This is a genomic window from Clostridium sp. AF02-29 (genome assembly GCF_934835585.1).
Lineage (GTDB): Bacteria > Bacillota > Clostridia > Lachnospirales > Lachnospiraceae > Otoolea > Otoolea fessa.
In genome coordinates this window covers 1-43,466 of sequence record NZ_CAKVZK010000026.1, presented here as the reverse complement: position 1 = coordinate 43,466, position 43,466 = coordinate 1, and the positions used below count along the sequence as shown (strand labels likewise).

Below are 43,466 nucleotides of genomic sequence, written 5' to 3'. Positions count from 1 at the left end.
TAACTGCTCTTATATTTCAATTTTGAGTTTCGCAATTACCTATTTTTAAAAATTGCAGTTTTATTAAAGCACGGAATTTCGTGAAAGTCAAGCCGGATTTTCCAGCACCCGGATGCCTTTTAAGATAAAGTCCTCTGTCAAGATTGCCATCTGTTCTGTGGATTCCTTCATGCCGCTTTCGATCCAGTACTGAACGGTACCGACACAGCCGGAAACGATAAAGGCGGAAAATGCCGCGAGCGTATCCGGATCGCTGGAACATTTGAGATCCAGCCAGCCTTTTAAACATTTATCGCTGACAATGCGTTTCAGGCGGTTGACAAAATTCAGATCACCGTTTTCTCCTATTAAGATAGAAACAATCTCTGCATTTTCCTGTACAAGAGGAAATAGTTCTGAGAGTGCGAGGGAAGGGCGCGCTACCAGTTCGGGAACGGGATGGTGCGTCAGGACAGACTCAACCTCCTCGATCAGCTCATTTTTGATCTGATCCATCAGGTCAAAGACATCTTTATAATGAAGATAAAAGGTGCCGCGGTTGATGTCAGCCATCTCGGCGAGTTCGCGTACCGTGATATCATGAATTTTTTTTTCTTTGAGGAGGCGGGTTAAGCATTCTTTTAACTGGCGTCTCGTCTTTCGTACACGCCGGTCGAGTATTTCTTCTTTCATAGTGACTTCCTTTCTGAACGTTTCCAGACAGGGAAACGCCGTATGACTGTGTATCGGAGGCTGTGGATGAAGGGAGTATTAAAAATAAGTAAAAATGGGCACACCAGATACAAAAAACAAACATAATGTGATGAAATGTTGATTAAAATACAACTGACGTAAAAATGATTATTGTATTCATTCGAACAACTTAGTATAATGCATTATAGTTCAAAAATGAACAAATGTCAATTAAACAGACATGAGTTGTATATGCTCTATTTTAGATGTAACTGTTCACTGCGAAGAAGTCTTTTGTATGGAACGTTTCACAGACGGCAGGAGTGGTTGACAATCGGGAAAGGAACGGCTATGAGAACCTGCAGCATATGCGAAAGCAAAAGGAAATAGATACGAAGGTGGAATCTGGTATGAAAAATTTTGTCATTACAATCGGAAGAGAGTTTGGAAGCGGCGGCCATAATCTGGGGCAGTCTCTGGCAAAGGAACTGGGAATTCCCTGTTATGACCGCCATCTGATAGAGGAAGCAGCGGTGTGCGGCGGATTTAAGATGGAGGAACTGGAAGAGGCGGACGAGATGAAGGCGAACCGTTTCCTTTTTAAGGTTCCGGCCAAGTGCAATCCGTTTACCGGTTATGGAAAGCCGATGAATGATACCTTGTTTGTCGTGCAGTCCCAGTTGATCCGGGAGTATGCGAAGAAAGGTCCATGCATCATCGTGGGACGCTGCGCTGACAAGATCCTGGAGGAGACAGAAGGGCTTATTTCTCTATTTATATATGCTCCGATGGAGGCGCGCGTGAAGGAGATTATGCGGCGTTACGAGACAGATGAAAAAGAAGCTGAATACCTGATCAAACAAGCGGATAAAATACGGAAAAATTATTATAATTTTTATGCAAAAAAGACATGGGCGGATAAAGCAAGTTATGATATGCTGATTGACAGCAGCCGGATCTCGGAAAAGGAGCTGGCGGCGATGCTCCGGGCACTTTTAACGGCACGGGGGGTGGAACTGGAAACAGATGGATCCGATCAATAAGCATAAAGAAGAGTGAGGACAGCGTATGAAGGACAGAAATTTGTGGATGAAGAAGGAAGAAAAGCGGACGGCGCCGGGGTTAAAAAGGGCGCTGAAAGCGGTTCTGGGACATAAGATAGTACGGCTGGCAGGAATCGCAGGAGTAAGTCTCCTTTTCTCAGCGTCTGCCGCCCAGACAGTGCTTGCGGATGATGCGGGTGTCTGGCAGCCGGTGGAGAATGGTTATTATCTGGTGGGAATGGACGGTTCTTACCTGACGGGCTGGCAGCAGATGGGCGGAAAATGGTACCTGCTCGGAGCAGACGGTTTGATGAAAACGGGCTGGGAGCAGGAAAATGGAACCTGGTATTATCTGCAAGGGGACGGCGCGATGGCGACTGGCTGGCAGAATATCGACGGAAAATACTATTTCCTGAAAGACAGCGGCGCGATGGAGGGAACGACCTTCACAAAGGATGAGACGCAGTATACGATCAACGCGGACGGCAGCCTGGCGAACGCCAAAAAGAAGAAAAACACGGGCGGCGGCGCGTACACGCTGGCATTTCTGGATGCAGATACCCAGGCGATGGCGGACAGCTTAAATGAGCTGAAGGCGGACGCGTTTGACGGGGATGAGGAAGAAGATTACTATGACGATGACAAAAAAGATTACGATAAAGATGCCAGCTTTATTTTAAATGGAAAATTACAGCAGATCGCCGAACACCGTCTGGCGATGGCACGCAGTAAGGGCTATGGAAGCAGCCGGATCCCGGATGAAGGCACACTTGATGATTACCTCAAATCCATCGGGGAAAGCACTGCGAGACGTCATACGGAGATTTACCTCATCAACTGTGATGATGTGACGCAGGCAGAAGAAAAGCTTCTGCGTAATCACGACAGCGACGAGAAAAAGCGCGTGGACCGGGTGATTTATTATAAGGAAATGGGTGTTGCACATCAGCAGGTCGGCGATAAGCATTATTATATGATTATTTTGATGCGGTAAGGATCGCAATCTTTGTATGACAGGAGCAAGTAGGCATGAAACTGAAATTTTTACATAAACGCAAAGAAGAAAAACAGACGGAAAAAGAAGCCTTCTCCCTGCCGAAATTCATCATTGAGCGGAGCAGGGCGATCGAGATTGTCTTTCTGGTTCTGGTGCTGATATCAGCGCTCATGGCGCCGTTTGTCGAGATCAACTATGATCTGACGGAATACCTGCCGTCGACCGTCCAGTCCAAACAGGGACTGGACCTGATGGAAGAGAAATTCGGCTACCCCGGCACGGGGCGCATCATGATTGATGATGTTTCGCTTTATGAGGCGAAAGCCTACAAGGATAAAATAGAGGCGTTGGACGGAGTCGATCAGGTCATGTGGCTCGATACATCGACCAGCGTATACGCGGCGGATGCATTTATCAACTTTAATAGTGTTGATGAGTATTACAAGGATAATACGGCGGTTATGGATATTGTTTTTGTAAACGGCGACACGGATAAGAGGACGTCCCAGACGATCGATGAGATCAAGGACATTCTCGGAGACAAGGGACATTACGTCGGCATGGCGGTTCAGAATAAATCGCTGCAGGAAAATGTTTCGAGCGAGATGAAGCTGATTATGACGCTGGCGGTCGTGGTTATTTTCCTGATTCTGACCGTGACGACGAACTCCTGGTTTGAACCGGTGCTGTATCTGACGGTCATGGGCGTGGCGATCGTCCTGAACAAAGGAACGAACCTGTTTATCGGGCGGATATCCTTTTTGACGAACAGTGTGTCGGCGGTCCTGCAGCTCGCCTGCTCGATGGATTATTCGATTTTCTTAAGCCACGCGTTTGCGAGGGAAAAGGCAAAGGGACTGGATCAGATGACCGCGTTAAGCAACGCGATCAATGAGGCATTAAACTCCATTTTCGCCAGCAGCCTGACGACGATCGTCGGATTTATCGTTCTGTGTTTTATGAAGTTTAATATCGGATTTGATATGGGACTCGTGCTGGCAAAAGGTATTGTCCTGAGTCTTCTGACAGTGGTGTTTTTCATGCCGGCGATGATTCTGCGTATGACGCCGATGATTGAGAAAACATCCCATCGTTCGTTCCTGCCGTCGTTTGATAAGCTCAGCCACGGTATCTACAACAGCCGCCGCATCGTGCTGATTCTGATTGCGGTGCTGGCGATCCCGGCATACACCGCGCAGAGCATGAACGATTTCCTCTACGGAAATGACGCGGTCGGCGCCAGCGAGGGAACGACGGTATATGAGGATGATGAGCTGATCACAGCGAAATTCGGACGAAGCAATATGATGATGGCAATCGTGCCGGATACGTCTTTTATCAAGGAAAAACAGTTCACGGATGAGCTGGAAGACCTGCCATACATGAAGAGTGTAACGTCCTTGTCCGGGCAGCTCCCGGAGGGCGTACCGGAAGATTTCCTTCCGTACAGCATCACAAGCCAGTTACATAAAAAAGATTATGCGAGAATCCTTATTTACGTTAAGAGTAAGGGCGAGAGCAAGCTGGCGTACCAGTGCTCGGATGAGATCCAGGCGATCATGAAGAAATATTATCCGGAAAATTCGTATCTGGTCGGCACAACACCGTCCACACAGGACATCCAGACGACGATCACGAAGGATTACAGCCGTGTCAATGTGATGTCGCTGATCGGCGTATTTGTGGTTGTCATGTGGAGTTTTAAATCACTGATTATTCCGCTCCTTATCATGATTCCGATTGAGGTCGCGATTTTCGTCAATATGGCGGTACCGTACATCGTCGGAGACACGATGATTTTCATTGGCTACATTATCGTGAGCTGTATCCAGCTGGGTGCGACCGTCGATTATGCGATTCTGACGACGAACAATTATCTGGAATGCCGCAAGACGATGGATAAGAAGGAAGCGGCGATAGGGACGCTGAATCTTAGTATTCCGGCGATTCTGACATCCGGTTCGATCCTGACCTGTGCCGGATATATTGTATACAAGGTATCGAGTGTCGCGGCGATCGGCGATCTGGGACATTTGATTGGACGGGGGGCTCTGATTAGTATGCTTTTTGTCTGCTCCCTGATGCCGGCATTTCTGGTATTGTTTGATCATATCCTGATGCAGAACGAATTTGAGAGGATTCATCTGTTTTTCAAAAAACGGCGCGAACGCCGCCATGCCCGTATGAAACGGGCGGCAAGACGCGTGGCTGGTGCCGTGTGGAAAGGGAAAAAGCCGCTGGTGGATTCAGTTACGTCGAAAAGAAAACAATTCGAAGCTGAAACGAAAGCGCTGGAAGATACAGAAATAACAGAGACGGGCGGTCCTCAAGAGAAAACAGATTCCGATGCGGAGGCGCGGGAGAAACACAGAAGAAAGCTCCGGCTACTTGGAAAAGTGAGAGAACGAAGAAAAGACCGGAAACGGAAGATGACAGAAAAAAGGGAGGCTGGAAGCCATGAAGAAGATCATTAGAAGAGGAGCGGCGGCGACGCTGGCAGCGGTTACGCTGGTAACGAGTGCGGCAGTTCCTGTCCGGGCGGCTGCACCAAGAGTTCAGGTAGATGAAACGATGTATGTCAATCTGGACTATTATGGAACGGCAACGCAGATCAATGTGGTCAAAGGCTGTACCACGAATGGACTGACCGAATATACCGATTATGGTACCTATGACAAGGTGGTCAACATGACGGACGACACGGCGCCGGAAATTGGCGATGGAACCGTCACATGGAAACTGCCGGAGAAGAATTCGCGTTTTTATTATCAGTGTACGATGCCGAAAAACAGCGTCGATCTGCCGTGGACGTTTGACGTTTCCTATAAACTTAATGGAGTGGAAGCGGATGCATCCAAACTGGCGGGGGCGTCTGGTCTGGTTGAGGTCAATGTAAAGGCGACCCCGAATGAGAAGGCGAAGGCGTATTATAAAAATAATATGGTGTTGACCGTGCTTGTGCCGGTTGATATGGAGAAATGCTATAGTGTCGATGCGCCGGGCGCGCAGGTGCAGTCGGTTGGAAGCTATCAGGCGGCAATGTTTGCGGCGCTTCCGGGCGAGGACGGCGATTTTACAGTCCGGGTCGGCACGGATAATTATGAGAATATCGGAGTCATTATGATGATGGTTCCGGGGACCCTGGATGAGCTGAACCGCATCAAGGATCTGAAAGAGGCGAAAGATACCTGGCGCGAGGATGGAAACAAGATGTATGACAGCATGAATGCGCTGTTAAAGACGATGGAATCCATGAAGTCGGATGTTTCCGGCGTGAAGGGCGGTCTGGCAAATCTCGATCAGGCGCGTGGAACCGTCAGTGCGAACCGGAAACAGATCGAGGCGCTCTCGACACAGGCGCTTGCCGATCTGCAGGCGGTCACGGATCAGACGACGGTCATGATTCCGTATTTACAGACGGCGCGCGATGCGGTGACGGATATTAACAGCAACACACAGGCGCTTTCCAATACGATGGAAGATATGCAGGATGAACTGGATCGCCTGTATGACCGCCTGGGAAGTCTGAGCAAATCGCTCCGGTCGGCTTCGGATGAATTAAATAAGGGTCTTGTCAGCCAGCAGACGCAGGATGCGATCGAGAAAGATATTGTCCAGCGGACGGCGGAAGTCCAGAAAATTTTGGAAGAACTCGATAAACTTCTGGGACAGGGAAATACCTCCCTGGCGGTGACAGAACAGGGGATTGGAAGCCTGAATCAGAGTTTAGCCACGTTAGACGGCATGAAGCTGAAACGGATCCGCAAGATGAAGAGTGCGGAGAAGGAAGAGGCATCTGTATCGTCGGAGGCGGCATCTGGAAACGGAAATGGTCAGACAGCGGGGGCGGCTGGCAGCGCAGATATCACGGATTCTGCAGGTGACGCCGATCATGCAAAAACTACGGGTTCTGCAAATACCACGGATGACGCGGAAATGGCAGCAGGCGCTTCGGCCTCTGGCTCAGCAGGAACAGAAAGCAAAGATTCGGCTGAACAGGAAGCAGCGGGCGCAGGTTCAGCGTCTGGTGCAGCTGGTAACCAGGCGGAAAAAGCGGCTGAATCAGCGACAAAGACGGAAGACAAGGATGCAGAGGTGAATGCATTTGGAACCGAGGTTTCTGCGGGAGCCCTGACAGCCGGACCGTCCGGCGAGCCGGGAAGTGGCGGTGTCAATGATGCGAGCTGGGAAGATGAGATTGGCAATGCAGAAGATGATGTAGAGGAGGCGCTGGAGTCTCTGTCAGCGACTACTTATTCTGCGGATGCTGCAAGTCTGGTGGAAGAGACGAAGGGCATTTTCCAGAAAGTGGAGCAGGCGCAGAAAACTGCGAAAACGATTGTGAATAAAGTGAATGGTGCGTTCAAGACGGCGGGAGATATTACTGGCAAGACGGGTTCGACTTTATCGGCGCTCAGAAGTTCGACCGATGAACTGATTAATTTGCTGGATGATATGCGGGTCCTGATTGACACAACGGATAAATATGTGCCGACGATGCTGGATTCCCTGTCTGATTCGGAAGAACTGATGAACCGGCTGACCAGGGCGCTTTATACCACACATGATATGCTCAGTCTTTTGAATGACACGCTGATTTCGGCAGGTGATTCGCTGGATGCCGGAACCAAGGCAACGCTGCAGGGCATGGAGAAGATTCTTGATAAGAACCTGACTATGATCGATCAGCTTGCGGCGGTTCGGGAAGCGGGGGAAGACATGAAGAGTACGCTCGATGAGCAGATCGATAAGTTTGAGGATGAGAACAACTTCCTGAACATAGATCCGGAGGCGGAGAAGATTTCCTTTACCTCCTCGAAAAATCCGTCCCCGAACAGCGTGCAGATCGTCCTGCGGACCGATGAGATCAGCGATGATGATGAATCAACCGATATCTCCGATCAGGAGGCAGACGGCAGCAGTGAAGAAGGTCCGTTAAAACGGATGTGGAATGTGCTGGTGGCGATCGTGAAGGCGATTATTGAGATATTCCAGAATCGGTAAAAGATGCAGAATAAAAATAGATAAGAAAAAGAACTGCCGCATCAGCAAATGATTTGCTGGGCGGCAGTTCTTTTTAGTGGACCAGACGGGAGTTGAACCCGTGTCCAAAAACCAATTCCCTGTTCTTCTACTATCATAGTCCGTTCTTTGACATTCCCTCTATCCTGCGGAAACGAACATCCTCAGAACTTCAGTAGTTCCTGATACGCCTGACAGTCCGGAACCCGCCTGTCATCGTTTCTCACATATTCGATGCCAGATTCTTAAAGTGTGAGTGCTCTAAGGCTGACAACTGCCAAATTAGGCAGCGTATGCTAATTTGTTGTTAGCGTTTAATTTTAAGTTTGCCATTTAACGCATCGCATGCGGATAGCTTCACCAGCTTCATGATCCCTGTCGAAACCGGTACTGGCCCTTATATTTAGATCCTTATTATCATACCATGAAAGAGGCGGTCTGTCAATGCAGTGAAAACTCAAGAGAAAAATATCTTGACAAAATAGAAACAGCTGATATAATCGAGACTGTAATGATGAACCAGAAACGGGTTTATCTATATAAAGAAAGTGTTGAGAAGACCAGTAGGATTGTGGAACTGGACAGAGAACGGCGTCGCAGAAAAAGCCTGAAATAACAGAGGCAGGTGGCTGTGGGTGGAAGCGTCGGACAGGAAAACAAATCTGAATACCAGCTTTGAATGTCCCTTAATCGGGAACGGTGATTCCGTTATCATCAGAATGAAGTGGAGTCGATCCGAAAGATCGATTCAATAAGGGTGGAACCGCGATTTATCGTCCCTTAGTCAGAAACATCTGGCTAAGGGACTTTTTTGTTTCATAGGAAATTGCGTCCTATGAAACAAAAAACGCTCCGCGGGATGCGCACTCGCGCGAAGAAGCAACATGTCGCAAGCGACCGTGCTCGGCGCGAGAATGTGCCAAGGCACATTCTGTTTGGTTCTTCTGGTCAGGAAGCTTTTATTATTTCAGAACGAAAAGGAGAAAAAAGATGAAGATCACATTAAAAGATGGCTCTGTCAAAGAATATGCGAGCCCGATGTCCATCATCGACATTGCAAAAGACATCAGCGAAGGCCTGGCGAGAGTGGCATGTCTGGGTGAGGTTGACGGTGAGGAAGAAGATCTCCGTACCGTGATCGACCATGACTGTCAGTTAAATATACTGACTGCAAAGGATGAGAAAGGTCTGGCAGCTCTGCGCCATACCGCCAGCCATGTAATGGCACAGGCTGTAAAACGCCTTTACCCGGAGACAAAACTTGCGATTGGACCGTCCATCGCAGACGGTTTCTACTATGATGTCGATCCGGCTACCCCTCTGACTGCAGAGGATCTGCCGAAGATCGAGGCAGAGATGAAGAAAATCATCAAAGAAGCACTTCCACTGGAGCGCTTTACTCTGCCGAGAAATGAAGCGATCGAGTTCATGAAGGAGAAAGAGGAGCCGTACAAGGTAGAATTAATCGAGGATCTGCCGGAGGATGCAGAGATCAGCTTCTACCGTCAGGGTGATTTTACTGACTTATGTGCAGGACCTCACATGATGAACACCAAGGGTGTTGGTAAGGCATTTAAGCTGATGAATCTGGCAGGCGCATACTGGAGAGGCAGCGAGAAGAACAAAATGCTGACCCGTATCTATGCGACCGCATTTGCAACCAAAGAGGATCTGGAAGCATACATCACAATGATGGAAGAGGCAAAGAAACGTGACCATCGTAAACTGGGCAAAGAACTTGGCCTGTTCATGATGCACGATGCAGGTCCGGGTTTCCCGTTCTTCCTGCCGAAGGGCATGGTACTGAAAAATACCCTGCTTGATTACTGGAGAGAAATCCATAAAAAAGCTGGTTATGTAGAGATTTCCACTCCGATCATCCTGAATCGCAAGCTCTGGGAGACTTCCGGACACTGGGATCATTACAAAAACAACATGTATACAACTGTGATCGATGAAGAGGATTACGCAATTAAACCAATGAACTGTCCAGGCGGCGTTTTGGTATACGGTTCTGAGCCACGTTCCTACCGTGATCTGCCGCTGCGTATGGGTGAGCTTGGTATCGTTCATCGTCATGAGAAATCTGGTCAGCTTCATGGTCTGATGCGTGTACGCTGTTTCACACAGGATGATGCACATATCTTCATGACACCGGAGCAGATCAAGGACGAGATCAAGGGCGTTGTACACCTGATCAACCAGGTATATTCCCTGTTTGGGTTCAAATATCACGTAGAGCTGTCCACCCGTCCGGAAGACAGCATGGGAAGTGATGAAGATTGGGAGATGGCAACCGAAGGCTTGCGTTCCGCTTTGGAAGAGCTGGGACTGCCGTATGTGGTAAACGAGGGCGATGGCGCATTCTATGGACCGAAGATCGACTTCCATCTGGAAGATTCTATCGGAAGAACCTGGCAGTGTGGTACCATCCAGCTTGACTTCCAGCTTCCACAGCGATTTGAATTAGAGTACACCGGAGCAGACGGTGAGAAACATCGTCCGATCATGATTCACCGTGTTGTATTTGGCTCCATCGAGCGTTTCATTGGTATCTTGATCGAGCACTTCGCAGGTGCATTCCCAACCTGGCTGGCACCGGTACAGGTAAAGATTCTTCCGATCTCTGACAAATACGCAGATTACAGCAAGGAAGTTCTGGACAAGCTGACCGAGGCTGGCATCCGTGCAGAGATGGATACACGTTCCGAGAAGATCGGCTACAAGATCCGCGAGGCACAGACCCAGAAGATCCCGTACATGTTGGTTGTTGGACAGAAAGAGGAAGAAGAGAAGACCGTTTCCGTCCGCAGCCGTTTTGCGGGTGACGAGGGCGCAAGCAGTGTAGAGAGCTTCATCGAGTCCATCCAGAAGGAGATCGAAGAGAAAAACCTGCGTGAGACTGTGAAAGCAGACGAAGCTAAATAATTTTGAAAAATTAAAAAATCAGGCAGACGCATCTGTGAGATAAAATCATGGATGCGTTTGTTTTCGTTTACACGAATAAATCCAAAAAAGAAGCAGATACTACTCCTGAATCTAAAAACCAGTAACTGTTCACAGGCAGGAATTTTCTGAACTGAAAATTCCGTACGATACAGTTCTGGTTGCAGATTTTGCCGATTTGGAATGCAAAGTATCGGCAAAATCCCGTTACTGGTCATACATGTGTGAACAGCAACGAAAACCATGACACATTGAAAAGTGTATCGCTGAAAAGTTTGATGGCTGGATGCCGGAGGAGACTTTCGGTGATGCATGTCAGAAAACAGGAGGAAAAATCATGACAAAACTGGATTGTAGTGTAACCGGATGTATGCACAATGCGGAAAACTGCTGCTGTAAAAATACCATTCTGGTAGAAGGAAAGACGGCGCAGGATAAATGCGATACCTGCTGCGGCAGCTTCGATGAGAAGAAAGGCGGCACATTCCGCAACCTTTTTAAAACACCGGAGAGCCGTCTCGAAGTAGAGTGCGAGGCAACGAACTGTGTTTATAATACAGACCGCCGGTGCAGCGCGGAACACATCGGAATCACCGGAGGCAATGCGACGGTTTCTATGCAGACGGAATGTTCGAGTTTCCAGAAACGGTGACTCTGATGCGGTTTTTCTTTTTAATATAGAAGAAAGCCTGCATAAGTATTCGAAATAAAAAATGCCGCCGGATATGGAAAATTCTGTCAGGAAGGAAGCAAAACCGGGCAGAGGTAATGATATCCGGCGGTAGTTTTTAGTATGTCCGTAAATGTATTTGCGTACGTTGCCGTCATTCGCGCAACACGTGAACCATATTTAAAAATCATTTGTAAATCTTCTCAAAAAATCTCGAAAAAACCGGTTGACATTCCAAAGAAACCATAGTATACTAACAAAAGTTGTGAGGAAACAACTTTACGAAGACAGGAAAGCAGGTTATCTACCTCACCTCAGCACGAGCAAGTGACTGTGGGTTCATAAATTTGAGAAATTTCCTATATTGGATTTCCTATTATGAGTAAGTGGATGGTCTGTACTGTTCACTTATTTTTTTTGACACTGAATCAACCAAAATCATCACATATCATGGGGGTGCACGGCTATTAGCGAGTTAATGATTAACGAACAGATTAGAGACAGAGAGGTTCGTTTGATTGGCGAAAATGGAGAGCAGCTTGGAATCATGTCCGCAAAGGATGCTTACAAGTTAGCGAAAGAAGCGGAACTGGATTTAGTAAAGATTGCTCCGACTGCGAAGCCGCCGGTCTGCAAGATTATCGATTACGGTAAATACAGATACGAGCTTGCAAGAAAAGAAAAAGAAGCTAAGAAGAAACAGAAGGTAATCGAGATCAAGGAAGTTCGTCTTTCCCCGAATATCGATGAAAATGACCTGAATACCAAGATGAACAATGCGAGAAAATTCCTGGAAAAAGGCAATAAAGTAAAGGTTACACTTCGTTTCAGAGGTCGTGAGATGGCACATATGTCAAAGACAAAGTATATCCTTGACGATTTTGCAGAGAAGCTTGCCGATATCGCAGCCGTTGATAAACCGGCAAAAGTAGAAGGAAGAAGTATTGTACTGTTCCTTTCTGCGAAACGCTAGATATAAGGACATAACTATTATTAAGGAGGACTACACCATGCCTAAAATGAAAACAAGCAGAGCAGCTGCTAAACGTTTTAAAACAACCGGAACCGGAAAGTTAGTAAGAAATAAAGCTTACAAATCCCACATCTTAACTAAGAAATCTACAAAGAGAAAAAGAAATCTTAGAAAAGACATCGTTACTGATGCTACAAACAGCAAGGTAATGAAGAAGATTTTACCGTACTTATAAGATTCGAGGATTAAGAAGGAGGAAATAACCGATGGCAAGAGTAAAAGGCGGATTAAACGCTAAAAAGAAACACAATAGAGTATTAAAGCTGGCAAAGGGTTACAGAGGCGCACGTTCCAAACAGTACCGTGTAGCTAAGCAGTCCGTAATGAGAGCTCTTACAAGCTCTTACGCTGGTCGTAAAGAGAGAAAGAGACAGTTCAGACAGCTGTGGATCGCTCGTATCAACGCAGCAGCACGTATCAATGGTCTGTCCTACAGCAAGTTCATGTACGGCTTAAAGCAGGCTGGTGTTGAGATGAACCGCAAGATCCTTTCTGACATGGCTATCAACGATGCAGAAGGTTTCGCAAAACTGGCAGAGCTGGCTAAGTCCAAACTTGCGTAAGCAAAGAGCAGTGCGAAAAAAAGAAGCCACACACAGAAGCGTTGTGTTTACACAAAAGCAGCTGTGTGTGGCTTCTTTTTTTCATAGGGCGAATGCCCGACAGCGAGGAAAAACGAAGTTTTTTCGAGCTGGTGCACTGCGGACTAGAAAGAAGCGACCAAGAAACTTTTTTCCTCCAGCCGCCCCCGCGCGGCGCAGAGGAAAGCTCCCTGACATCAGAAAAAATCACAACCCACATTTCCACGATATAGAATTTACTTATGAAATTATATTAAAAAAACTATCCAGAAATCGGAAAACTTGTGGTATAATAGATAAAAATATGGCTGTGAATTATTTAATCAGCCAGGTCGCAGATAGTTGACTCATAATAAAAGTGTATTGGGAGGTATCTTTAGAATGGCAAATGAAAAGAAAAAGCCGGTTAAGATTGTGGAAACTGTCCTTCGTGACGCGCACCAGTCTCTGATTGCAACCAGAATGACAACGGAGCAGATGCTTCCGATCATCGGAAAGATGGATGAGGTTGGATATCATGCAGTAGAATGCTGGGGTGGTGCGACATTCGATGCCAGCCTTCGTTTCCTGAAGGAGGATCCGTGGGAGCGCCTTAGAAAGCTGAGAGATGGTTTTAAGAAGACAAAACTTCAGATGCTGTTCCGCGGACAGAATATTCTGGGTTATAACCACTATGCAGATGATGTGGTAGAATATTTCGTACAGAAATCAGTTGCCAATGGTATTGATATTATCCGTATTTTTGACTGTTTAAATGATATCCGCAACCTGGAGACAGCGGTAAAGGCAGCCAACAAAGAAAAAGCACACGCACAGATAGCGCTGAGCTATACACTGGGTGATGCATATACACTGGATTATTGGAAAGACATTGCAAAGAGAATCGAGGATATGGGTGCTGATTCCCTGTGTATCAAGGATATGGCAGGTCTTCTGACCCCGTACAATGCAGAGATCCTTGTGAAAGCGCTGAAAGAAGCAGTTGATCTTCCGATTGATATCCATACGCATTACACCTCCGGCGTCGCATCCATGACGTACTTAAAGGCAGTGGAAGCGGGCGCTGACATGATCGATACCGCGATGTCCCCATTTTCGATGGGAACGAGCCAGCCGGCGACCGAGGTTATGGTTGAGACCTTCAAAGGTACTCCGTATGATACCGGACTGGATCAGGAAAAACTGGCGGAGATCGCAGATTACTTCCGCCCGATGCGTGAGGAAGCGTTAAAGAGTGGTCTGATGAATACCAAGGTTCTGGGCGTTGACATCAATACCCTGCGTTATCAGGTTCCGGGCGGTATGCTTTCCAACCTGGTTTCCCAGCTGAAAGAAGCGCGCGCAGAGGATAAATACTACGATGTACTGAAAGAGATCCCGAGAGTCCGCAAAGACTTCGGTGAGCCGCCGTTAGTTACTCCGTCTTCCCAGATCGTTGGTACACAGGCTGTATTAAATGTCCTGATGGGCGAGCGCTACAAGATGTTCACAAAGGAATCCAAGAAACTTCTGATGGGCGAGTTCGGACAGACTGTAAAGCCGTTCGACAAAGAAGTTCAGAAGAAAGCAATCGGCGATGCAAAACCGATCACCTGTCGTCCGGCAGATCTGATCGAGCCGCAGCTTGAGAAGATTGAGGCGGAGATGAAGCAGTGGAAGCAGCAGGATGAGGATGTCCTGACTTATGCACTGTTCCCACAGGTAGCAAAAGAGTTCTTCGAGTCCCGTCCGGCAAAGAAACCGCCGGTTGAGAAACGCGAGATCCTGAAAGCGGCTGCGCCGGAAGTAAAGAAAGCACCGGTGTCCACTGAGGAGATGGATGGAAACGGCATCAATACCTGGGCTGGAAGAAAAAGCGAGTCTTACCAGATCTAAGCTAAAAAGAATTTAAGGATTTTGAGCCAAAAGGAGTGCCAGAATCGGTAGAGTGTACCGGATTGGCACTCCTTTTTTATTTCATAGGAAATTACGTCCTATGAAACAAAAAAACGCTCCGCGAGGATGCGCACTCGCGCGAAGCAGAAACATATCGCAAGCGACCGCGCTCGGCGCGAGAATGTGCCAAGGCACATTCTTTTTCATGCGGTCATGCATTCAAAAATCATGCATCTGGAAAACATTTCGAAGCCAATTTATACTGCTTCTAAAAATTAAGAAAATCTTACAATTTCACGCAAAAGCCCCAAATTTTGCGAAGTTTTTTCGGTAAGGTTGACACATATGGTCTTTTTTCATTATAATAGATACGATTGTAAAAACGTGAAAAAGATGGAAAACAGTCGAGCGGCTGTCTGGAAATACGGCGGCAGACAGAATAAGAATTCCGTTGCGGGGGATGAATTGCAGAAAACGCAACAGAATGAGGAGATAGACGGATGAAAAAATGGAAGTTATTGGGGAAACGGGCGGCGGCGTTTCTGTTGGGCGCTGTGATGGCGGTCAACCCAGGGCTGGCAGGTACTGCAGCAGAGTCTTTGCTGGGGATCGTCAGCTATGCGGAAGAGAGAACCGCGTCGGTCAATGCGACAAACCTGAATGTCCGGAGTGGTCCGGGCACTTCGTATCAGGCACTAGCGAAGCTGTCCAAGGGCGCACCAGTTACAGTACTTGGTGAGCAGACGGGAACGGATGGCGTCGTATGGTATCAGATACGATATAGCGGAAGCGGCGGTGAGCAGACGGGTTATGTTTCGAGCAAATACATAAAGTTTCCGACTGCGATCAAATCGGATTCGGATTTTGAAAGCTATCTGACAAAGCAGGGATTTCCGGAGAGCTATAAACAGGGGCTCCGGGAATTGCATGCACAATATCCGAATTGGACGTTCACGGCGTTCCAGACGAATCTGGATTGGAACACAGCGTTGAAAAATGAAAGCGTGATCGGGCGGAACCTGGTTGCGAGCAGCAGCATTTCGTCCTGGAAATCGACCGAGACAGGCGCGTATGACTGGGGAACCGGAACCTGGCCGGGCTTTGACGGAAGCTCCTGGGTACAGGCGTCTTCGGATATTATCGCCTATTATATGGATCCGCGGAATTTCTTAAATGATAAATATATTTACCAGTTCATGAAACAGTCGTATGACAGTTCGCTTCACACGAAGACGGGGCTGCAGAACATGGTGAGCGGAACCTTCCTTTCCGGCACGGTGTCGGGCGGCTCGTCGGTATCGGCCGGTACGGGAAGCAGTTCTGGAAGCTCTTCTTCCGGTTCAGCGACGGGACCGGGAAGTTCGTCAGGTTCGAGCGGAAGCAGCGCCGGTCTGTCGTCTCCGATTGCTTCGATCAGCGATCATAAGACGGAGCGGGTGGCAGCGACCAATGGACCAGGCATGGCGGGAGATGGATTTTCTTCCAACAATGCAGACGGGGAGACGGCGCCGGTCAGCAGCGGCACATCGAATAAGTCATCGGGGACAACCAGCAGCACGGCTGGAACCACCAGTGGCAGTACAAGCGCACCGGGAAGCAGCACAACTGGAACAACTTCTGGTTCAACCAGCAGCGGAAGAACAAGTGCACCGGGAAGTGGCACTTCCAGCAGTTCGGGAACTTCCACGGGAGTGGCGCAGCAGTCTGCAATCGGTACTTCCTATGTAGATATCATCATGAATGCGGCATCCGAATCGGGAGTCAATCCATATATTCTGGCGTCGATGATTCTGCAGGAACAGGGCAGCCAGGGAACCGGACGCAGTATTTCCGGAACGGTGTCCGGCTATCAGGGATATTATAACTTCTTTAATATAGAGGCATATCAGTCCGGATCGATGAGTGCGGTAGAACGCGGACTCTGGTGGGCATCCCAGTCGGGAAGCTATCTGCGCCCGTGGAACAGCATCGAGAAATCGATCCGCGGCGGTTCGGTTTATTATGGTGAGAATTATGTAAAAAAAGGGCAGGATACGCTGTACTTAAAGAAATTTAATGTGCAGGGCAGCAACCTTTATAAACACCAGTACATGACGAACGTGCAGGCGGCAGCTGCCGAAGGACTGACGCTTTCGAAGATCACGGCATTGGCAAATACAACACTTGAGTTCTCGATTCCGGTGTATAAAAATATGCCGGCGGGCGCCTGCGTCAAACCGACGCTGGACGGCAGCCCGAACAACAAGCTGTCGGCGCTGGGTGTCGATGGATTTGCGCTAACACCGACCTTTAACCGAGATACAGAGTCCTACGATCTGATCGTGGATCCATCGGTGGCAAGCGTGACGGTAGCAGCGAGTGCGATTGATTCCAAGGCAACGATTGCCGGAACGGGAACGGTCGATCTGCAGAGCGGTGTCAATGAGATCACCGTGACGGTCAAAGCGGCAAATGGAAATCTGCGAAATTACGTCCTTCACGTAGTGCGCCAGTCGGGCGGTCCGACCTACTCAAGCTCGATTGGAAGCGGCGTTTCCTCTGGAAGCAGCTCTAGCGGTCCGGCGACGGGACCGGGCATGTCTTCAGGAGGCAGTTCAGGAAATTCTTCCTCCGGCGGTTCGGATGTGCAGATTGTCGGTCCGACCTCTTCGGGAAGTTCTCCTTCCGGGCAGTCCGCACCGGGATCGAATGTGAATGGATTTGGGAGCGGCAGTTCCGGAACCCTGATTGCGCCAAATGGGGAGTCTGTCGGGAGCGCCGGAAGTCCGCAGGGGAGCCAGTCGCCGACCAGCGCGGCGGCACCATCCCAGTCCACATCGGGAACGCATACGGCATCGTCGGTGCGCGGGGATGTCAACGGCGACGGTAAGCTGAACATCATGGATGTCCTGCTGGCACAGCGGTCGATACTGGGACTTGGAAAGTTAAGAGCGGAAGAAATCGCGCGCGCCGACCTCAATGGAAATGGAAAAGTAGATATTTTGGATATTCTTCTGATGCAGAAGAAGATTCTGGGACTGTAGGGATATTTCACGTACCTGCGGCTGGTCTTGAGAGGTGGCAGCGGGTACGTGAAAATTTGTAAAGAAAGGGAACGGTGCAGATAGGGGATCGTTCCCAATAAAGAATATAGGACAGGGCAGTTGAATGAAAAGGTTTAAAAATATCATATTAGGTATACTTGCGGCAGGTATGCTGACGGTGGCGGCGCCGGTTGGCGGGATCAGCGCCTATGCATCCAGCGCAAAAATTTCATTTTCCGATCCGAGTGCGACGGTGGGTCAGGAGTTCAGCGTCAATGTGAAGATCTCCTCTCAGGATGGAAATCTAGGGGCATCCGACGTGGTACTTTCCTATGATCCGTCGGTCATTGAGTTTGTGAGCGGAAATAACGCAAGCGGCGGTGCAGGTTCCGTCCGCCTGGTTGGAACGATGGATTCCAATTCGACGAAGGCATTTTCCTATACGCTGAAATTCAAGGCAGTGCAGGCGGGAAATACTTCGATCTCTGTGGGAAGTTATGAAGTCTATGACTCAGATGCACAGGCAGTCACAGTTTCTAAAACGGGGACGGCGAGTGTCAAAGTAAAAGCACCGGCAACCTCCTCGGCGGAAGCGGCGCTTTCGTCCTTAAAGATTTCTCCAGGAACACTTTCCCCTGCATTTTCGCCAAATGTGACTTCCTATACGGCGCAGGTAGGAGCCAGCGTCGATAAGCTGGCGGTCAGCGCGAGTGCGAAGGACAGCAAGGCGAAAGTCCTTGTCAGCGGTGATTCCGGCTTAAAGGTAGGTGCTAATATCGTTGTCTGCAAGGTGACGGCGGAGGATGGACAGACAACTAAGAGCTACACGATCACAGTCAATAAGCTAGATACGGTCGATGTGCCGTCAGAGGCAGAGACAGGGGCTGAAACAGAGGCAGTTGGGACAACGCCGGTTGTGACAAACGGGCTGGATGTGGAAATAGACGGCGTTTCCTATACGGTGGCGACGGAATTTGATGCCTCCCTGCTTCCGGAAGGATATACGCAGTCTACCTGTACTTATGGCGGTTCAGAGGTCCAGTGTGGAAATGGCAATGACCTGACGCTTCTGTATTTGCAGGGGGCCGATGGAAATGGTGCGTTTTATATTTATATACCGGAATCCGGTGTGTTATCGCCGTATGTGACGATCGATGTGACAGCAAAGTCGATTCTGGTGCTTCCACCGGATGAGTCGGTTCAGATTCCGGATGGATTTATGGAGACGACCATTCAGTTAAACGGCACGTATAAAGTGCAGGGCTGGGTGTGGAAGAGCGATGAACAGCAGAAGTATTGTGTCGTATATGGTATGAATGAGAGCGGCGAGAAGTCGCTGTACCGGTATGATATTGCAGAAAAGACCTTCCAACGGTATTTTGAAGACCCGTCTCTGGCAACTAAATACGATGATGCACAAGTGGAAGAGATTGTAGATAAGTACAACGCACTTTGCAGGGATTATAATATTCGCTTTGTCATGCTTGCGGTTCTGGGCGTAGCGTGTGTAATCTTGTTCTTTATCGTGATCAATCTTCTGCTCAAGCGGAAAGAGTGGAGAGAGGAAGCGCAGGCAGCCGGAGGCAGACAGAGGTCCAAGCGTCGTCCGTCATCGCCGAATGCACGACCGGCGGCAGACGCACGGGTGAAACGAGGCACTGGGCGCGACAAGAGAGAAGATGGGGAAATGACGCCGGCAAGACCGGCAGCACGGAGTGAGAAGGAGCGCATGGCAGCGGATGACAGACGCCGCCCGTCCGCAGAGCGGATAGAGGAAGGGCGTCGGAGTGCGCGCCGAACCCAAGAGACGCTGGAGACAAGACCGGTTCGCCGGGAGCGGGAAGAGAAGCGCGAGACGCCTCCGGCCCGCCGGACAAGGGATGAGGAGCACGTCTCCCAGCCGGTTCGCCGGGAGCGGAGTATGGAGGCAGCAGCATCGGCAGACCGCGCAAAACGGATGCCGGAGGAAAGACGCCGCCGGGAAGCAGAAAGCGAAAATCGTTCCGAACGCGTCCGTAGAGAAATGCCAGAAGAAAGCAGTCCGGCTTGTGTCCGCAGAGAGGCATCAGAAGAAGAACGTCTGCAGCGCACCCGCAGAGATGCGGCAGAGGAAAGCCGTTCAGAGCGTCCGCGCAGAACTTCGGCAGACGGAAGCCGCGCAGAGCGGGAACGCCAGGCAGTGGCAGAAAGCCGACGCACAGAACGGGAACGTGCCGTTTCAGCAAAAGAAAGCCGCCTGCAGCGCGATTACACGCCGGCATCGGCGCATCGTGCGGCGAAAGAGTCTGCAGCATCGGGAGAACGCCGGAATGCACGCCCGGCGATTTATGTGCGCCCGGCATCCCGCTCGGAGCTTTACTACACGCTGGAACGGGAGGAATACGGTGATCGCCCAACGAGATATGAGTCGGAATCAGAGCGATCCAGACGCGCCCGCGAGGCAAAAGCCCGGTTAGAGCGGGATCGGCGTGATGAGGATGGATTTGAGTATATCGACGATCCGCAGTAAATAAAAGAGGAAAAGATGGATATCTGTCCAGGAGATTTCTGGTGGGTATCTGTCTTTTCTTTTATATCGATTTTTTGTAACAAGTTCACACAATTAACACAGTTTTACAGTTGACGAAAACACCTGTTTGTTATACAATCTATATAACAAATGATAAAACAGGCGGCTGACTGTATTTAGAAACGGGGTTTGCCGTCAGAATGAAAGATGGTGGAGTATGATTGTAGAGATTGATTTTAACAGTGAGGAAGCGCTTTATATTCAGCTCATAAACCAGATCATCATCGGGATTGCGACCGACCAGATCCGGGAGGGCGATACGCTACCATCCGTGCGCCAGTTAGCGGATAACATCGGAATTAACATGCACACGGTCAACAAGGCATATTCTGTACTGAAACAGGAAGGTTTTCTGCGTGTGGACCGCCGCCGCGGGGCAGTGATTGCACTTGATACGGATAAGATGCGGACGATCTCGGAGATGCGCCGGGATCTCAGTGTGATTCTGGCAAGAGGTGTCTGTAAAAATGTGAGCCGCGAGGAGGTTCACAATCTGGTGGATTCCATTTATGACGCATTTACAGCGGAATAGCAGGTTCCGGCTGCGGGCGATGGTTTTTGTGTATTGGAACCGTTGCGGGATGTGTATGTTGGGAGGATAAATTATGCTGTGTGAGAAATGTGGGATTCGCGAAGCGAATATTAAATATACAGAAGTGTTTAACGGCGTCAAGACAGAGCATAATCTCTGCGCCCAGTGCGCGAAAGAGATGGATCTGGGACCGTACTCGGCACTGATTGAGGGAGAATTTCCGCTTGGAAAACTGCTTTCGAGCCTTTTGGGACTGACGGATGCGTCTGCCAGCCAGGCACCGAAAGAGGATGTGGTATGCCCGACCTGCGGCACAACGTATGAAGAATTTATCAAGAACAGCCGTTTCGGCTGCGCGGACTGTTATCATGTGTTTGATCCGTTGCTTGGAGAGAAAATTAAGAAATTGCAGGAAAATTCGAGCCATACCGGCAAACATCCGAAGATCCAGCCGCGCAGTCAGGCGGCTGCAGAGGTGACGAAGAAAGGAGAACTGGAATTCAGCCCGGAAGAGCAGATTAAGCAGCTGAAACGCAGGCTGGAAGCGGCGTTGCAGGAAGAAGACTATGAGACGGCTGCTGCCTGCCGGGATAAGATACACAGTCTGGAAGGAGAGATGAGACATGACGAAATGGTTTGAGGAAGTGGCGAATGATGCGTCCAATATCGTTTCCAGCCGGGTGCGTCTGTCTCGGAACTGGGAAGAATATAAATTTCCGAGCCGTCTGGAGCCGGATGAGGCGCGGACGATGATTGCCCGTTTAAAACAGAATTTCCGCGATCTGGGTGACCGGGACGGTCAGTTTTATGAATATGAAGATCTGGAATTGATGGAGAAGCTTGACCGCACCGCATTGCGGGAACGGCGGCTTTTAAACCGCACGCTGGCGGAGAAGACGACGCCGGGCGGGATTCTCTGTTCGGAGGATGAGCGGGTCAGCATGGTATTAAATGCGGACGATCATATCCGTTTACAGGTGCTGGCATCGGGACTCGATCTGCAAGAATGTTATGCAAAAGCGGATGCGCTGGATGATTATATCAACGAGAAGATTCCGTATGCATTTAATGAGAAATATGGATATCTGACGTCCTATCCGACGAATGTCGGAACAGCAATGAAGGCGTCCGTGGTCGTGCATCTGCCGTCTCTGACAATGAATAAGAAATTTCAGGAACTTCTGGGCGATATGGGACGTTTCGGCACGACCGTGCGCGGCGTTTATGGCAGAGGCAATGAAAACTACGGCGATCTGTACGAGGTAGTCAATCAGAAGACACTCGGCATCACCGAACAAGAGATTCTGGAGCTGGTGGCCAACGTGGCGGGGCAGCTCTCGGCGCAGGAAAATCAGTTCCGCGAGGTCTCTTTGTCGAGGCACCGCCTGGAGCGGGAGGATGAGGCGTACAAGTCCTACGGCGTTCTGAAATATGCGCGCCGGATGACGCTCAAGGAAGCGATGACATTTCTATCTCATGTCTGGGCGGGCATCGCGGACGGGCTGTTAAAACCGGCGGAATTTGTGAGCATTTACCGCCTGATGATCGGCATCCAGCCGGCAAACTTACAGAAACGTTCGAGCAAGCCGCTGGGACGTGAGGAATTGGAGGCAGAGCGGGCTCGGTATCTGCGGGAGGAACTGCCGAAGCTGGTGTAAAGTAAAAAGAAACAGGAGGAACAGTAAAATGATCGATCGTTTTACTCAGAAGGCCAGAGAAGCGATCCGTCTGGCAGTCGAGACAGCGCAGGAGCTGGAACACGGCTATGTGGGGACGGAGCATCTGCTTTTAGGACTGATAAAAGAGGAAACTGGCGTGGCGGCAGCGGTTCTGGCAGAACATGATGTGACAGAAGAGCGTGTCATGGAACTGATGGAGCGTCTGATAAGCCCGGCAGTGGCGACTCAGGTAGAGGGACAGATTGAGTATACGCCGGGGGCGCGCGCCGTGCTGCAGGCGAGTTATGATGAGGCGGTTTTTTTTAAAGCGCCTCTGATTGGAACGGAGCACATCCTGATTGCCATCATCAAGGATGGAAAATCAACTGCGTGCCGTTTACTCAATACAATGAATGTTAATATTCAGAAATTATATGTGGATCTGATGGGGGCTATGGGTGATGATGCGCCGTCCGAGGCAGCGGAAGATGCGGCAGCAGGACGGGTGCGCCCGGAGAAAGGCAATACACCGAATCTGGACAATTTCAGCCGGGATCTGACCCAGATGGCGCGGGACGGAAAGCTCGATCCAGTCATCGGCAGGGAACGGGAAATGAAACGTGTTATTCAGATTTTAAGCCGCCGGACGAAGAATAATCCGTGCCTGATCGGGGAACCAGGCGTCGGAAAGACGGCGGTTGTGGAAGGTCTGGCACAGTTCATTGTTTCCGGCAATGTACCGGAGACGATCGCGAAAAAGCGGGTTGTCAGCCTCGATTTGTCCGGCATGGTCGCAGGATCCAAGTACCGCGGTGAGTTCGAAGAGCGGATTAAGAAGGTACTTGCCGAGGTGCGGGAGAGTGGAAATGTGCTCTTGTTTATTGACGAGATTCACACGATCATCGGCGCAGGCGGCGCGGAGGGCGCGATCGATGCCTCTAATATCCTGAAACCGTCGCTGGCGAGGGGCGAGATTCAGCTCATTGGTGCGACGACGCTGGAAGAATACCGCAAATACATCGAAAAAGATGCGGCCTTGGAACGCCGGTTTCAGCCGGTTATGGTGGATGAGCCGACGGAGGCGGAATCCATTGAGATTTTGAAGGGGCTTCGTAGCCGCTATGAGGAACATCACAAGGTGACGATCCAGGATGAGGCACTGGTGGCAGCGGTGCGCCTGTCTGCCCGCTATATCAATGACCGTTTTCTGCCGGACAAGGCGATCGATCTGATCGATGAAGCATCCTCGAAGCTGCGTCTGACTGTATATACGGAGCCGGAGGAGATCAAAAAGCTCGAAGCGGAGATCAAAAAACTCGAAGGTCAGAAGGAAGAGGCGATCAAGGCTGAAGCCTATGAGAAAGCCGGTGAGATCAAGAAGAAGCAGCAGAAAAAGCAGGAAAAGATTGAAAAGATTCGTGAAAAATGGGAAAAAGAGAAAAATTCACGCAAGTTAGTGGTCGGTGAAAATGAGATTGCGGACATTGTTTCTGACTGGACGAAGATCCCGGTTCGCAAGCTGGCAGAAGAAGAGTCAGAGCGGCTGTTGAAACTGGAGTCCATTCTGCATGAGCGCGTGGTCGGACAGGAGGAGGCTGTATCCGCCGTGGCGCGTGCGATCCGCCGTGGTCGTGTGGGACTCAAGGATCCGAAGCGGCCGATCGGTTCGTTTCTGTTCCTGGGGCCGACGGGTGTCGGAAAAACAGAGCTTTCCAAGGCACTCTCGGAGGCGATGTTTGGCACGGAAAATGCGATGATCCGCGTTGATATGTCGGAGTACATGGAGAAACACAGCGTTTCCAAGATGATCGGTTCGCCGCCAGGATATGTTGGCTACGAGGAGGGCGGACAGCTCAGCGAGAAGGTGCGTCGCAATCCATATTCGGTTATTCTTTTTGATGAGATTGAAAAAGCGCATCCGGATGTATTTAACATTCTGCTGCAGATCCTCGATGACGGACACATTACGGACGCACAGGGACGGAAGGTGGATTTCAAGAACACGATTCTGATTATGACCTCCAATGCGGGCGCTGAAAATATTATTTCCCCGAAGCGGCTTGGATTCTCGTCGGAGAGCGGTGAGAAAGCGGATTATGCGTTTATGAAAGAGCGCGTGATGGAGGAAGTGCGCCGGATGTTTAAGCCGGAGTTTTTAAACCGAATCGATGAGATTTTAGTATTCCATCCTCTGACGAAGGAGAATATCAAGACGATCGCGGGCATTCTGCTGCGCGGCATCAAGAAAAGGACGGAGGATCAGCTTGGAATGACGCTCACGATCACAGATGATGCGATCGATTTCCTGGCAGATAAGGGATATGATTCCAAATATGGTGCAAGACCGTTGCGCCGGACGATCCAGACGCAGATCGAGGATCAGCTTTCTGAGAAGATCCTGGAAGGCACGATCCGGAAAAAAACAGAGGTTCGGATTGAAAAAGATGGCGATCAGCTGAAATTTGAGACGGTCTAAAGGGCTGGAAGCGAAAAGACTGGTAAACCCGGTCGAAGTGTGTTAAAATGATACTACTGAGTAACTGTGTAAGTGCGGAGCAGTTGCGATATTGATTAAAAGGATACTAGGAGGATAAAGCATTATGCCAGTAGTTAGCGAGTTAATCCGCATCGAGGATGACGGAACCATCAGTTTTGGCAATTATATGTTAGCAGCAAAGTCCAAGCTGCAGGATTTTGAATTTCAGGGCGATCTTTATAAGGTAAAAACATTCGGCGAGATTACCAAGCTGGAGCGCAACGGAATGTTCGTATATGAGTCGGTACCGGGCACGGCAGTCAATCATTTCCAGGCGGGAGATACTTCCGTACAGTTTTCGGTTGAGGGCGAGAAGGATGCTCAGATTACCATTCAGTTAGAGGATGAGCGTGAGTATGAGGTATATGTAGACGGCGTATCGGTTGGTGGCATGAAGACCAACGTCAGCGGCAAACTGGTACTGAGCGTGGAGCTGAACCCGGGCAAGGCAACCGCAATCCGGATTGAAGCCAGATAAGGAAAAGAAAAACAAAACGTTACGTACAAATTACAATGCGTGAGATGAAAGCTGCTGCATGGCAGGAATGGCGGGCGTGTGCGCCGGAAGCCGGTTTCCGCCATGCAGCAGCTTTTTGTGTAATAAGGAATATGAGAAGAAGTGTTTGGAAAGGAATCAGCATGGCAAAGGCAAAATCAACGGGATTTTTCTGCAGGGAATGCGGTTATGAATCTTCCAAATGGATGGGGCAGTGCCCGGCGTGCAAGGCGTGGAATACGATGGTGGAAGCGCCGTCCGCACCAGCATCATCCGGTACGGCAGCAGGGCGGTATGCGGCAGCGGCTTCGCTGACGGCGGCACCGGGAAAACGGGTTGGCGCGCAGGCAAAGCCGGTTAGCTTAGATGAAATTGAGCTTTCCGATACGGATCGGACGAGAACCGGATTTGCAGAACTTGACCGGGTGCTTGGAAGCGGCGTGGTGCGTGGCTCCCTGGTGCTGGTCGGCGGAGATCCGGGAATCGGAAAATCAACCCTGCTTCTGCAGGTCTGCCGGAACCTGGCAGGACAGGAACAAAAGGTTTTATACGTCTCCGGCGAGGAGTCATTAAAACAGATCAAACTGCGGGCAAGCCGGATCGGGACGGTGCGCGGACCACTTTCGTTCTTGAGTGAGACGAACCTGGATACGATCGCGGAGGTGATCCGGGAGGTACGCCCGGATGTGGTCGTGATCGACTCGATCCAGACCATGTTTATCGAGGCGGCAGGTTCTGCACCGGGCAGTGTCAGCCAGGTAAGAGAGTGCACCGGCGTCCTGATGCAGCTCGCAAAAGGACTGGGCGTGACAGTCTTTATCGTCGGTCATGTGACGAAAGAGGGCGTTGTGGCGGGACCGCGTATGCTGGAACATATGGTCGATACAGTGCTATATTTTGAGGGCGATCGCCATGCGTCCTACCGGATTCTGCGGGGAGTGAAGAACCGTTTCGGTTCGACCAATGAGATCGGCGTGTTTGAGATGCGGGAGGAAGGACTGGCGGAGGTGCCGAATCCATCCGAATTTATGCTGGAAGGGCGCCCGGCGGAGGCATCCGGTGCGGTGACTGCCTGCTCGATGGAGGGAACCCGCCCGATTCTTCTGGAAGTGCAGGCGCTGGTGTCAAAGACGAATTTCGGACTGCCGCGGCGGACGGCAGCGGGCGTCGATTACAACCGTGTGAACCTGCTCATGGCAGTGTTGGAAAAACGATGTCGTTATGCTCTGTCCGGGTACGATGCGTATGTCAACATTGCAGGCGGCATGAAGATGAACGAGCCGGCGCTTGACCTTGCGATCGTGATGGCGCTGATTTCCAGCTATAAAGACCGTCCTCTGGATGAGAAAACGATCGTATTTGGCGAGGTCGGACTCTCTGGCGAGGTGCGCGCCGTCTCGATGGCAGAGCAGAGAGTCCATGAGGCAGTCAAGATGGGATTTACAAGATGCATTCTTCCGATGGTCAATGTCAGTAAATTGAAACCAAGGTCGGATATCCGGTTGGAAGGGGTGGCAAATGTGCGGGAGGCGATTGGGCTGCTGTAGGTTGCTTGGATTTTGGGAAAATTTAAGAAAAATAATATTGGCGTAATGTGAGTAACAGCAAATTTATCTCAGTGGGAGTTGGGTCTCCGACTGAGATAAATGCTCCGCGAGGATGCGCAGTGATTCTGATAGGAATATGTCAGCTTCGCTGACCAGAATCACGCGCCAAGTCTCACGGACGTTCGACTTGAATGTTTAAAAAACAAAAACGCCAATGACTCATCTCTGAATCACTGACGCCTTTAGAAGCAGGGGAAGAGGGATTCGAACCCCCATTAACGGTTTTGGAGACCGTTGCTCTGCCATTGAACTATTCCCCTTCGTTGCTGACTCAGTTATAATATCATAGCCATAACGAAAAGTCAACAATTTTTTTGTGATTTTTCATTTTTTTTGATTTAATATATTTTTTTCCATTTATTAAGTTTCATTCATCATTTTATATGGAAACTAAATGTCAGGGTAATTTAGCGAAAGGGAACTTGTGTGATCTTACCAGTCGGGGGATTTGCAATGAATATTTAGTCCAACTGCCCGAAATATAGTTGTAAAAGTATTTGATTTATATAGACAATGACAATCTGGCGTGAAATGAATACGACACACAGCTATAACTGTCGCGATATTTTACCAAGAAATACGCTGAGTTTTTGGTAAAAATCATGTGTCGAGAATATGTGATATAAAAGAAATTTAATTGACATTCGACAAAAATCGTGCTATAAACACTGAATAAATCTTTATGGTTTTAAATGTGCCTAAAAAACGGAGGAAAAAATTCTGTTGGTACATTCAGTAAAAAGGAGTTGTTTATTATGAAACAGAGAAAAATTATGCTGAAAACGATAGAAGATGCCAAGAAATTTGTCAATGCTTCTATAAAATGCGATTTTGATATTGATGTTTTTTATAACCGTGTTGTTATTGATGCCAAGTCGATTCTGGGAGTTATGAGCCTGGATCTGACACAGATTCTGACCGTTGAGTACATGGGCGAGGATGCAGAGTATGAGGCGTTTCTTGACACAATGGAAGCGAACAATGTGACAGCGGCATAAAAGGGCTGGAAGGCTGGTTCAAGCGGAACATAGATATCATAGATATTTTGGAAGGATATGTATGGCCCGAATCGGCATGATGAAAGAAAAGTTGATAGTACGAAAATAAAGAAAGACTGCGGGTGCCGGAGAGAAGATGGTGTCTGCAGTCTTTTTGATAGACATAAAATGTACGGGGAAGGGAGGAACCACACATGGAGCTGACCGGCAGGCAGATACGGATCTCCGTCCGCAATCTGGTTGAGTTCGTTCTGCGTTCGGGGGATATTGATAACCGGCGAACGGCGGGTGCACAAAGAGAGGCGATGTTAGCTGGGGGACGGATGCACCGGAAGATACAGCGGCGGATGGGATCAGGGTATCAGGCGGAGGTGTCGCTGCGCCATTCGGTGGAGGAGGACGGATTCCAAATCGTGGTCGAGGGGCGTGCGGATGGAATCATCCGGGATGGAAAAGATGTCACGATCGATGAGATCAAGTGTGTTTACCAGGATGTAAACTGTCTGGAAGAAGCGGTTGGCGTGCATATGGCGCAGGCGCGCTGTTATGGCTATATCTATGGATTACAGGAAGTGCTGGACGAAGTGACACTGCAGCTCACCTACTGTAATCTGGAGACGGAGGAGATCCGCCGCTTTCAGGAGATCCAGACGATGGACGAACTTTCCGAATGGTTTGCTGGTCTGATCCATGAATATGTCAAATGGGCGCGTTACCTCTATCACAATGGGCTGCGACGTGATGAATCAATCAAAGCGCTCGAATTTCCCTATCCGTACCGGGCGGGACAGCGGGATCTGGCGGTGGCGGTTTACCGGACGCTGGAGCGCGGGCGCAGGCTGTTTGTCCAGGCCCCGACCGGGATTGGAAAGACACTTTCGACGGTATTTCCGGCGCTTAAAGCGATCGGGGAAGGGCATGGGCAGAAACTCTTTTACCTGACGGCGAAGACGATCACGCGGACGGTGGCGGAAGAGGCGCTGGCAATTTTGCGGGAACGCGGGCTGTATTTTCGTTCGGTCACGATCACGGCAAAGGAAAAGTTGTGTATTTTGGAAAAACCGGTGTGCAATCCGGAAATGTGCCCGCGTGCGAAAGGGCATTTTGACCGTGTCAACGATGCGGTGTATGAAATTTTGCATCAGGAATTTGGAATCACGCGTTCGGTGATTTTAGAGTATGCGGAAAAATTTCAGGTCTGCCCGTTTGAGTTCTGCCTCGATATTTCTTCGTTTGTGGATGGGATCATATGCGATTATAATTATGTCTTTGACCCGGATGTGCGCTTGAAGCGCTATTTTGCGGATGGGGCGGAGGGAGACTATTTTTTCCTGATGGATGAAGCTCACAATCTGGTATCGCGCGCGCGGGAAATGTACAGTGCTTCTATTATAAAGGAAGAAGTGCTTTTGACGAAAAAGATACTGGGACATCGTGCGCCGGCGCTGGGGCGGCAGCTTACAAGGTTAAATAAGGCGCTTCTGGAGATGAAGCGGGAGTGCGGCGGCTACCAGCTGCTCAAGGATGCCGGACATCTGGTTTCAGTGTTAAACAGTGTTTTTGGAGAAATGGAAAAGTATCTGGAAAAGCCGGGCGGGGAAGATGGACGGGACACGATTCTGGATTTTTATTTTTCGGTGCGACATTTTTTAAATATGTATGAGCGGGTCGATGAGCATTACAGGATTTATACGGAACTTCTGCCGTCCGGCGAATTTGTCATCCGGCTTTATTGTGTCAATCCGATTGAAAATCTGGCGCAGTGCCTGTCGCAGGGGAAAGCAGCGGTCTTTTTCTCGGCAACGCTTCTGCCGCTCCGGTATTACCGGATGCTTCTGTCGGATCAGGAGGAGGACTATACGGTCTATGTGCCGTCCCCGTTTCCGCAGGAGCGGCGTCTTCTGCTGGCGGCGACGGATGTGACGAGCCGGTATACGCGGCGCAATGAGACGGAATACCGGCGGGTACTGCACTACATCCAGGCGATGGCAAGTGCAAAAAAAGGCAATTATATTGTGTTCTTCCCGTCGTACCAGTATATGAACCGGGTGCGGGAAGTGGAAAAACGTTTTGGGAAAACCGGAAAAAGTATGGAAGTTTTGATCCAGGATTCTCACATGACCGAGGAGGAACGGGAAGCATTTTTACAGAAATTTTCTCCCGAACGAACAGCTGAACGTGATACCTCCCTGGTGGCGTTCTGCGTGATGGGCGGTCTGTTTTCGGAGGGAATCGACTTGACAGGCGACCGGCTGATCGGCGTGATCGTGGTCGGAACCGGGCTTCCGATGGTATGCACGGAGCAGAAAATTTTGCAGGGATATTTTGAAGAAGCGGGAAAGGATGGATTTGCATATGCCTACCAGTATCCGGGCATGAATAAGGTACTCCAGGCGGCAGGGCGGGTCATTCGGACTGCGTCCGATCAGGGCGTCATCCTTTTACTGGATGACCGGTTCTGGCGTCGGGAGTACCGGGAATTATTTCCAAGGGAATGGAGCGATGTCAAACGGGTCAGTCTTTCATCTCTGGAGCAGGAGCTTCAGGCGTTTTGGAGCCGTTTTCCAGAAGTTCAATAAATTCACGCGATGCCTGTGAGATCGGCATTGTCTCATTGTGGACGACGACGAGCTGGCGCGGCGGCAGGGCTTCAGTCAGGGTCAGGGCATAAAGTTCTTTTTCGCCAGCCGGGAGACAGAAATCCGGGACAAATGCGATGCCGAGACCGATGCGCGCCAGATCGATGAGCAGATCGTTGCTGCTTAATTCGATCTCCGGTACGAGGTCGAGTTGGTGCTTCTGGAACATGTTGTGCAGAAATTCGCTGGTGGTACTCTTGCGATCCAGCATGAGGATTGGGAGCGCCTGCAGCTCGCGCAGTGTAACCGGGCGGTCTTTCATCGGAAAATAGGTTTCATTGGCGACGAATATATCGTTGAATTCGCGCAGCACATGGATATTCTGCGTTCCACCGAGCCCGGAGTTTGGATAGTTCGTCAGAATAAAATCGACCTGACCGTTGTCCAGAAGCCGCGCACATTCGATGGAGGTACGGTTGGTAACCTTGATGTGGATATTCGGGTAGCGCTTGTGAAATTCGCTTAAAAATGGAACCAGATAATAGCGGCAGATCGTATCGCTTGCGCCAATGCGGAGCTGACCGCCGTTTAAGCTGTTAGAGTCGAGCAGCTGGTTTTCGCCCTGACGGATCAGGTTCATCGCCGGTTCCACGTGCTTGAGTAGGATCTCGCCTTCCGGGGTAAGCTGTACTTTTTTTGTGCTGCGGATGAAAAGAGTCTGGTTCAGTTTCTTCTCCAGTACCTTGATCGACTGGCTGACCGCCGACTGGGAGATGAAAAGTTGCTTAGATGCCTCGGAGAAACTTAACGTCGAGGCTACGTGGTAAAATACTTTATATAATTCATAGTTGATATCCATTTATTAGTCCTCCTTATAGAACTGTATTCAGTGTAACATGATTGGAGGGCGGAGTCAATAATGATTGTATCTGTGTCTTGTTTGTGATAAAATGACGGAATCATCTTAGAAGTATGTATTTTTTAGGAGGGAATACCACATGGAATCTAATACATTTTATGATATTTACTTAGAGGAACTGAAAAATCTCCCGCAGGGCACGCCGGAGGAGGAAACGGCGCTTCTGAAAAAACTGACGGAGGGGGACAAGACCGCGGCTTCCCGTCTGACGGAGTTAAAACTGGCGAAGGCGGTTCAGATCGCGGAGGAGTACCACGATCGGGGACTTCCGGCGGGCGATCTGGTGCAGGAGGCAAATATGGCGCTGTTTTTGTTCGCAAGCGAGTACGAAAACGGTGATTTCGACGCGCAGATGGAGAAAAAGGTGCGCGCGGCGATCGAGGATGCGCTGCAGATTCAGAACCGCGAGACGAAGATCGAGGAGGAGATGGCGGCGCGTGTTAATGTCCTCAAGGATATTTCTGCGAGCATGGCGCGGGAGCTGGGACGTGAGGCGACCCTTGCGGAATTGGCGGAGCGCATGAAGATGAGCGAGGATGAGATCCGTGACATCATGAAGCTGACGATGGACGCGATGAAGGTCAGCGGTCAGGCGGCAGAGATGGCTCAGAAAGAGATAGATGAACAGGAGTAATAGAAAATGCTGTTTTATTTGGTACGCCACGGTCAGACTGACTGGAACCGGGCGGGAAAGATACAGGGAACGACGGATATTCCGCTGAACGAAACAGGACGGCAGCAGGCGGAGCAGCTTGCCACTGTCCTGAAAGAAAGGAGCGGCTATCCGGCAAAAACGCGGATCGATGCGGTCTATGCCAGCCCGCTTGCGCGTGCATTCCAGACGGCGGAGATCCTGGCAAAGGAAGAAAAATTACCGCTCCGCCGCCTGACGGGGCTGCGGGAGCGCGATTTTGGATGCTGGGAAGGCAAAAGCTGGCAGCAGGTGGAAGCAGAGTACCCGGATGAATTTCATCTGTGGAGGGAACAGCCGATGGTCGGCATCCCGTCCGGCGGAGAATCAAGAAAATCCTGCGAGGCGCGGAGTGAACGGGCGATCCGACAGATTTTGGAGGAGACAGCCGGGGATGCGGTGATCGTGGCGCACGGTGGGATCCTCGTCTTTTTGATGAATTATCTGCTCCGTTTCCATCGGGAGCCGCAGGAGATCATTGTGGCGAATGCCAGTCTGTCGGTTGTTTCGTATGACCGTTCGACGGGGATGGGAAAGCTGCTTGCACTGAATGAGACAGGGACGTTGGAACAGAAAAAATCGTTTTAAAGAATGATTTCAAAATGAAAAAAGCAGGAATGAAATAAGGCAAGAGATAATTGTTCAATAAGATATGTTAATAAAAAATATTAAATATATTAATTTTACTAATCTATAAAAATTGTGTATGATAAAGGCAGATGCTAGAAGAAGGCATTTGCCTTTTATGCTAAAAAATGAATGTATTTTACAGAACATGAAACATTAAAATACGAAAAAACAGGAGGAAAACATGAGCGTAAGACGTATTTTCGTTGAGAAAAAACCGGAATTTGCCGTATTGGCTCACGATCTGAAAGAGGAGATCGCAAGCTATCTGGGGATCGACACGATCACCGATGTCCGCGTACTGATCCGCTATGATATTGAGGATGTATCGGAGGATGCATATCAGAAAGCGCTGATTACTATCTTCTCTGAGCCGCCGGTTGATTTTGTCTATGAGGAGGCATTCCCGTCCAAGGAAGGCGATACGATCTTTTCCGTTGAGTTCCTGCCGGGACAGTTCGATCAGAGAGCCGATTCCGCAGAACAGTGTGTGAAACTTCTGAATGAAGAGGAAAATCCGGTGATCCGTTCCGCGACAACTTATGTTATTTCCGGAACACTGACCGCGGAGCAGATCGAGGGCATCAAGTCCCTGTGCATTAACCCGGTGGATTCCCGTGAGAATAACAACGCAAAGCCGGAAACGCTGGTAACGGTATTTGAGCAGCCGGAGGATGTCAAGATTTTCGATGGTTTCTGCGGTTATGGCGAGGCAGAGTTAAAAGAACTCTACGATTCCCTGAACCTTGCGATGACGTTCAAGGATTTCGAGCATATCCACAACTACTTTAAGAACGAAGAGAAGAGAGATCCGTCTGTGACCGAGATCCGCGTGCTGGATACATATTGGTCCGATCACTGCCGTCATACGACCTTCCAGACTGAGTTAAAGGACGTTACCTTTACAAAGGGCGATTACAATGAGCCGATGGAAGCTTCCTACAAACAGTATCTGGCAGATCGCGAGGTTCTCTACAAAGATCGCGATGACAAGTTTGTCTGCCTGATGGATCTGGCTGTTCTCGCTATGAAGAAGCTTCGTCGTGAAGGCAAGCTGGAGGATCTGGAGGAGTCTGAGGAGATTAATGCGTGCAGTATCGTAGTTCCGGTTACCATCGACGGCAAGGAAGAAGAGTGGCTGGTAAACTTTAAAAATGAGACCCACAACCATCCGACCGAGATTGAGCCGTTTGGTGGCGCTGCCACCTGCTTGGGCGGTGCTATCCGTGACCCGCTTTCCGGACGTACCTATGTATATCAGGCTATGCGTGTGACCGGTGCGGCTGATCCGACCCGTCCGATGTCGGAGACACTGCACGGCAAACTTCCGCAGAAGCGCATCGTAAAGGATGCAGCACATGGCTACAGCTCCTACGGTAACCAGATCGGTCTTGCTACCGGCTATGTAAAAGAGATTTATCATCCAAATTATGTGGCAAAACGTATGGAGATCGGTGCTGTTATGGCAGCAGCTCCGCGCAAAAACGTCATCCGTGAGACTTCCGATCCGGGAGATGTAATCATCCTGATGGGTGGACGTACCGGCCGTGATGGTATCGGCGGCGCAACCGGTTCTTCCAAGGTACATACCGAGGAGTCCATCGAGGTCTGCGGCGCAGAGGTTCAGAAGGGCAATGCACCGACCGAGCGTAAATTACAGAGACTGTTCCGCCGCCCAGAGGTCAGCCGTCTGATCAAGAAGTGTAACGACTTTGGCGCCGGCGGCGTGTCGGTAGCGATCGGTGAGTTAGCTGACGGACTTCAGATTGACCTTGATAAGGTTCCGAAGAAATATGCAGGTCTGGACGGAACGGAGATTGCGATTTCCGAGTCACAGGAGCGTATGGCTCTGGTGGTAGACCCGAAAGATGTTGATAAGATGCTTGCTTATGCAGCAGAAGAGAACCTGGAGGCAGTTCCGGTTGCCGTTGTTACCGAGTCCCCGCGCCTGGTTCTGAACTGGAGAGGCAAGACGATCGTAGATTTAAGCCGTGCATTCCTGGATACCAACGGTGCTCATCAGGAGACAACCGTTACCGTTGAGGTTCCGACCAGGGAAGGCAATGTATTTGATAAACAGGAAGTAAAGGATGTCAAAGAAAAATGGCTGTCCATGCTTTCTTCCTTAAATGTATGCTCTCAGAAGGGTCTGGTTGAGATGTTCGACAGCACCGTGGGCGCAAGCAGTGTATTCCTGCCATATGGCGGCGTCCACCAGATGACTGAGATACAGGCGATGGTGGCAAAACTGCCGATGAGCGAGGGCAAATGCGATACCGTTACCATGATGAGCTACGGCTATGATCCGTACCTGTCCAGCTGGAGCCCGTACCACGGCGCTACTTACGCAGTGCTGGATTCTGTTGCTAAGATCGTGGCAAACGGCGGTGATTTCCACAAGATCCGCTTTACCTTCCAGGAGTACTTCAAACGTATGACGGAAGATCCGAAGAGATGGGGCACACCGTTCTCCGCTCTGCTCGGTGCTTACAGTGCGCAGCTCGGATTTGGACTTCCGTCCATCGGCGGCAAGGACAGTATGTCCGGCAGCTTCTATGATGAAGAGCACGGAGAAATCGATGTACCGCCGACACTGGTTTCCTTTGCAGTTGATATTTCCGATACAAAACACGTGGTATCTCCGGAATTTAAGAAAGCGGGCAGCAAGATTGTTCTCTTTACCATCGAGAAAGATGCACATGACCTGCCGGTATACAGCCAGATCATGGATGGTTACGAGAAAATCTACCGCGATATGGAGTCTGGAAAGATTATTTCCGCATATGCGGTTGAGGGTGCTGGTGTTGCAGAGGCTGTCAGCAAGATGGCATTTGGTAACCGCCTGGGCGTAAAGATTGAGCACAATGTAGATCCGAGAGACTTCTTCGCCGCTGGCTGGGGCAATATTGTCTGCGAGGTTCCGGACGGCAAGGTAGGCGAGCTGTCCATTCCGTACACCGTGATCGGTGAGGTAACCGACAAGGGAACCTTCGAGTATGGCAGTACCGTGATCTCCATGGAAGAGGCTCTGAAAGCATGGACCGGAACCCTGGAGAAAGTGTTCCCGACCGCTTCCGGCGCACCGATGAAGGCAGCAGAAGAGACACTTTACAATACCGATAAGGTATATGTATGCAAACATAAAGTGGCAAAACCAACTGTATTTATTCCGGCAATGCCGGGTACCAACTGCGAGCTGGACAGCGCGAAAGCGTTTGAGGCAGCCGGAGCGGAGACGATTGTGCGTGTATTCCGCAACCAGAATGCATCCGATATCCGTTCTTCCATCGAGCAGTACAAAGAGGATATCAAGAAATCCCAGATCATCATGTTCCCGGGTGGATTCTCCGCAGGTGATGAGCCGGATGGTTCGGCTAAATTCTTCGCTACGGTATTCCGCAATGAGGCGATGATGGAGGAGATCGACAAACTGCTTCATGACCGGGATGGCCTGGTACTGGGTATCTGCAATGGCTTCCAGACATTAATCAAACTGGGACTTTTAACCGGAGGCAAGATTGAGCCGCAGAAAGCAGATTCCCCGACTCTGACAACCAACAACATTGGACGCCACATTTCCCGCATGGCATACTTAAAGGTTGTATCTAACCTGTCCCCGTGGCTCAGAAAAGCAGAGCTGGGAGGCGTATACTGCAACCCGATGTCCCATGGTGAAGGACGTTTCGTAGCCAACGAGGAGTGGCTTGCAAAACTTCGCGCCAATGGTCAGATCGCGATCCAGTACAGCGATCCGAACGGAAACTTATCCGTCAGCGAGGAGTGGAACCCGAACGGTTCCTACCAGTGCATCGAGGGTATCACAAGCCCGGATGGACGTATTCTTGGTAAGATGGGTCACAACGAGCGCTGCTGGAGCGATACAGGCATGAATATCTATGGAAATCAGGATATGCAGCTGTTTGCTTCAGGTGTGGAGTATTTCAAATAAAATGAACACCTGCTTTTAAGTAAGGTAGAAATAGACCGGACCGCAGAAATCTGCCCCGGTCTATTTTTTGTGCGATAGAAAATTCCTTGGAATTCCCCATCACACAAAAAGGTACATTCTTTTTTATGTCACAGGAAATATCAATTATGATATAAATTTTATCATTGACGAAAATGTCAGAAAACCTTAAACAAAAAGTTATTCTCAGGTAATAAAAGTGTGCTATCCTGTTAATAACAGAAAACAGACATTTACTCCAAAAAACAAGGAAAAAATTTTGAAAATACCGACAGTTTATTTTGACGCAGGCAGATATGTTTGTTATAATGGAAACAAGAGTTTGTACGCGAGAGTACATTAAAAAAGGAGGATGGGATATGAGACATAACCTGAAGGCAGCGGCGGTTTCCGCTCTTGCTATCATGGCGGCACTGGCTATGAGTATTCCGGCATACGCGGCTGACAAAAAGATTTCGGAAGTTAAGTTCCGTGTCAATGCGAAACCGGAAGCGGGCGACAGCATCGGGGATCCGGATGTACAAGTTACGAAGGGTAATGTTGAGATTACCGAGCAGGAGTTTGACAATGACGACAGCGAGTGGGAGAGAGGTGATAAGCCGGTCATCTACCTGACGATCGAGGCAAAGGACGGTTATCAGTTATCCGGCACAAAGCTTTCTGCAACCAAGTCGGCTTACAAAGTTACGAAGCGATCTGGCGATAAGAGCGAGTGGAAAGTTAAGATTACGATGTCAGCTGTTGACGGCGATTTGGATACGGTCGAAGATCTTAGCTGGAGCAATCGTACCGCAACCTGGGACAGCGTATCGGATGCAAGCAAGTATGAAGTTAAACTGTACCGCAACAGTTCTACCGTAACGACTGTTACAACCACAGGCACAAGCTACAATTTCTACCCATACATGACGAAATCCGGCGATTATACCTTTAAGGTACGCGCGGTTGATGGAAGCGACAAGGGTGAGTGGAGTGATGAGTCCGATGAATATTATATGAATTCTTCAGATGTGTATACAGGTACACCTCCGACCGATAATTCTTCTGGTGGTTCCACTCCGGCAAATGCGAATGGTCAGTGGGTAAACAGCATTTACGGCTGGTCTTACTACATCAATGGTGTACCGGTTAAGAACAACTGGGTATATGTTGATAATGAGTGGTATCATCTGAATGCAAACGGCTTCATGGATACAGACTGGATCTATACTGATAATAACTGGTTCTATTTAAACCCGGTATCCGATGGTACGAGAGGCAAGATGCTGACCGGCTGGCAGCAGATTGGACCGTACAAGTATTATCTGAATCCGGTATCCGACGGTACCCGTGGTGCAAGAAAGACAGGCTATCAATTCATCGATGGCGCATGGTATCTGTTTGACCTGAATAGCGGAGCACTCTGGACGAACATGGTAGCTCCGAACGGTATGGTAGCGGATGCAAATGGTGTTCTTCACTAAGGAGATATCTGACTGCAGACCGGAAGAGGATCTGAAATGCGGAAACATACATAAATGAAACAAAAATCAGACAGCGGCAGACAGCGGACGAGCGAAAGCAAGTGGCTGATGCCGCTGTTTTTTGTTTTTCTTGCACAGAAGGGGAGAAAAAGGATATAATAGAGAATCATATTGAGAAGCCGGAGAATTGATGAGGCGGGAATAAGAAACAGAGAGGAGAATCGATAAATTACGATGAAACCAACTGTATTATTGTATAATTTTACTGATTCCAAAAGAAAAATGAAAGTGCAGCAGGCGCTTATGCCGCTGGGATTCCGTTTAAGGGCAGTGAAAAAGGAGGAGTACGGGCTGCCGGTGGGCGTGCTGGCTGGCGTGAAAGGACTGGATGAGGATGTCCTCAGGGAAGCCGGACAGGCAATAGAGGCCGGGGAGGAAACGCAAAAAGAAGGGACCGCGCAGAAACAGGCAGACGGGAGGCTGCAGCGAGAAGTGCCGGAGAATGATTCTTCCAGGAAAATGGATTTCTCGGATGAGATGGCGATTATGGCAGGCTTTTCTTCCGCCCAGATCGATGCATTTATCTATGCACTCCGAAAAAAGGGAGTCGGACGGATTGATTATAAAGCAGTCCTGACACCGTATAATATGAAGTGGGATTCGGTACAATTATATGAAGAGATCAAAAAAGAGCATGAGATGATGACGGGGAAAGGTAAAGACGAAGCATTGTGATGCCATGGGATTGGTGAAAGGTCATTTTACTGCTTGATGTGGAGGTGGAAAGATGCTGGAAAAAGTAGATTTGAATAAATCAGTGGATAAGGAAAACTACAAGAAGCTTCGGGAAGAGATGGATGTGAAGCTGGGAGAATTGCAGCGCGCCTGTAAGGCGGAAAAGATCCCGGTTGTCATCGTATTTGACGGCTTCGGGGCAGGCGGTAAGGGAACGCAGATCAACCGCCTGATCCAGCCGCTGGATCCGCGCGGCTTTGATGTTTATGCGAGCCGGGAGACGGGGGAAGAGGAACGGATGCGTCCATTTCTCTGGCGGTATTGGACGAAGACACCGGAAGATGGCCGAATGATGATCTTTGACAAGAGTTGGTACGATAAGGTTACCGTTGACCGGTTTGACAAAGAGACGAAGCGGCAGGAGTTAAACGGGGCGTTCCGGGATATCCTTTCATTTGAAAAGCAGCTGGCAGATTCCGGCATGATTCTGATCAAATTGTTTCTGTATATTTCCAGGGACGAGCAGAAAAAGCGCTTTAAACGGCTGGAAGAAAGCAAAGAGACTGCGTGGCGTGTGACGGAGGCGGACTGGAAGCGCAACAAAGATTACGATACATTTCTGGAGATGAATGAGGAAATGCTGCAGCGGACGGATACCGGGTACGCGCCGTGGACGATCGTGGAAGCGACTGATAAAAATTATGCGGCAGTCAAGATTTTATCCACCGTCACAGACCGGCTGGAGTATGAGCTGAACCGTCGCCGAATGGAACGCGAGGAAGGGGCGGTGCATCCGCCGGTCAAACTTCCAGATGAGCGGTTTAAAAATGGCGTGCTTTCCGGCGTGGATCTGACGAAAACGCTGACACGCGAGGAATATAAGGAACGTCTGGATAAGCTGCAGAAAAAGCTGGAGGTGCTGCACGGCGAGCTGTACCGGCTGCGGATTCCGGTGGTGATCGGCTTTGAAGGCTGGGATGCGGCGGGAAAAGGCGGTGCGATCCGGCGCCTGACAAGCCACCTGGATCCACGCGGCTACAAGGTCAATCCGACGGCGGCACCGAATGATGTGGAGAAGGTACACCATTATCTGTGGCGTTTCTGGCGGGAGATGCCGAAAGCGGGGCATATTGCGATTTTCGACCGCACCTGGTACGGACGCGTGATGGTGGAGCGGATCGAGGGTTTCTGCAGTGAGGCGGACTGGAAACGGGCATATCAGGAAATCAATGAGATGGAAGAGCACATGGCGAATTTTGGCGCGGTGATCGTGAAATTCTGGATTCATATTGATAAAGATGAGCAGGAACGCCGCTTTAAGGAGCGCATGGAGGCTCCGGCAAAACAGTGGAAAATCACGGACGAAGATTGGCGCAACCGTGAAAAATGGGACGCATACGAGCAGGCAGTCAATGAGATGCTGGTGCGGACCTCTACCACCTATGCCCCGTGGACGATCATAGAAGGAAATTCCAAATATTTCGCGCGCGTCAAGGTGCTGGAAACGGTTGTGGAGGCGATGGAGGAGAAGATCCGTGAGGTAAAAAAGCTGCGTAAGTGATAGAAAGAAGCGGACGGCCGATTTGGTAATCATGTGTGGAAATATGCAGAAGCGCGGTTGCAATTCTTCGTAAGATACAGTAAAATCAATATTTAAAGAAAAAGACGGCAATTTTGAAAAATACAAACATTTGTGTAAACTTTGCGTTAAATGTAGCGATAGAAAGGAAGCGGACAAAATGGAGCAGACAGCAAAAGAGCGCACACTAGCATTTATGGCAGAGCATGCGGGGGATCCAACCCCGATGGAATTATTTCATATGCACGTAAAACACGTGGGAATCAATACAAAATCGGAAGACGAGGCCTGGGAGGTTGCTGAGACACTGGCGCGCCTGATGGGGCTGATGCCGCGCGAGACGGAGAAAGCGGTGTTCAGCGGTGACCTGACGGAAAATATGAAAGTGGAGAGCCACGGAACCTACGGCCATATTGGCTTTGGCGTAAATGATTGCGAGGCGGCGATCCGATACTTTGTGAACCGCGGTATGACGCTTCGGGAAGAGACGAAGCGCTTTGATGAGCAGGGTCGCTGTATTTTCGCCTATTTTAAAGAAGAAGTCGGCGGATTTGCGATCCACCTGGTACAGGATTGATAGCACCAGGCGATATAAAAACGAAAAGGATAGCAATATGAAAAAAATAATCGTGATCGGCGGCGGGGCAGCCGGCATGGCGGCTGCGATTGCGGCGGCGGAAAATGGCTGCGCGGCAACGATCTATGAAAAGAATGAGAAACTGGGAAAAAAGATCTATATCACGGGAAAAGGGCGCTGCAATGTGACGAATGACTGTGATATGGAAGGCCTGTTTGACAGTGTTGTGACAAACAGCCGCTTTTTATACAGTGCATTTTACGGTTTTAGTAACCAGGATATGAAGGATTTTCTGGAGGCGAACGGCTGTCATGTTAAGGTGGAGCGCGGCAACCGTGTCTTTCCGGTGTCTGACCGGGCGTCGGATGTGACATCGGCATTTGCAAGACGGCTGCGGGAACTGCGCGTGAAAGTAGAATTGAATCAGGGAGTCCGGGAACTGTGGCTGGAGGATGGTGTATTAAAAGGTGTGATTCTGGCGCAGGGCGGTAATGAGCGTGGGAAAAAGGACTCCTACATAGCTGCGGATGCAGTGATCGTGGCGACGGGCGGTTTGTCCTACCCGACGACCGGCTCAACCGGCGATGGTTACCGGTTTGCGGAGGCAGCAGGGCACAAGGTGACGGAACTTTCGCCGGCGCTTGTTCCGTTTGAGACGAAGGAAGATGTGAAGGAGCTGCAGGGACTCTCCCTGCGGAACGTGGAAGCTGCTGTTTTAAATGGAAAGAAAGAGGTTTACCGTGAATTTGGTGAGATGCTGTTTACCCATTACGGTGTTTCGGGTCCGGTACTCTTGAGTGCCAGCAGTTATGCGGCGAAAAAACTGAAAAAGGGTCCGCTGACTCTGATGATCGATCTGAAACCGGCGCTTTCCATGGAACAGCTCGATGCGCGGATTCTGCGCGATTTTGAGGCGGAGAAGAATAAACAGTTTAAAAATGCGCTGAACCATCTGTACCCATCAAAACTGATACCAGTCATAATTCGCCGCAGCGGCATTGAGCCGGACAAGCAGGTCAACGCCGTGACGAAGGAAGAGCGGAGACGTCTGGCGGAGGTGACAAAGCATTTTACATTGACGCTGACCGGGCTGCGAGGTTTCAATGAGGCGATCATTACCCAGGGCGGTGTGACGGTAAAAGAAGTGAATCCATCCACGATGGAGTCGAAGAAGCTTCCAGGGCTTTATTTTGCAGGGGAAGTGCTGGATCTCGATGCAGTCACGGGCGGCTACAACTTACAAATTGCGTGGTCGACCGGCATGCTGGCGGGACGGAGCGCAGCGGAAAATCATGAATTATAACGATATGAAAAAGGGGAAACGAAATGCCGATTAATATAGCGATTGATGGACCAGCTGGGGCTGGAAAGAGCACAGTGGCAAAGAAGCTGGCGGAAGATTATGGATATATTTATGTTGATACAGGGGCGATGTACCGGGCGATGGCATTGTATTTTTTGCGCCAGGGCATCGACAGCCATGATGAGGCGGCGATCGGACGCGCCTGTGAGACGGTTTCCATTTCACTGGAATATGAAAATGGGATCCAGCAGGTTTATTTAAATGGGGAGAATGTCAGCAGCGAGCTTCGGACGGAGGCGGTTGGAAATATGGCTTCGAATACCTCTGTCTATGCGCCGGTCCGCAAAAAACTGGTGGAGCTGCAGCGTGAATTAGCCGGACGCCGGGATGTCGTGATGGATGGCCGGGATATCGGAACGGCGGTTCTGCCGGATGCGACCCTGAAAGTATATCTGACCGCGAGCAGCCGTGTGAGAGCTGGACGCCGTTATAAAGAGCTGACCGAACGCGGGGAAAGCTGTTCCCTGGAGGCGATCGAGCAGGATATCATCGAGCGCGATTACCGCGATATGCACCGGGAATTGTCGCCTCTCAAGCAGGCGGAGGACGCCATTTTACTGGATACTTCTGAGTTGGATTTTGAAGAGGTAATGCGGGAGATGGAGAAGTTGGTTGAGGCGGCGAAGAAAAAGCAGGCATAAGACTTTAATTTAGAAAATGTGTAACAGTTCAGTAGGTCTGCGCATTTACTGCGCTGACCGTACGAAA

General features: G+C 49.8%; 32 protein-coding genes, 1 tRNA gene and 1 other RNA gene. 30 read left to right on the top strand and 4 right to left on the bottom strand.

The genetic code is table 11. From position 1 onward, the window contains the following. Positions 1-87: 87 nt before the first annotated feature. On the bottom strand, positions 88-672 hold the full coding sequence (locus tag PUQ60_RS07890) for a TetR/AcrR family transcriptional regulator (protein WP_273380104.1): 585 nt from the start codon (positions 670-672) through the stop codon (positions 88-90). A 410-nt stretch (positions 673-1,082) separates the two neighbouring features. Here PUQ60_RS07890 and PUQ60_RS07885 point away from each other — a divergent pair, with 410 nt between their 5' ends. The 4 genes from PUQ60_RS07885 to PUQ60_RS07870 are packed head-to-tail and all read left to right on the top strand — an operon-like array spanning position 1,083 to position 7,716. Continuing rightward, on the top strand, positions 1,083-1,715 hold the full coding sequence (locus tag PUQ60_RS07885; protein ID WP_117795649.1) for a cytidylate kinase-like family protein: 633 nt from the start codon (positions 1,083-1,085) through the stop codon (positions 1,713-1,715). 25 nt (positions 1,716-1,740) lie between these two features. Continuing rightward, positions 1,741-2,709, top strand: coding sequence for a surface protein PspA (locus tag PUQ60_RS07880; RefSeq protein ID WP_022358429.1), 969 nt, complete (start codon positions 1,741-1,743; stop codon positions 2,707-2,709). Between the two features lie 35 nt (positions 2,710-2,744). After that, positions 2,745-5,186 (top strand): MMPL family transporter, encoded by a 2,442-nt coding sequence (locus PUQ60_RS07875; protein WP_270808328.1) that lies wholly within the window; start codon positions 2,745-2,747, stop codon positions 5,184-5,186. Beyond that, positions 5,170-7,716, top strand: a complete 2,547-nt coding sequence (locus tag PUQ60_RS07870) for a hypothetical protein (RefSeq protein ID WP_273380108.1) — start codon at positions 5,170-5,172, stop codon at positions 7,714-7,716. The genes PUQ60_RS07875 and PUQ60_RS07870 overlap by 17 nt, the downstream gene beginning before the upstream one ends. A 74-nt stretch (positions 7,717-7,790) precedes the next feature. On the opposite strand, the gene ssrA is transcribed toward PUQ60_RS07870, so the two are convergent. Next, positions 7,791-8,131, bottom strand: a transfer-messenger RNA (tmRNA) gene (gene ssrA, locus PUQ60_RS07865). A 438-nt stretch (positions 8,132-8,569) separates the two neighbouring features. Between ssrA and PUQ60_RS07860 the strand changes: the two genes are divergently transcribed. From PUQ60_RS07860 to radA, 15 genes are all read left to right on the top strand, one after another. Then, the gene (locus tag PUQ60_RS07860; protein ID WP_182436623.1) at positions 8,570-8,728 is read left to right on the top strand and encodes a hypothetical protein; all 159 of its coding nucleotides are present in this window, start codon (positions 8,570-8,572) and stop codon (positions 8,726-8,728) included. Further along, positions 8,725-10,662 (top strand): threonine--tRNA ligase, encoded by a 1,938-nt coding sequence (gene thrS / locus PUQ60_RS07855; RefSeq protein WP_270224228.1) that lies wholly within the window; start codon positions 8,725-8,727, stop codon positions 10,660-10,662. The genes PUQ60_RS07860 and thrS overlap by 4 nt, the downstream gene beginning before the upstream one ends. A gap of 355 nt (positions 10,663-11,017) precedes the next feature. Beyond that, positions 11,018-11,332 (top strand): DUF1540 domain-containing protein, encoded by a 315-nt coding sequence (locus PUQ60_RS07850; RefSeq protein ID WP_107000017.1) that lies wholly within the window; start codon positions 11,018-11,020, stop codon positions 11,330-11,332. A 496-nt stretch (positions 11,333-11,828) separates the two neighbouring features. Then, positions 11,829-12,323, top strand: a complete 495-nt coding sequence (infC, locus tag PUQ60_RS07845) for a translation initiation factor IF-3 (RefSeq protein ID WP_107000016.1) — start codon at positions 11,829-11,831, stop codon at positions 12,321-12,323. 37 nt (positions 12,324-12,360) lie between these two features. Then, positions 12,361-12,558 (top strand): 50S ribosomal protein L35, encoded by a 198-nt coding sequence (gene rpmI / locus PUQ60_RS07840; protein ID WP_022358435.1) that lies wholly within the window; start codon positions 12,361-12,363, stop codon positions 12,556-12,558. A gap of 31 nt (positions 12,559-12,589) precedes the next feature. After that, positions 12,590-12,946, top strand: coding sequence for a 50S ribosomal protein L20 (gene rplT, locus PUQ60_RS07835; protein ID WP_022358436.1), 357 nt, complete (start codon positions 12,590-12,592; stop codon positions 12,944-12,946). Between the two features lie 399 nt (positions 12,947-13,345). After that, positions 13,346-14,839 carry an oxaloacetate decarboxylase subunit alpha gene (locus PUQ60_RS07830; protein WP_022358437.1) on the top strand — a complete coding sequence of 498 codons (1,494 nt, stop codon included), beginning with the start codon at positions 13,346-13,348 and terminating at the stop codon, positions 14,837-14,839. Positions 14,840-15,339: 500 nt separating this feature from the next. Beyond that, positions 15,340-17,862: an SH3 domain-containing protein gene (locus tag PUQ60_RS07825; protein WP_273380114.1), complete on the top strand. Its 2,523-nt coding sequence runs from the start codon at positions 15,340-15,342 to the stop codon at positions 17,860-17,862. Positions 17,863-17,986: 124 nt separating this feature from the next. Continuing rightward, positions 17,987-20,371, top strand: a complete 2,385-nt coding sequence (locus PUQ60_RS07820) for a cadherin-like beta sandwich domain-containing protein (protein ID WP_273380116.1) — start codon at positions 17,987-17,989, stop codon at positions 20,369-20,371. A 217-nt stretch (positions 20,372-20,588) separates the two neighbouring features. Beyond that, positions 20,589-20,963, top strand: coding sequence for a GntR family transcriptional regulator (locus tag PUQ60_RS07815; protein ID WP_022359631.1), 375 nt, complete (start codon positions 20,589-20,591; stop codon positions 20,961-20,963). Between the two features lie 73 nt (positions 20,964-21,036). Next, positions 21,037-21,603 (top strand): UvrB/UvrC motif-containing protein, encoded by a 567-nt coding sequence (locus PUQ60_RS07810; RefSeq protein ID WP_107000012.1) that lies wholly within the window; start codon positions 21,037-21,039, stop codon positions 21,601-21,603. After that, complete coding sequence (locus PUQ60_RS07805) at positions 21,587-22,621, top strand: ATP--guanido phosphotransferase (RefSeq protein WP_107000011.1); 1,035 nt, start codon at positions 21,587-21,589, stop codon at positions 22,619-22,621. The genes PUQ60_RS07810 and PUQ60_RS07805 overlap by 17 nt, the downstream gene beginning before the upstream one ends. Before the next feature lie 28 nt (positions 22,622-22,649). Beyond that, entirely contained in the window at positions 22,650-25,097 is a 2,448-nt protein-coding gene (locus PUQ60_RS07800; protein WP_118472749.1) for an ATP-dependent Clp protease ATP-binding subunit, read from the top strand. A gap of 124 nt (positions 25,098-25,221) precedes the next feature. Then, complete coding sequence (locus PUQ60_RS07795) at positions 25,222-25,635, top strand: hypothetical protein (protein ID WP_022359635.1); 414 nt, start codon at positions 25,222-25,224, stop codon at positions 25,633-25,635. Between the two features lie 161 nt (positions 25,636-25,796). Continuing rightward, complete coding sequence (gene radA / locus PUQ60_RS07790; RefSeq protein ID WP_117795810.1) at positions 25,797-27,200, top strand: DNA repair protein RadA; 1,404 nt, start codon at positions 25,797-25,799, stop codon at positions 27,198-27,200. Between the two features lie 249 nt (positions 27,201-27,449). On the opposite strand, the gene PUQ60_RS07785 is transcribed toward radA, so the two are convergent. Then, a tRNA-Trp gene (locus PUQ60_RS07785) sits at positions 27,450-27,520 on the bottom strand. Between the two features lie 495 nt (positions 27,521-28,015). On the opposite strand from PUQ60_RS07785, the gene PUQ60_RS07780 reads away from it, so the two are divergent. Beyond that, a complete protein-coding gene (locus PUQ60_RS07780) occupies positions 28,016-28,258 on the top strand; it encodes an HPr family phosphocarrier protein (protein WP_022359288.1) in 243 nt (80 codons plus the stop codon). 194 nt (positions 28,259-28,452) lie between these two features. After that, positions 28,453-30,837: an ATP-dependent DNA helicase gene (locus PUQ60_RS07775; protein ID WP_273380124.1), complete on the top strand. Its 2,385-nt coding sequence runs from the start codon at positions 28,453-28,455 to the stop codon at positions 30,835-30,837. On the opposite strand, the gene PUQ60_RS07770 is transcribed toward PUQ60_RS07775, so the two are convergent. Beyond that, entirely contained in the window at positions 30,773-31,696 is a 924-nt protein-coding gene (locus PUQ60_RS07770) for a LysR family transcriptional regulator (RefSeq protein WP_273400912.1), read from the bottom strand. The two genes, PUQ60_RS07775 and PUQ60_RS07770, sit on opposite strands and share 65 nt — an antisense overlap. Positions 31,697-31,835: 139 nt before the next feature. Between PUQ60_RS07770 and PUQ60_RS07765 the strand changes: the two genes are divergently transcribed. The 9 genes from PUQ60_RS07765 (at position 31,836) to cmk (ending at position 43,399) form a co-directional block, all read left to right on the top strand. After that, positions 31,836-32,390, top strand: a complete 555-nt coding sequence (locus PUQ60_RS07765; RefSeq protein WP_118524657.1) for a sigma-70 domain-containing protein — start codon at positions 31,836-31,838, stop codon at positions 32,388-32,390. A 6-nt stretch (positions 32,391-32,396) separates the two neighbouring features. After that, positions 32,397-33,035, top strand: coding sequence for a histidine phosphatase family protein (locus PUQ60_RS07760; RefSeq protein ID WP_273381335.1), 639 nt, complete (start codon positions 32,397-32,399; stop codon positions 33,033-33,035). Positions 33,036-33,258: 223 nt separating this feature from the next. Next, the gene (locus tag PUQ60_RS07755; RefSeq protein ID WP_273381333.1) at positions 33,259-37,023 is read left to right on the top strand and encodes a phosphoribosylformylglycinamidine synthase; all 3,765 of its coding nucleotides are present in this window, start codon (positions 33,259-33,261) and stop codon (positions 37,021-37,023) included. 377 nt (positions 37,024-37,400) lie between these two features. Next, positions 37,401-38,504, top strand: coding sequence for a hypothetical protein (locus PUQ60_RS07750; RefSeq protein ID WP_118522059.1), 1,104 nt, complete (start codon positions 37,401-37,403; stop codon positions 38,502-38,504). Between the two features lie 234 nt (positions 38,505-38,738). After that, a complete protein-coding gene (locus tag PUQ60_RS07745; RefSeq protein WP_273381178.1) occupies positions 38,739-39,239 on the top strand; it encodes a DUF3783 domain-containing protein in 501 nt (166 codons plus the stop codon). 52 nt (positions 39,240-39,291) lie between these two features. Beyond that, on the top strand, positions 39,292-40,800 hold the full coding sequence (gene pap / locus PUQ60_RS07740) for a polyphosphate:AMP phosphotransferase (protein ID WP_117795621.1): 1,509 nt from the start codon (positions 39,292-39,294) through the stop codon (positions 40,798-40,800). A gap of 178 nt (positions 40,801-40,978) precedes the next feature. After that, on the top strand, positions 40,979-41,395 hold the full coding sequence (locus tag PUQ60_RS07735; protein WP_227589675.1) for a VOC family protein: 417 nt from the start codon (positions 40,979-40,981) through the stop codon (positions 41,393-41,395). Positions 41,396-41,432: 37 nt separating this feature from the next. After that, the gene (locus PUQ60_RS07730; protein WP_118472758.1) at positions 41,433-42,698 is read left to right on the top strand and encodes an NAD(P)/FAD-dependent oxidoreductase; all 1,266 of its coding nucleotides are present in this window, start codon (positions 41,433-41,435) and stop codon (positions 42,696-42,698) included. A gap of 23 nt (positions 42,699-42,721) precedes the next feature. Then, positions 42,722-43,399: a (d)CMP kinase gene (cmk, locus tag PUQ60_RS07725; protein ID WP_273381174.1), complete on the top strand. Its 678-nt coding sequence runs from the start codon at positions 42,722-42,724 to the stop codon at positions 43,397-43,399. Positions 43,400-43,466: the final 67 nt, after the last annotated feature.

Excerpts from the sequence above, each read along its gene's own strand:
- PUQ60_RS07830 (WP_022358437.1), top strand. The coding sequence starts at position 13,346 with ATGGCAAATGAAAAGAAAAAGCCGGTTAAGATTGTGGAAACTGTCCTT.
- PUQ60_RS07860 (WP_182436623.1), top strand. The coding sequence starts at position 8,570 with ATGAAACAAAAAACGCTCCGCGGGATGCGCACTCGCGCGAAGAAGCAA.
- cmk (WP_273381174.1), top strand. The coding sequence starts at position 42,722 with ATGCCGATTAATATAGCGATTGATGGACCAGCTGGGGCTGGAAAGAGC.
- PUQ60_RS07805 (WP_107000011.1), top strand. The coding sequence starts at position 21,587 with ATGACGAAATGGTTTGAGGAAGTGGCGAATGATGCGTCCAATATCGTT.
- PUQ60_RS07775 (WP_273380124.1), top strand. The coding sequence starts at position 28,453 with ATGGAGCTGACCGGCAGGCAGATACGGATCTCCGTCCGCAATCTGGTT.
- PUQ60_RS07765 (WP_118524657.1), top strand. The coding sequence starts at position 31,836 with ATGGAATCTAATACATTTTATGATATTTACTTAGAGGAACTGAAAAAT.
- PUQ60_RS07815 (WP_022359631.1), top strand. The coding sequence starts at position 20,589 with ATGATTGTAGAGATTGATTTTAACAGTGAGGAAGCGCTTTATATTCAG.
- PUQ60_RS07735 (WP_227589675.1), top strand. The coding sequence starts at position 40,979 with ATGGAGCAGACAGCAAAAGAGCGCACACTAGCATTTATGGCAGAGCAT.
- PUQ60_RS07885 (WP_117795649.1), top strand. The coding sequence starts at position 1,083 with ATGAAAAATTTTGTCATTACAATCGGAAGAGAGTTTGGAAGCGGCGGC.
- PUQ60_RS07875 (WP_270808328.1), top strand. The coding sequence starts at position 2,745 with ATGAAACTGAAATTTTTACATAAACGCAAAGAAGAAAAACAGACGGAA.
- PUQ60_RS07730 (WP_118472758.1), top strand. The coding sequence starts at position 41,433 with ATGAAAAAAATAATCGTGATCGGCGGCGGGGCAGCCGGCATGGCGGCT.
- PUQ60_RS07890 (WP_273380104.1), bottom strand. The coding sequence starts at position 672 with ATGAAAGAAGAAATACTCGACCGGCGTGTACGAAAGACGAGACGCCAG.
- PUQ60_RS07770 (WP_273400912.1), bottom strand. The coding sequence starts at position 31,696 with ATGGATATCAACTATGAATTATATAAAGTATTTTACCACGTAGCCTCG.
- PUQ60_RS07780 (WP_022359288.1), top strand. The coding sequence starts at position 28,016 with ATGAAACAGAGAAAAATTATGCTGAAAACGATAGAAGATGCCAAGAAA.
- PUQ60_RS07760 (WP_273381335.1), top strand. The coding sequence starts at position 32,397 with ATGCTGTTTTATTTGGTACGCCACGGTCAGACTGACTGGAACCGGGCG.
- PUQ60_RS07880 (WP_022358429.1), top strand. The coding sequence starts at position 1,741 with ATGAAGGACAGAAATTTGTGGATGAAGAAGGAAGAAAAGCGGACGGCG.
- infC (WP_107000016.1), top strand. The coding sequence starts at position 11,829 with ATGATTAACGAACAGATTAGAGACAGAGAGGTTCGTTTGATTGGCGAA.
- PUQ60_RS07870 (WP_273380108.1), top strand. The coding sequence starts at position 5,170 with ATGAAGAAGATCATTAGAAGAGGAGCGGCGGCGACGCTGGCAGCGGTT.
- PUQ60_RS07750 (WP_118522059.1), top strand. The coding sequence starts at position 37,401 with ATGAGACATAACCTGAAGGCAGCGGCGGTTTCCGCTCTTGCTATCATG.
- thrS (WP_270224228.1), top strand. The coding sequence starts at position 8,725 with ATGAAGATCACATTAAAAGATGGCTCTGTCAAAGAATATGCGAGCCCG.
- pap (WP_117795621.1), top strand. The coding sequence starts at position 39,292 with ATGCTGGAAAAAGTAGATTTGAATAAATCAGTGGATAAGGAAAACTAC.
- PUQ60_RS07810 (WP_107000012.1), top strand. The coding sequence starts at position 21,037 with ATGCTGTGTGAGAAATGTGGGATTCGCGAAGCGAATATTAAATATACA.
- PUQ60_RS07755 (WP_273381333.1), top strand. The coding sequence starts at position 33,259 with ATGAGCGTAAGACGTATTTTCGTTGAGAAAAAACCGGAATTTGCCGTA.
- rpmI (WP_022358435.1), top strand. The coding sequence starts at position 12,361 with ATGCCTAAAATGAAAACAAGCAGAGCAGCTGCTAAACGTTTTAAAACA.
- PUQ60_RS07850 (WP_107000017.1), top strand. The coding sequence starts at position 11,018 with ATGACAAAACTGGATTGTAGTGTAACCGGATGTATGCACAATGCGGAA.
- rplT (WP_022358436.1), top strand. The coding sequence starts at position 12,590 with ATGGCAAGAGTAAAAGGCGGATTAAACGCTAAAAAGAAACACAATAGA.
- PUQ60_RS07800 (WP_118472749.1), top strand. The coding sequence starts at position 22,650 with ATGATCGATCGTTTTACTCAGAAGGCCAGAGAAGCGATCCGTCTGGCA.
- PUQ60_RS07820 (WP_273380116.1), top strand. The coding sequence starts at position 17,987 with ATGAAAAGGTTTAAAAATATCATATTAGGTATACTTGCGGCAGGTATG.
- radA (WP_117795810.1), top strand. The coding sequence starts at position 25,797 with ATGGCAAAGGCAAAATCAACGGGATTTTTCTGCAGGGAATGCGGTTAT.
- PUQ60_RS07795 (WP_022359635.1), top strand. The coding sequence starts at position 25,222 with ATGCCAGTAGTTAGCGAGTTAATCCGCATCGAGGATGACGGAACCATC.
- PUQ60_RS07745 (WP_273381178.1), top strand. The coding sequence starts at position 38,739 with ATGAAACCAACTGTATTATTGTATAATTTTACTGATTCCAAAAGAAAA.
- PUQ60_RS07825 (WP_273380114.1), top strand. The coding sequence starts at position 15,340 with ATGAAAAAATGGAAGTTATTGGGGAAACGGGCGGCGGCGTTTCTGTTG.